This window comes from Stenotrophomonas sp. GW821-FHT02D01 (assembly GCF_059421765.1).
On record NZ_JBWKVP010000009.1, the window covers coordinates 56,117 to 112,850 of the forward strand.

The window sequence follows — 56,734 nt, forward strand, 5'->3', positions numbered from 1 at the left end:
TCTTTCCAATTGATCAAATTCTGTGCGATCCGAAGGCAAATCTCGATATCTTCTGGCTCAAGAATGGTTCCGGTGATGATGCCGACTCAGCGTCGACCCGAGAACTCCACACCGAGATCATTGCTCATTTGGAAGCCGCACTGACCGCACTTCGCAGTATTTCAGACGAGCTAATCTGACGCCGGCAGCGCCATCTCCAAAGGAGAAAGGGCGCCTCTCGGCGCCCTCGTTCTTTCAACTCATTCCCACTCAATAGTCGCCGGCGGCTTCCCCGAGATGTCATACACAACCCGCGACACCCCCCGCAACTCATTGATGATCCGGTTGCTCACCGTACCCAGGAACTCATACGGCAGATGCGCCCAATGCGCGGTCATGAAGTCGATCGTCTCCACCGCCCTTAGCGCAATCACCCACTCATAAGCGCGCGCGTCGCCCACCACGCCCACCGACTTCACCGGCAGGAACACGGCAAACGCCTGGCTGGTCTTGTCGTACAGGTCGGCCTTGCGCAGCTCGTCGATGAAGATCGCATCGGCCTTGGCCAGCAGCTCGGCGTACTCACGCTTCACTTCGCCCAGAATGCGCACACCCAGGCCCGGGCCCGGGAACGGATGGCGGTAGACCATGCTGCGTGGCAGGCCCAGCTCGACGCCCAGGCGGCGCACTTCGTCCTTGAACAGCTCGCGCAGCGGCTCCACCAGGCCCAGCTTCATGTGCTCCGGCAGGCCACCCACGTTGTGGTGGCTCTTGATCACATGCGCCTTGCCGGTCTTGCTGCCGGCCGACTCGATCACGTCCGGGTAGATGGTGCCCTGCGCCAGCCACTTGGCGTTCTTCAGCTTGTTCGACTCTTCATCGAAGATCTCAACGAACAGGTTGCCGATGATCTTGCGCTTGGCTTCCGGGTCACTCACGCCTTCCAGCGCGGCGAAGTAACGATCGGCGGCATTCACGCGCACCACCTTTACGCCCATGTGCTCGGCGAACATCGCCATCACCTGGTCGCCTTCCTGCCAGCGCAGCAGGCCGGTATCCACGAACACACAGGTCAGCTTCTCGCCGATGGCCTTGTGCAGCAGCGCGGCCACCACGGACGAATCGACGCCGCCGGACAGGCCCAGGATCACTTCATCATCGCCCACCTGTTCGCGCACGCGGGCGATCTGGTCGTCGATGATGTTGGCGGCGGTCCACAGGGTCTGGCAGCCGCACACATCCACCACGAAGCGGCGCAGCAGCGCCTGGCCCTGCAGGGTGTGGGTCACTTCCGGGTGGAACTGCACGCCGTACCAGCGCTTCTCTTCATTGGCCATGGCGGCCACCGGAATGCGGTCGGTAGTGGCGGTGATGGTGAAGCCCGGCGGCGCAACGGAGACGTGGTCGCCGTGGCTCATCCAGACGTTCAACTTCGGCTCGCCACCGTGGTCGCTCAGGCCCTTGAACAGCGCATCCGGGTTGATCACGTTCACTTCGGCGTGGCCGAATTCGCGCTGGTCCGCCGCTTCGGTGGCACCGCCCAGCTGCGCGGCCAGGGTCTGCATGCCGTAGCAGATGCCGAAGATCGGCAGGCCGCTGTCGAACACTTCCTGCGGCGCGGCGGGCGCGCCCGGCAGCGTGGTCGATTCCGGGCCACCGGACAGGATGATGCCCTTGGCGCCGAAGCCGGCGATCTCCGCCGGGTTGTGGTCCCACGCCCAGATTTCGCAGTAGACGCCCAGCTCGCGGATGCGGCGGGCAATCAGCTGCGTGTACTGCGCGCCGAAATCGAGGATGAGGATCTTGTCGTTATGGATGTTGGTCATTCGGGCGCTCAGGGATGGGTAGTACAGAGAAGGTGCTCAGCACGCTGGCGGACAACTCACGCCGCAATTCATCGGCCACCGGATCCGGCGCGGTCCATCGCACGCCGATGAAGCCATCGGCACGCTGCTCGCGCCGTGGATAGGGATCGCCCCACATGCAGGTCTGCAGACGTTCGGTCTCGGCGCTGCTGGTTTCGCAGCGGATCAGCCGCGCATCGGTCATGTCGACAAGCTTCTCGTCGAACCAGTAACCGAAGCTCCGCTCGAAGTGCGGGAGCTGCGTCGACCAGCCCAGCCGGCGATAACTCTCATCACGCAGTGACGGCAGAATCTCCGGGCTGTATTCACCCTGCCAGCAAACCAGCAAGCCGTTGAAACTGGATACGCGCGGCGGAACCAGGCGCCATTGCAGTGCCCCCTGCGGCTCAAGCCGCCAGCCCTGTGGCAGGTCGAAGGTCAGGTTCGGACAGGACACCCTGTTCGCACGGGGCGCCACCTCGGCCGAGGAGTGCTCGGCAGCGCCGGAGCACCCCGCGACCAGCATGGCCACGCCAAGCAGGCTCCCGCCACGGTATCGGCCGGCGCGCTGGCCGGCAGTGCGGAGGTAGCTCACGAGGCCGAGGCGGGCAGTCATCAGGAGCGGTAGTTCGGCGGCTCTTTGGTGATCGTCACGTCGTGGACGTGGCTCTCGCGCTGGCCAGCGCCGCTGATCTTCACGAACTTGGGCTTGCTGCGCATGTCCTCGACGGTGGCGCAACCCACGTAGCCCATGGTGGCGCGCAGGCCGCCCATCAGCTGGTGGATGATGCCGCCCACCGGGCCGCGGTAAGGCACGCGGCCTTCAATGCCTTCGGGCACCAGCTTGTCGGCGGTGGCGGCGTCCTGGAAGTAGCGGTCCTTGGACCCCTTCTCCATCGCAGCCAGCGAGCCCATGCCGCGGTAGCTCTTGTACGAACGGCCTTGGAACAGCTCGGTTTCGCCCGGCGATTCCTCGGTACCGGCCAGCAGGCCACCAATCATGATGGTGGAGGCACCGGCGGCCAGCGCCTTGCCGATGTCGCCGGAGTAGCGGATGCCACCGTCGGCGATCAGCGGGATGCGGTCCTGCAGCGCTTCGGCCACCAGGTCGATCGCGGTGATCTGCGGCACGCCCACGCCTGCCACCACGCGGGTGGTGCAGATCGAGCCCGGGCCGATGCCGACCTTCACTGCGTCCGCGCCGCTGTCCAGCAGCGCCAGCGCGGCTTCACCGGTGCAGATGTTGCCACCGATGACCTGCACGTTCGGGAAGTTCTTCTTGACCCAGCTGACGCGGTCCAGCACGCCCTGCGAATGGCCGTGCGCGGTATCGACCACGATCACGTCCACGCCGGCAGCGACCAGCGCTTCCACGCGGCGATCGGTATCGCCGCCCACGCCAACGGCCGCGCCGACCAGCAGGCGGGTGGCGATGTCCTTGGCAGCGTTCGGGAAGTCGGTGTTCTTCTGGATGTCCTTGACGGTGATCAGGCCACGCAGGGCGAAATCATCGTTGACCACCAGCACCTTTTCGATGCGGTTGCGGTGCAGCAGCTGCAGCACTTCGTCAGACGCGGCGCCTTCCTTGACCGTGATCAGGCGATCCTTCTTGGTCATGATGTGGCGGACCGGATCGTCCAGCTCGGTCTCGAAACGCATGTCGCGATGGGTCACGATGCCGGCCAGCAGGCCGTCGCTGCCCACCACCGGCACGCCGGAGATGTTGTGCGCCTGGGTCAGGGCCAGCACGTCGCGGATGGTGGTTTCCGGGCCGACGGTGATCGGGTCGCGGATGACGCCGGCCTCGAACTTCTTGACCTTGGCCACTTCGGCGGCCTGCTGCTCCACGCTCAGGTTCTTGTGGATGATGCCCATGCCGCCCAGCTGTGCCATGGCGATGGCCAGGCGTGCTTCGGTGACGGTATCCATGGCGGCGGACAGGATCGGAAGCTTGAGCTTCAGGTCGCGCGTCAACCGCGTTTCGAGGTTGACGTCCTTGGGCAGGATGGTCGAATGAGCGGGGACGAGCGAGACGTCGTCGTAAGTGAGTGCTTCAGCCTGGATGCGCAGCATCGGCATACCCGAGATGTGGGGAAGCGCGACATTTTACCCTGTTTTCGCGGCCTGTGGCAGGGGGTAGATGCGACGCAGTGTCGCGCGGGCGAAGATCTGTTCAGGACCTCCGCCCTTGGTGGGTGCACTCCGCCCTTGGTGGGTGCGGACCGTTGGTCCGCACTCTCCATCAGACACCCATACCCCAGCAGGAATCCCACCTTCTGGCATTGTGCCGACCAACGGTCGGCACCCACCCACAGTCGGCACCCACCCACAGTCGGCACCCACCCACAAAAGACACCCACCCTACAAAAGACACCCATCCACGGAAGAACAGTCCCAGGCGCGGTCAGTTCCCGGCTTCCGCCGCTTCCAACGTGTTCTGCATCAGCGTGGCCACGGTCATCGGGCCCACGCCACCCGGCACCGGGGTGATCCAGCTCGCCCGCTGCGCTGCGGCCTCGAACCCGACATCGCCCACCAGGCGGCCGTCATCCAAGCGGTTGATGCCAACGTCGATCACCACCGCGCCCGGCTTCACCCACTCGCCCGGCACGATGTCCGGCCGGCCCACCGCCACCACCAGGATGTCGGCGTTGCGCACGGCCTGTTCCAGCACGTCCTTGGGGGTGAACTTGTGGCAGCTGGTCACGGTGCAGCCGGCAATCAGCAGCTCCAGGCCCATCGGCCGGCCGACGTGGTTGCTGACGCCGACGATGGTGGCGTTGCGGCCGCGCACCGGCTGGTCGGTGTGGCCCAGCAGCGTGGTGATGCCACGCGGGGTGCACGGGCGCAGGCCGAACTCGCGCAGGGCCAGGTGGCCGACGTTTTCCGGATGGAAACCGTCCACGTCCTTGCGCGGGTCGATGCGCTGGATCAGCCGGCGCGCATCGGGGATGCCCGGCAGCGGCAGCTGGATCAGGATGCCGTTGATCTTCGGGTCCGCGTTGAGCTGGTCGATCAAGTCGAGCAGCTCGGCCTCGGTGGTGCCGGCCGGCAGGTCGTAGTCATAGGCCTCGATGCCCACCTTCTCGGCCGCGCGGCGCTTGTTGCGCACGTACACGGTCGAGGCCGGGTCGCCCCCCACCAGCACCACGGCCAGACCAGGGCGGCTGCCACCGGCGGCGACACGGGCATCGACCCGCACCTTCAGGCTGTCGAGCAGGTCCTCGGCGATACGGCGGCCATCGAGGATGCGGGCAGGAAGCTGGGGGGCGGAGTCGGTCATCGGGTGCGGGCGTGGGGCGGCGGGGACGCTATTGTCCCCGATTCACGCCCCCTCGCCCACCGGGAATGCGGGCCGCCGCCGCTTCGGTAGTGCCGGCCGCTGGCCGGCAACCTCATGAACGCAGGAAGCGTCGTGCAGCTGCCGGCCAGCGGCCGGCACTACCATACTTCAGATCATTCCTCTTCTTCTTCCGGCACGTCATCCGCATTGAGCGTGCGTGCCTTGCGCTTGGGCGCGGTAAACGGCGTCGGCGTCGGCACACCCGGCAGCGCGCTGCCGAACACCATGTGCGCGCCGGCCCTCAGGCTGCCACCGGCCATTTCCAGTTCGAAGCGTTCGGCATCGCGCTCGCGGATCTGCTCGGCGATCTCGCGAGCGTCATCTTCGTCCGCGCCCAGTTCCACCAGTGCCGCCTGCCCGAACAGCAGCGCCGACTCGAAGGTTTCGCGGATCTGGAAATCCACGCCAGCGTGGATCAGCCGCAGCGAATGTTCGCGGTCGAACGAGCGCACCAGCAGCTTGGCCTGCGGGAACTGATGGGCCACCAGTTCAACGATGCGATCGGCATCCTCGGCATTGTTCACGCACACCGCAATCGCCCGCGCACTGCCCGCGCCAGAGGCATGCAGCACGTCCAGCCGGGTGCCGTCGCCGTAATAGATCTTGAAACCGAAGCGCTCGGCGTTGTGGATCATCTCCACATCGTTGTCGATGATGGTCACGTCCACGTCGCGGGCCAGCAGCGACTGGCTGGCCACCTGGCCGAAGCGGCCGAAGCCGATCAGCAGCACGCTGCCGGACAGGCCATCGGCGGTATCCACGCCTTCCAGGCTGACGGTCGGCGTCGGCGCCACGCGCTTGTAGACCAGCACCACCAGCGGCGTCAGCGCCATCGACAGCACCACCACGGCGGTGAAGTTGGCATTGATGTCCAGGCTGATCACGCCGGCGCTCGCAGCGGCGGAGAACAGCACGAAGGCGAACTCGCCGCCTTGGGCCATCAGCACGCCACGGTCCAGCGCCTGCGCATGGTCGCTGCCCATCAGTCGCGCGACCACGTAGATGCACAGCGCCTTGGCCGCCATCAGCGCCACCACCAGGCCGAGGATCATCGGCCAGTTGCCGGCCACCACGCCCAGGTCCAGCGCCATGCCCACGCTGAGGAAGAACAGGCCCAGCAGGATGCCGCGGAACGGTTCGATGTCTGCTTCGATCTGGTGGCGGAAGGTCGATTCGCTCAGCAGCACGCCGGCCAGGAACGCGCCCATCGCCATCGACAACCCGGACAGCTGCATCAACAGCGCCGCGCCCAGCACCACCAGCAGCGCGGCGGCGGTCATCACTTCGCGTGCCTTCGATTCGGCCAGCACGCGGAACAGCGGATTGAGCAGGAAGCGGCCGACCAGCACCAGGCCGACGATGGCGCCCACGCCGATCGCCACCGACATCCAGCGCGAGCCCTCGCCATCGGCACTGCCGGCAGCCGGCGCCATCCACGCGACAAGCGCCAGCAACGGCACGATCAGCAGGTCTTCGAACAGCAGGATCGAGACGATCTTCTGCCCCGACGGCAGCGCGATGTCGCCGCGCTCGGCCAGCAGCTGCATCACCACTGCGGTGGAGGTGAGCACGAAACCGGTGGCGCCGATGAAGGCGATCTGCCACGGCAGCCCGAACAGCTTGGCGATGCTGGTCAGCACCAGCGCGCAGGTGACGATCTGCAGCGTGCCCAGCCCGAAGATTTCCTTGCGCAGGCTCCACAGGTGCGAGGGCCGCATTTCCAGGCCGATGACGAACAGGAACATGACCACGCCGAGTTCGGCGGTATGCAGGATCGCCTGCGGGTCGGAGAACCAGCCCAGCCCGAACGGGCCGATCGCCAGGCCGGCAGCGAAGTAGCCCAGTACCGAGCCCAGGCCGAGCCGACGGAACAGCGGCACCATCACCACCGCTGCGCCCAACAGGGCGACGACCTTGACCAGCTCGCTGGTCGCTGCTTCTACCGCCATGCGGTGGGTTCCCCGGAAATCGAAATCGGCCTCAACGATAGAGCAACACCGATGACGGCAATAGCACGTGTGTTGCGTTTTATTGTCTTGGAGATGGAACGATAGCGGGAGTGGCCCCGGGCATCATCCCGAAACCATGCGCGCCCCTCGGTGGGCGCTAACCCGATTCGGTAGGCGCCAACCTTGGTTGGCACAAGCGCCGACCAAGGTCGGCATCTACCAGGGCCCCGCCCCCGCCCCGCCCTCACCCGCCCCGACAGAACGCGGCGTAATCGATATACCCCGGGAACGGCACGCCCGGTGCGCACACCGCGCACTGCGGGTCGGGGCTGATGCGGGTCTCGCGGAAGCGCATGCCCAGCGCGTCAAAGCGCAGCAGGCGGCCCACCAACGGTTCGCCGATGCCCAGCAGCAGCTTCAGCACCTCGGTGGCCTGCAGCACACCCGCCAGGCCGGGCAGCACACCCAGCACGCCGGCCTCGGAACAGTTCGGCGCGAATTCCGGCGGCGGCGGCTCCGGGAACAGGCAGCGATAGCACGGCGCCTCGCCGCGCTGGCGGCCGGCATCGAACACGCTTACCTGGCCATCGAAACGCTCGATGGCGGCGTAGACCATCGGCGTGGCGTGTTTGATGCAGGCATCGTTGAGCAGGTAGCGCAACGGGAAGTTGTCCGAACCATCCAGCACCACGTCAACGTCCTGCAGCAGGCGATCCACGTTCTCCGAGGTGACCCGCTCGGGCACGGCCTCGACCTCGATGGACGGGTTCAACGCCAGCAGCCGCTCACGTGCCGAATCAACCTTCAACTGGCCGACGCTGGCCTCGGTATGCACGATCTGCCGGTGCAGGTTGCTGCGCTCGACACGGTCGTGGTCGGCGAAGCGCAGGCGCCCTACCCCGGCTGCCGCCAGGTAGAAGCCAGCCGGCGCGCCCAGGCCACCCGCGCCCAGCACCAGCACCCGCGCCTGCTGCAGGCGGCGCTGCCCAGCCTCGCCCACCTGTGGCAGCAGCAGGTGGCGCGAATAGCGGTCGTAGAAATCGCGGTCGGCGGCGCTGCTCAGTGGCTGCACCAGCGGCAGCGTCTGCTCGCGCCAGGCCACGGTGCCGCCGGCAACGGAGCTCACGTTCGTGTAGCCCGCATCCAGCAGCACCTGCGCCGCATCGGCCGAGCGCTTGCCGCTCTGGCAGATCAGCAGGATTTCCTGTTCCGGCAGAGGTAGGTGCGCGGCCGTGTCAGCCAGCAGCTCGCCCTTGGCGACGCCACGGGCGCCTTCGGCCATGCCACCGGCCCGCTCATGCGCCTCGCGCACGTCGATCAGCACCGCACCATGGGCCACGCGCGCGCGCGCCCGCTCGGGGGAAAGCTCTGGAATGCTCATGGCGTCCATTGTAGAGCCGGGGCCCATGTTGACGGAGCCGACGGCGCGTAGGACCCTCTGGGCGGTGAAACCATCGATCAATCCCGTACAGACCGAGCACCTGGTGCTCCGGCCGTTCTCATGCACCGACGGCCCCGAGGTCTTCGCCGGCATCACGCCAACGCTGACCCGCTTCATGGCATTCGATCCACCGGACTCTTTTGCGGCACTCGAAAAGATCGGCCAGGAATGGCTGCGCCTGATCGAGGAAGGCTCGGAATACACGTTCGTGATCCGGCATCTGCAGGACGGACGCTTTGTGGGCATCGCCGCCGTGCACCGCGCTACCGAGGGCGAACCCGAGCTTGGCATCTGGATAAGCGAGCGCGAGCACGGACAGGGCTACGGCCGCGAGGCCGTGCGTGCCGTCGTCCACTGGTGCGCGGAACGGCTCGCTGCGGTCGCCTATCGCTACCCGGTGGCGGTGGACAACGTGGCCAGCCGGCGGATTGCGGAAGCACTGGGCGGCCAGGTGGTCGGCACCGAGCAGAACGCGAAGTTTGCGTCGGTGGTCTATCGGATTCCGGTGCCGGGGCTGCCTGGCTGAGGTTGCCGGCCAGCGGCCGGCACTACCGACAGGATCGCCACAACGAGAAAGGCGGCCCTGCGGCCGCCTTCTCGTGGATCACTTGCCCTTGACGTGCTTCATCAAGCGCCGCTTGGCCTTGACCTGCCGTTCGGTCAGCACGTTCTTCTTGCCTTCGTACGGGTTGGCACCCTCGCGGAAGATGAACTGCACCGGCGTTCCGATCAGCTTGAAGCGCTTGCGGAAGAAGTTCTCCAGGTAGCGCTTGTACGACTCCTGCAGTTCCTTCAGGCGGGTGCCGTGCACGATGAAGGTCGGCGGGTTGGCGCCGGCGGGGTGCACGTAACGCAGCTTGGAGACGTGGCCGCGGATGGTCGGCGGCGGGTTGGTCTCGTAGGCCACTTCCAGCGCCTTGTTCACTTCACTGGTGGTGAAGGTCTTGTTCGCCGATTCGTGCGCGCGATGCACCGCACGGAACAGCTCACGCAGGCCCGAGCCATGCTTGGCCGAGATGCGCACCGATTCGGCCCACGGCACGAAGCCCAGGCGCAGCGACAGCATCGTTTCGGCCTGCTCACGCTGGTAGTCGGTCAGGCCATCCCACTTGTTGATCGCGATCACCAGCGCGCGGCCGGCATCCAGCACGGCGCCGAGCACGGTGGCGTCCTGGTCGGTCACGCCTTCGGTGGCGTCGAGCATCAGCACGGCCACCTGGCACTGCTCGATCGACTGCATGGTCTTGACCACCGAGAACTTCTCGACGACCTCGTCCACGCGCGAACGCCGACGCAGGCCGGCGGTGTCGATCAGGCGGTACTCGCGGCCGTCGCGCTCCAGGTCCACCGAGATCGAATCGCGGGTGGTGCCCGGCACGTCCGAGGCAATCATGCGCTCTTCGCCGAGGATGCGGTTGACCAGGGTCGACTTGCCCACGTTGGGGCGTCCGACGAAGGCGATGCGCACGCGGTTCGGATCGTTGTCCAGCTCTTCGCCGCTGCCCTCTTCCGGCAGGCGCTGGATGACCTCGTCAAGCAGGTCGTCCAGGCCCTGGCGGTGGGCAGCCGACACGGTCAGCATCTCGCTGAAGCCGTAGCGGGCGAACTCCGAACGCACGGTGTCCTCGTCGGTGCCGTCGATCTTGTTGATCAGCAGCAGCGTCGGGCGCGACAGCTTGCGCAGCCAGGCCAGGATCTCATCGTCCATCGCCGAGGTACCCTCGCGGGCATCGACGACGAACAGGATCAGGTCAGCTTCGCCAGCGGCAGCGCGGGCCTGGCGCGTGGTAGCACCAGCCAGGCCTTCTTCTTCCTCTGCGATGCCGCCGGTATCGACGACGAGGAAATGGTTGTCCTCGTCAAGCCGGCAGACGCCATAGTTGCGGTCCCGGGTGACGCCGGGCTGGTCATGGACCAGGGCGTCACGTGTACGGGTCAGTGCATTGAATATGGTCGACTTGCCGACATTCGGCCGTCCAACCAGGGCGACCAAAGGCAGCATCGCGATTACTCCGTATTAATTTGCCAACCGGAATGCGGTCAGCTTGCCATCAACGTTCTGCACCAGCAGCACTCCATCGACGACGATTGGCTGGGCCAGAAGCGCATCACCGCCGCTTTTCGCCCGCGCCGCCATCGCGCCATCGGAGGCCTGCAGCCAATGCAGGTATCCCTTGTAGTCACCGACCACCACGTAGTCGCCGTGCAGCGCCGGACCGGTCAGCGAGCGCCGGGCCAGTGCGGTCTGCGACCACATCGCCGCGCCGCTGGCCTTGTCCAGGCCGAACACGCCGCCCTTGTTGTCGGTAACGAAAACATTGCCCGAAGACACCGCCACGCCGCCGGCACCGCCGTGGTCGCGCGCCCACAGCGGGCGACCGGTCGGGCCTTCGATGGCCATGGTCTGGTTCTTGAAGCTGCTCACGAACAGCGTATTGCCGTCGAGCACCGGGGCGCCATCGACGTCGGCCATGCGGTCCAGCTCGGTACGGCCTTCGCCGGTACCCACGTTCTGGTCCCACAGCGTACGGCCGTCCTGCATGGCCAGCGCAGACACGCTGCCCTCGTCCTTGCCGATGAACAGCACGCCCGGACCGGCCACCACCGCCGCGTTGCCACGCACGGTCAGCGCCGGCAGCTCGCTGGGGTTGAACCACTTCTGGGTGCCGTTGCCGGCGTCGAACGCGGTGACGCGACCGTCATTGCTGCGCACGAAGACCATGCCCTGGGCAATGGCCGGTGCGGCGATGACTTCGTTCGGCACGCGTGCGCGCCACTTCTCGCTGCCATCGTTGATGTCCAGCGCGATCACCTGGCCATCGAGGGTACCGATGACCACCAGGTTCTCGCCGACGCCCGGACCACCGGACAGCCGCAGCTTGGCCTTCTTCTTTTCCTTCTTCGGCTCCCAGGTCCAGACCTTCTTGCCGGTCTGCAGGTCGATGGCGTGCACGCCACCGGTGATCGCCGCGGCGAACACGTGGCCATTGGCCACTGCCGGGCCCTGGCGCACGCCGATGCGGCGCTCGCCCTTGCCCAAGTTGACCGACCAGGCCTTGTTGACCTTCAGGGTCGGCTCGAACTTCACCAGTTCCGCCGGCTCCTGTGCCTTCTTCGCTGCTGCGTCCTTACCGGCGAACCAGCCCTTCATGGTGCTGCAACCGGACAGCGCCATACCAAGCAGGAGTACGGTGGCGACGCGCGTGATCATGACCTTCTGACTCATCAAACCGACTCCGCAGGGGCGGCGACGGTGCCGCCGGCGTCCATAACCTTGGTTTCCAGCAGTCGCCGCTGCGGCGCTGCCACGTCCAGCGTCTTCAGCGCCTTCTCATACTGTTCGCGGGCCGCGTCACGCTTGCCCTGCGCCATCAGCGCATCGCCATGGATTTCCAGGCTGCTGCTGTCGGTGGCGCTGCCCAGCAGCTTGATCGCTTCATCGCCCTTGCCGGTAGCCACCAGCAGGCGTGCCACGCGCTGGTCGACCACGCGCTGCAGGTCGCCTTCGACCTTCACCGCGCGCAGGGTGGCCAGCGCTTCTTCATTCTTGCCGGCATCGACCTGGGCCTTGGCCAGCTGCAGCGCAGCCAGGTCGCCGTAAATGCTGGACGGGCCAGCCTCCAGCGCCTTGACCGCCTTCGCAGCGTCGTCGAGCTTGTTCTGCTGCAGGCCCACCAGGGCCTTCTGGTACTCGACATTGGCCGAAGCCAGCTTGCCGCCCTGATCCTTCTGGTACCACTGCCAGCCGGCAATGGCACCGATGGCGATGACTACGCCACCGAGGATGCTGGCACCATTCTTCCGCAGCCAGCTGCGGACGCGTTCACTTTGTTCGTGCTCGTCGAGCAGGTCGTCGATCGCCATGCGTACTCTCGCCCCGCCCATCGGGAGGGACCATTGGGATTATCGAAGGTGGTGAAACCGCGCCTCAGTGTGAAACCGGGACAACGGAGCCTTCAGAGGATACCTGAAAGCGTGCCACGTTGGCTCGCTGATAGGGCGTCAGATCGACGATAGCGCCATTCTGCTGAACCTGGACCGCCGAGGCGTTGCCCAGGGTGACCCGGGCCACCTGGCCGGGGGTGAAGCTGCGGGTCTCGCCCGCCTTGATCAACGCCTTCTCGACGCTGCCGCCATCCGGACCGGCGATATCGACCCAGCTGTCACCGCTGAACTGCATGTCCAGATTGGCGGCAGCGGCCGGCGCAGCGCGTGGCACCGGGGCCAGCGAGGCAACGTAGGGGGTAGCGGTCGGCTTGACGACAGGCGCGGCCGTCACTTCGGCGGGTGCGGCAGCGGCGGACCCGGGACCGGCCGGGGTAACCGGTACGGCGGCCGGGATCACGTCCAGCGAGGCGGTGTTCGGCGAGGGCGCGACGCCATCGAAGTGGCCACGGGTGGCGAACCAGACCGGGACGGCCAGCACGGCGGTAATACCGACATACAGCGCACGGCGGCCGAGATTCTCGGCAATGCGGCGCGCACGAGGGGTATGGGTGTGGCTGACCAGGGTCGGCGGAACCACCGGGCCAACCTGGGCCTGTTCCAGCAGTTCGCTGACGTCGACACCGAGCAGGCGGGCATAGCTGCGCAGCTGGCCGCGCACGAACACCGGCGCGCCGAGCTTCTGCCACTGCTCCTGCTCGAGCGACTTCACCACTTGAACCGGCATGCGCAGGCGCTGGCCGACGTCTTCGAGGGTCAGTCCGGCGGCCTCGCGGGCCTGGCGCAGGCGGGTGCCGCAGCCGGCCACAGTCTCGAGATCGCTCACAGTCTGGTCATCAATCACAATGCATCAACCCTGGAGTTAGGAGCCCGCGTCCTGCGGAAATTCCTGTCGAATCCGCTGAAGATAGCGATCAGATGCCGCCTGATCACCCAGCCGCGCCTCGATTTGAGACGCAAGTTGTAACACGGAACGCGTGGCCGGTGCAGCCGCAATCCTACGTTCGGCGAAGGCGCGGGCCTCCATGAACTGGCCGCGACGGAAGCTCAACTGGGCCATTGCCTCCAGCGCGACCGGGTTGCCAGGCACCTGAGACAGGGCGGCACGCAGGTTGCGTTCGGCACGTTCAAGCTGGCCAGCGTCCAACGCACAGCTGCCGCCGTTGGCCTGCGCCTCGGCCGGCGTGGTGTAGTTGGGCGCCTGCAGCGCACGGTCGAACCAGGCCAACGACTCGGCGGCCTGCCCGTTCTGGCACAGCCAAGCACCATAATTATTGAGTACGTCACCCCGCTGCGGCGCCAGCTCGGCGGCCATGCGAAAGCCTTCCCCGGCCTGCCGGGTGCGGCCACGCTGATCATCGATGCCGGCCAGCAGCACCAGTGCATCGGGGTCGGCAGGGGTCAGCTTGATCGCGTCGCGCGTCTTGCGCTCGGCGGCATCCAGGTTGCCGCTCTGCATGTCGCGGACAGCCAGGGCAAGCAGATCCGCAGCGCGGACCTGCCGGCGGACACCTTCGGGGTCGCGGACCGAATAGACCGTCGCCTGGCTGGGGCCCAGCTTGGCTTTGGGTTGCGACTTGCAAGCGGTGACCGAGAGGGCCAGCACGCCTGCAAGCAGTGCCAGCCAGAAGCGATCAGGCCGCGGCATCGCTCCCCTTCCCTGCCTGCAGTGCCTTGTTGAACTCAGCCTGGCGGCGGGTGCGATCCATCACCTGGCCCTTGAGCTGGCCGCAGGCGGCGTCGATATCGTCGCCACGGGTACGGCGCACCATCGTCAGCACGTTGCTGTCGAGCAGGATCTTCTGGAAGGCGCGGATATGCGCCTCTTCGGACCGCTCGTAGCGGGTGCCCGGGAACGGGTTGAACGGGATCAGGTTGACCTTGCCCGAATCCTTGGCCTGCACCGCGTTGTCGAACTGGCGCATCAGGCGGGCCAGCTCGCGGGCATGCTCGGGCTTGTCGTTGATGCCCTTCATCAGGGTGTATTCGAAGGTGACCGATTCGCGGCGCTTGTTGGCGCGCAGGTAACGTGCGCACGAAGCCATCAGCTCGGCGATCGGATACTTCTTGTTGAGCGGCACGAGGGTCTCGCGCAGCTCGTCGTTCGGCGCATGCAGCGACACCGCCAGCGACACGTCGCTTTCGGTGGACAGGCGGTCGATCTGCGGCACCAGGCCGGAGGTCGACAGGGTTACGCGCTTGTTGGCCAGGCCGTAGCCCAGATCGTCGCGCATCACGCTCATGGCACGCACGACGTTGTCGAAATTCATCAACGGCTCGCCCATGCCCATCATCACCACGTTGGTGAGGCGGCGCATCTGGTGCGGCACGTTGCCCAGGTGGCGCGCCGCGATCCACACCTGGCCGATGATCTCGGCGGTGGTCAGGTTGCGGTTGAAGCCCTGGGTGGCGGTGGAGCAGAACGTGCAGTTCAGGCCACAACCGACCTGCGAGGACACGCACAGCGTGCCGCGGGTCTTGTCGGGGATGTACACGGTCTCGATGGCGTTCTTGCCATCCACGCCCATCGCCAGCAGCCACTTGTGGGTGCCGTCGGCGGAGGGCTTGTCGAAGATGATGTTCGGGACGAGGACCTCGGCATGCTCCTGCAGCTTGGCGCGCAGGACCTTGCCGAGGTCGGTCATCTCATCGAACTCGGTGACGTAGCGATGGTGGATCCACTTCATCACCTGATGGGCGCGGAATTTCTTCTCGCCGAGAACCTCGACGAAAAACTTCTCCAGGCCCGCGCGATCGAGGTCGAGCAGGTTCTGCTTGCCAGCCGTGGGTGCCGACTTCGGCAGCGGCTGGATGGCGATTTTCTGTACGACCTCGTTCACGGCATTACTCTCAGCGCGAGACGACTTCGGTGGCGGCGAAGAAGTACGCGATTTCAATCGCGGCATTCTCGACCGAGTCCGAGCCGTGGGCGGCATTGGCATCGATGGATTCGGCGAAGTCGGCGCGGATGGTGCCCGCAGCGGCTTCCTTCGGGTTGGTGGCGCCCAGCAGGTCGCGGTGGGCCAGGACGGCGTTCTCGCCTTCCAGGGCCTGGATCATCACCGGGCCGGAGATCATGAACTCGACCAGTGCGTTGAAGAACGGACGCTCGCGGTGCACGGCGTAGAAGCCTTCGGCTTCACGACGCGACAGCTGCTTGTACTTGGCGGCCACGACCTTCAGGCCGGCCTTTTCGAAGCGGGCGTAGATTTCGCCGATGACGTTCTTGGCAACGGCGTCCGGCTTGATGATCGAAAGGGTGCGCTCCAGCGCCATGGGATGTCTCCAATGGAATCGGGCCGCTGATGGCCCGAAGGGTAACAAAAAAAAAGCCGCGTCGAAACGCGGGCTTAGCCTGATAAACGTGCGCGGATTGTAAAAGATAACGCGGCAGGGTGGTAGTGCCGGCCGCTGGCCGGCATTGGCCGCCATTCAACCTCGGGGCTGCCGGCCAGCGGCCGGCACTACCCCCATTCACCCACCTGAGCGGATTCTGACCAATCGGAGCATTTTTGCTGCACTGCAAAATGCCATACGGTACCGTCTGGTTCTAGTATCAAACAATCGTTTGATTAAGGTCCGACCGCCCGATGGCCAAGCCCGCCCACTTCTCGACCAAGGACCGGATCCTCGGCGCCGCCGAGGAGCTGTTCGCCCAGCACGGCTTTGCCGGCACCTCGCTGCGCCAGGTGACCAGCCAGGCAGACGTCAACATCGCTGCGGTCAACTACCACTTCGGCTCCAAGGAAAACCTGGTCAACGAGGTATTCCGCCGCCGCATGGACGAGATGACCGGCGCCCGCCTGGCCCAGCTCGAGCGTGCCCGCAACGAACACCCCGGCCAACTGCGGCCGGTGCTCGCCGCCTTCGTCGAGCCGGCCCTGGCGCTGGCCCAGGACCGCCAGAACGGCGGTGCCTTCGTCCGCGTGATCGCCCGTGCCTACGCTGAAAAGAACGACAACCTGCGCAAGTTCCTGTCCGACCACTACGGCCATGTGCTGCGTGCGTTCGGCAAGGCCATCGCCGAATGCGTGCCCGGCCTGAGCAAGGAAGAGCTCTATTGGCGCCTGGATTTCCTCGCTGGCTCGCTGACCTATGCCATGGCCGATTTCGGACTGATCAAGCGACCTGCCGGTGTCACCGAAACGGCGCATCGTGCCCATGCCGCCCATGAACTGATCCATTTCGCCGAGGCCGGATTCCGCGCCGCCGCCCGCAGTGGCAGCGCCCTGCCCGCCTCCATTGATTCCACCCAGTAACTGCTGACCAACAAAGGCCCTACACCATGTCCAATTCCCTGCTAGTCCGCCGCGCCGCCGTGCTGGGTGCCGGCGTCATGGGTGCCCAGATCGCCGCCCACCTCACCAATGCCGGCGTCGACACCGTGCTGTTCGACCTGCCTGCCAAGGAAGGTCCGGCCGATGGCATCGTGCTGAAGTCGATCGCCAACCTCGGCAAGCTGAGCCCGGCGCCGCTGGCCAGCAAGTCGCTGGCCGAAGCCATCACCCCGGCCAACTACGAGACCGGCCTGGAACAGCTGAAGGACTGCGACCTGATCATCGAGGCCATCGCCGAGCGCATGGACTGGAAGCAGGACCTGTACAAGAAGATCGCCCCGTTCGTGGCCGACCACGCCGTGCTGGCCTCCAACACCTCGGGCCTGGGCATCAACAAGCTGGCCGACGTGCTGCCCGAACAGCTGCGCCACCGCTTCTGCGGCGTGCACTTCTTCAACCCGCCGCGCTACATGCACCTGGCCGAGCTGATCCCGGCCACCACCACCGACGCCAGCGTGCTGGAAGGCCTGGAAGCGTTCCTGGTCACCACCCTGGGCAAGGGCGTGGTGTACGCCAAGGACACCCCGAACTTCATCGGCAACCGCATCGGCGTGTTCTCGATCCTGTCCACCATCCACCACACCCAGCAGTTCGGCCTGGGCTTCGATGAAGTGGACGGCCTGACCGGCCCGCTGGTCGGCCGCCCGAAGTCGGCGACCTACCGCACCTCCGACGTGGTCGGCCTGGACACCATGGCGCACGTGATCAAGACCATGGGCGATACCTTGCCCAATGATCCGTGGCATGAATTCTTCAAGTCGCCGAAGTGGCTGGACGCGCTGATTGCCAAGGGCGCACTGGGCCAGAAGACCGGCGCCGGCATCTTCCGCAAGGTCGGCAAGGACATCGTGGTGCTGGACCTGGAAAAGCAGGACTACCGTCCGGCTGACCGCGCCGCCGCACCGGAAGTGGTCGAGATCCTGAAGATCAAGAACCCGGCCGAGAAGTTCGCCAAGCTGCGCGAGAGCCAGCACCCGCAGGCGCAGTTCCTGTGGGCGACCTTCCGCGACCTGTTCCACTACAGCGCCTACCACCTCGCCGACATCGCCGAGACCGCGCGCGACGTCGATCTCGCCATCCGCTGGGGCTACGGCTGGTCGCTGGGCCCGTTCGAAACCTGGCAGGCCGCCGGCTGGAAGCAGGTCGCACAGTGGATCGCCGATGACATCGTCGCTGGCAAGAGCATGAGCAACGCCCCGCTGCCGGACTGGGTGTTCGATGGCCGCGATGGCGTGCACGCCGCCGAGGGCAGCTACAGCCCGTCGCGCAATGCCAAGCTGCCGCGCTCGTCGCTGCCGGTGTACCAGCGCCAGCGCTTCCCCGATCCGCTGCTGGGTGAGAAGTTCGCGCCGGGCGAGACCGTGTTCGAGAACGACGGCCTGCGCATGTGGCACGACGGCGATGGCATTGCCGTGGTCAGCTTCAAGACCAAGATGAACACCGTGTCCGACCACGTGCTCGACGGCCTGCAGGAGTGCGTCACGCGCGCCGAGAAGGACTTCCAGGGCCTGGTGATCTGGCAGCAGAAGGAGCCCTTCTCTGCCGGTGCCGACCTGGCTGGCGCCCTCGGCCTGCTGCAGGCCGGCAAGGTCGACCAGTTCGAAGAAATGGTGCACAACTTCCAGCGCACCAGCCAGCGCATCAAGTACTCGCTGGTGCCGGTGGTGGCTGCGGTGCGTGGCCTGGCCCTGGGTGGCGGCTGCGAGTTCCAGATGCACAGCGCCAAGACCGTGGCCTTCCTGGAAAGCTACATCGGTCTGGTCGAAGCCGGCGTCGGCCTGCTGCCGGCAGGCGGCGGCCTGAAGGAACTGGCCGTGCGTGCCTCGCAGGCCGCTGGCCCGGGCGGTGACGTGTTCGCCGAACTGAAGAAGACCTTCGAGACCGTGGCGATGGCCAAGGTGTCCAACTCGGCGGTCAACGCCCAGGAACTGGGCCTGCTGCGCAGCACCGACAAGGTGGTGTTCAACAGCTACGAGGCCCTGTACATCGCCAAGGCCGAAGCACGCGCGCTGGCCGAAGCGGGCTACCGTCCGCCGCTGCCGGCACGCCGCATCCAGGTGGCCGGTGACGTCGGCATCGCCACCTTCAAGATGATGCTGGTCAACATGCTGGAAGGCCGCTTCATCAGCCCGTACGACTACGAGATCGCCGAGCGCATCGCCACCGTGCTGTGCGGCGGCAAGGTCGACCGCGGCACCCTGGTCGACGAAGAGTGGCTGCTGACCCTGGAGCGCAAGCACTTCGTCGAACTGGCCCAGCAGGAAAAGACCCAGGCCCGCATCGCGCACATGCTCAAGACCGGCAAGCCGCTGCGGAACTGACGGAAGACATCGGTAGTGCCGGCCGCTGGCCGGCAACCTCTTCCAACCCCTATTCAAGAGATCACTGCAATGACCAAGCAAATCCAGGACGCCTACATCGTCGCCGCCACCCGTACCCCGGTTGGCAAGGCGCCCAAGGGCATGTTCCGCAACACCCGCCCCGACGACATGCTCGCCCACGTGCTGCGCAGCGTCGTCGCGCAGGCGCCGGGCGTGGACGTCAACCGCATCGATGACGCGATCATCGGCTGCGCGATGCCCGAAGCCGAGCAGGGCATGAACGTGGCCCGCATCGGCGTGCTGCTGGCCGGCCTGCCGAACACCATCGCCGCGCAGACCGTGAACCGCTTCTGCTCCTCCGGCCTGCAGGCCGTGGCGCAGGCGGCCGACGCGATCCGCCTTGGCAACGCCGACCTGATGCTGGCCGGCGGCACCGAATCGATGTCGATGGTGCCGATGATGGGCAACAAGATCGCGATGGCCCCGAGCGTGTTCGACAACGACCACGTCGCCATTGCCTACGGCATGGGCATCACCGCCGAGAAGGTCGCTGAAGAGTGGAAGGTCTCGCGCGAAGAACAGGACGCGTTCGCCCTGGCCTCGCACCAGAAGGCCATGGCCGCCATCCAGAACGGCGACTTCAAGGACGAGATCAGCCCGTACGAGATCGTCTCGCACCAGCCCGACCTCGCCGACGGCAAGCGCATCATCACCCGCAACAAGGTGGCCGACACCGACGAAGGCCCGCGCCCGGATTCCTCCGCTGAAGGCCTGGCCAAGCTGCGCCCGGTGTTCCGCAACGGCCAGTTCGGCGGCACCGTCACTGCCGGCAACTCCTCGCAGATGAGCGATGGTGCCGGTGCGGTATTGCTGGCGTCGGAACAGGCGATCAAGGATTACGGCCTGACCCCGCTGGCCCGTTTCGTCAGCTTCTCGGTGGCCGGCGTGCGCCCGGAAGTGATGGGCATCGGCCCGATCGCCGCGATTCCGAAGGCACTGAAGCAGGCTGGCCTGACCCAGGACCAGCTGGACTGGATCGAGCTCAACGAGGCCTTCGCCGCGCAGTCGCTGGCCGTGATCCGTGACTGCGGCCTGGACCCGAGCAAGGTCAACCCGCTGGGCGGCGCGATTGCCCTGGGCCACCCGCTGGGTGCGACCGGCGCGATCCGTACCGCGACCCTGCTGCACGGCCTGCGCCGTCGCCAGCAGAAGTACGGCATGGTGACGATGTGCATCGGCACCGGCATGGGTGCGGCGGGCATTTTCGAGGCGCTGTAAGGTTCAAGGCGTTGCCTCGTTGGGCCTCATGGCGTGGGCCGGGTCGGCAGGACTGCTCGGGACACGCCGTGAACCCATCCCTGGGGGCTCGATGGCGCCATCCATGGCGCCAACGGTCCCGGGCAGCCCTGCCGACCCGTCCCTTCCAGCCTCCCCGCGGCGGAAGGGTGAGCAAAGGCAAGAGCAGTAGATCCACGCCATGCGTGGATGCTCTGGAAACGAAAAAAGGCAGCCATCGGCTGCCTTTTTTGTTTCTGCCCTGCTCTTGATTCCGCCCTTCCCGTCCGCGCCACCAGCCAACTGTCGAAAGGCGGGGGCGGGCCGATGCAGGACCGCAGGCGCCATGGATGGCGCCTACGAGCCCCCATGGATGGGTTCACGGCGTGTCCTGCAGCGGCCCGCCCCCGCCTCCCCACCTATGCGGGGAGGCGCTGCACGGATCGCTTGAGAACCCTTACTCCGCCAGCATCGCCGCCAGCTTCTCCCGCGCCGGCCCGGCCAGCTTCGGGTTGTCCAGCGCAAAGCGGATCGTCGCCTCGACCAGCCCCAGATGGGTCCCGCAGTCGAAACGGGTGCCCTCGAAACGATAGGCATCGACCTCGTCGGTCTTCAGCAGTTCGGCGATCGCATCGGTCAGCTGGATCTCGCCACCGGCACCGGTGCGGGTCTGCTCAAGCAGTTCGAAGATCTTCGGGCTCAGCACGTAGCGCCCCACCACCGCCAGGTCACTCGGTGCATCTTCCGGCTTGGGCTTCTCCACGATCTGCGAGATACGCCCCTTGCGGCCATCGAACGCCTCGGTAGCAACGATGCCGTAACTCGCCGTCTTGTCGTGTGGCACGTCTTCCACGGCGATCACGCTGGCGCCGCTGGCTTCGTTGAGGTCGGCCATCTGCTTCAGTGCACCCGCGCCGCGGTTCCAGATCAGATCATCTGGCAACAGCACGGCGAACGGCTCGTCACCGATGACCGCCTTGGCGCACAGCACCGCGTGGCCCAGGCCCAGAGCCTCGGCCTGGGTAACGAAGATCGCGCGCACGCCTTCCGGCAGCACATGGCGGATCAATTCGAGCTGCTCGTGCTTGCCCGCGCGCTCGAGCTTCTGCTCCAGCTCGTAGGCCTTGTCGAAATAGTCGGCGACAGCGTGCTTGTAACGGTTGGTGATGAACACCAGGGTGTCACAGCCCGCTTCAATCGCCTCATCCACGGCGTACTGGATCAACGGCCGATCGATGATCGGCAGCATTTCCTTCGGCACCGTCTTGGTTGCCGGAAGAAACCGCGTGCCCAGACCTGCTACCGGAAATACCGCCTTGCGAATGCGCTTGCTCATTGGTGCCTGCTGGCCTCACGTGCCGGAAAGGGCACAACCTTAGCGGATGAAATGTAAGCATCCTGTTCGATTGGCGAGAATTCCGGCATGGTCGCGAACAGGATTTCCTGGATCGTATCGATGTCGTACCTGGCAATCGCCTCGCGCAGCTTGGGCACGTTGCCCAGCACGATGTCACGCGAGAACGAACGCACGCCGGCCTCGAGGATCTTCGGGTGCGCGGTCGGCCGGTAGTCCTCGTCGGAATAGAACAGCGTCTCGTGCAGCTTCTCGCCCTGGCGCAGGCCGGTATAGATGATCGGAATTTCCTTGTAGGGCTGCTTGCCCGCCAGGCGGATCATCTGTTCGGCCAACACCCGGATCGGCACGGGCTCGCCCATGTCCAGGGTGTAGATCGCGCCGTGCGACGCCGACGCGGCCGCCTGCAGGATCAGCTGGCACGCCTCGGGAATCGTCATGAAATAGCGGCTGACCTCCGGATCGGTCACCGTGACCGGTCCGCCCTTGAGGATCTGTTCGCGGAACAACGGCACCACGCTGCCGGCCGACGCCAGCACGTTGCCGAAGCGCACGGTCACGAAACGGGTGTGCGTGGACTTCTGGTCCAGGCTCTGGCAGATCATCTCCGCATAGCGCTTGCTGGCACCCAGCGCATTGACCGGGTCCACCGCCTTGTCGGTCGAAATGAACACAAAGTGCTCGACGTGGGCTTCCAGACAGGCGCGGGCCACGTTCTCGGTGGCCAGGATGTTGTTGCGCACGGCTTCGCGCAGCTGACGCTCCAGCACCGGCACGTGCTTGTAGGCAGCCGCATGGAAAGCGGTGTCCACCGGGTGCAGCGACAACGCATGGCGGATCACCGCGGGATCGCCACAGTCACCGAGCACGGCTTCGATCTCGACATCGGGGAAGCTGCGGCGCAGCTCGCCTTCGATGGTCAACAGCAGCAGCTCGCTGATCTCAAGCAGCACGATACGACCCGCACCGTGGCGCGCACACTGGCGGCACAGCTCGGATCCGATCGAGCCACCGGCGCCGGTCACCATCACCGTGCGCCCGCCCAACCAGCCGCGGATGAGGTTCCAGTCCGGCATGATCGGCTTGCGCCCGAGCAGATCTTCGATCGCCACTTCCTTCAACTGGCCCGGCAGCGACTGTCCCTGCAGGATGTCGCTGAGCTTGGGCACGGTCCGGAACGGAATGCCGGTGCTCTCGCAGATGGCCACCACGCGCTGCATGCCGACGGCATCCAGCGAGGGCATGGCAATCACCAGCAGCTTGGCCGCCGTCTCGCGGGCCACCGCCGGTGCGTCGTCCAGCGTGCCCAGGATCGGCAGGCTCTGCAGCTTGGCGCCACGCAGGTGCGGTGCATCATCAAGCAGGCCGACCGGCTCGAAATTGCCGGATCGGCGCAGGTCGCGCACCAGGGTTTCAGCAGCCTGGCCGGCGCCGAGAATCAGCACGCGGCGTGCGGTCGAATCGGACTGCAGCGACTGGTAGTCCTTCCACGCCCGGTACAACAGGCGCGGCGCGCCCAGCAGTGCCGACAGCGCGAACGGGTAGATCACCAGCACCGACATTGGCACGCCGTTGAAGCGCTTCCAGGCCAGCACCAGAACAATGGCGATCAGGCCGATGAAGCTGGCCTTGAAGATGTTCAGCAGGTCGCTGACGCTGGCAAAACGCCATAGCCCCCGGTAGAGGCCGATACGCCAGAACACCAGGCCCTGCAGCGCCAGCACCAGCGTGGTATCCACGTTCCACAGCGGCAATGCGGGAGCGTCGGCGAGGATCGAGTAGCGACCCGCATGCAACAGCTGCCAACAGGCCCATACCATGAACAAGTCGTGGCAGACGATGGCCGTACGCGGCATCAGGCCGAGGATTCTGTCCCGCCAAGGTGAAGACATAGATCGAGTAGTTCCTTATCGGTGGCGCAATCCATTGCGCAGGAGTAGCCACAGCAGGGTCAGCGCGACAAACCACGCGACCGCTACGACAGCCTCCCACCTCGGCTGCAAATTGGTGCAGATATTGAACACTGTAATACTGAACAGGCCCAAAACAAAGTACATCCCTGTCACCAGAGCGTGGCTGGCTCCTGCCTGGACCGCGCGCTGGTAGACATGCTGGGTGTGGGGTTCCATCCAGCGTTGCCCGGAAAGCATGCGCGCCAACAGCGTGAAGCCCGCGTCCACAAGGAAGGCGGACAACGGCAGCAGCAGCAGGATCCAGTTGATGTCGGTGTGCACTGCAGCGACGGCCAGCACCACCGCCACGGCATAACCCAGCGCGCCACTGCCGACATCCCCCATGAAGATCCGCGCCTGCGGGAAATTGAATGGCAGAAAACCCAGGCAGGCCAGGCCAAGCACGATGGCCACCAGCGAATAGGGCCAGGGCAGCACCGTCGCGAAGCCCAGCGCAACGATGACCGCCTGACTGCTGGCGATCCCGTTGATCCCATCCATGAAGTTCCAGATGTTGATCAGCGAGGCGGTGAAGAACAGCACCAACAGGCTCAACAACCAGCCGCCGCCGTGCATCTTGACCAGCCCCGCCAGCAGGGCGGCGGCGAGGAAATGCACCAGCAACCGGCGCATGGCTGGCAGCGGTCGATGGTCATCCCACCAGCCGATGCCGGCGACCAGCAACAGGCCGAGACCGGCGACAGCGAGGCTGAGCGCAGCGCCCGGCCAGACGCAAGCGGCCACGGCCGCAGCAACCAGCAGACTGATCACGATGGCGATGCCGCCACCACGCGGGGTGGCGACACTGTGGCTGCGGCGCTCGCCGGGCTGGTCCAGCAACTGCCTGCGCAGGGCATACACGCGCGCCGCCCAGGTCAACGCCGCGCTGAGCAGGGCCACGCCCAGCAACGCGGCCATCACGAGCCAGGGCATGATCAGAGCACCGCGTAATTCAGCAGCGGCTTGACCGTACCCCACTCCTTGCAGCTCGGGCATTGCCAGTGATGGGTGCGCGCACCAAATCCGCAGCGGGTACAGCGGTAGGCAGGATTGCGCACCAGCAACTGGTCGGTGATGTGCTTGAGGTCGTGCAGGGTGGCAGTGGAATCTGCGCCCTCGGCCAGGGTGAGGTCGATCAGCGCCGATTCGCCACGCACCGACGGGCGATCCTTCAGCTGGCGGCCGAGGTAGGCACGGGCAGGCGCGACACCTTCCTGCTCTTCCATCAGGCGGGTCAGGGCCAGTACCGGGGCGATACCGCGGTAGTGCTCGGTCATCTCGGACAGGAAGGCGCGCGCGCCGCCCAGGTCGCCGACCTTGCGGTAGTTTTCCATCAGTGCCGGCAGCACTTCCGGCAGGTACTCCGGATCGTTGCGGGCAGCACGCTCGAAGGCACGCACGGCGGCCTCGGCATTGCCTGCATCGGTTTCCAGGCGACCCTCGATGATGCCGGCACGGACCGACATGGCATCGGCCTGGTAGGCGCGGGCGATGGCCGCCCTCGCCTCTTCCAGCTTGCCCGCACCACGGAAGCGCTCGGCGAGCTCGCATTCGAACTGTCCGATCAGCTTGCCCATCGGCTCGCCGGTGACATCTTCGAAGCGGGTAGCGTTGTCGATCGCCTTTTCCCAGTCGCGCTCGGCTTGGTAGATGCCGATCAGGTGCTTGAGCGCCTGCGGTGCGCGCTGGTCCAGCTGCGCCAGTTCGGTGAACACGGTTTCGGCACGGTCCAGCAGGCCGGACTTCATGTAGTCCTCGCCCAGTGCCAGCAGCGCCTGCACGCGCTGCGCGTCGCTCAGGTCCTGGCGGTTGACCAGCCCCTGGTGCAGACGGATCGCGCGATCCACTTCACCACGGCGACGGAACAGATGACCCAACGCGACCTGGGTCTCGAAGGTTTCCTTGTCCAGCTCGGCGATGTGCAGGAACAGTTCGATGGCCTTGTCCGGCTGCTCGTTGAGCAGGTAGTTCAGGCCACGGAAATAGGTGCTGGACAGGTGGCTGACCTGGTTGTCACCGTGGCGTTGACCACCGCGGCGTCCGATCACCCAGCCGGCCAGAGCCGCCAACGGAAGACAGAGGAAGAACCAGAACCACTCGGAAACGAATTCCATCTTCGATCAACGTCCATCAAAAGATTGGGAGGGGGCCACCGGCGTCGACGGTGCAGCCGCCGACTTGTTGGCACGGCGCAGCTGGCTGTAGAGCGGAATGACCACGCTTACCAGCACCAGGCCAGCGCCGACCACGACACCGATCAGCAGGGCGGCAATCAGCGCCACGCCGACGGACGTGTTCAATTGGGTAAACAGCAGGTTGATCGACATGGCCGTCATGTTGACCGCACCGATGATCAGACCAAGGATCAGAACCGCCAGCAGGACCAGCAGACGAAAAACTTTCATGCGACAGCTCCATTGGCAGGAGGCCGTAGCTTATCCGACTCGTGGTGGGATTCGCACGAAGTCGCGCGACGGATGGCTCAGGCCGGATCTGCGTCCAGCGGCAGCACACTGCTGACCCGCTCGCGCAATTCCTTGCCTGGCTTGAAATGAGGGACATGCTTGCCCGGCAGGGCAACCGATTCGCCGGTCTTCGGGTTGCGACCCAGGCGCGGCGGACGGTAGTGCAGCGAAAAGCTGCCGAAGCCGCGGATCTCGATGCGATCGCCGGCCGACAGTGAGCCCCCCATCATTTCCAGCAATGACTTGACCGCCAGATCGACATCATCGGCCTTCAGGTGCGCCTGCCGGCGCGCAAGGATTTCGATCAGTTCGGATTTGGTCATTACCGGCTCACATCAGGGGCATCTCAGCCTGAAACGGCCCGGGCAGTGCCCGGGCCGTCCAGGAAACAACGAACAGCGTAAGGCCGATATTACTCGGACTTGTTGCCGTTCAGCTGTGCACGCAGCAGCGCGCCCAGCTGGGTGGTGCCGCTGGAAGCCGAAGAGGACTGGTATTCCTCCAGCACTTCGCGCATTTCCGCGTCGTCCTTGGCCTTGATCGACAGCTGCAGGGTACGACCCTTGCGATCCATGCCCACGAACTTGGCTTCAACCTTGTCGCCGACCTTCAGGTGCTGGGTCGCGTCGTCGACACGCTCGTTGGCGATGTCGCGAGCTGCAACATAGCCTTCGATGCCGTCGGACAGCTCGATGATCGCGCCCTTGGCGTCGACTTCCTTCACCACGCCTTCGACCTTGGAGCCCTTCGGATTGGTCGCCATGTACTGGCCGAACGGATCCTGCTCCAGCTGCTTGACGCCCAGCGAAATGCGCTCGCGCTCCGGATCGACGGCCAGGACGACTGCGTCCAGGTTGTCGCCCTTCTTGAAGTTGCGAACGATGTCTTCGCCAGTGGTCGCCCAGCTGATGTCGGACAGGTGAACCAGGCCGTCGATGCCGCCGTCCAGGCCGATGAAGATGCCGAAGTCGGTGATCGACTTGATCTGGCCCGACACCTTGTCACCCTTCTTGTGGGTGGCAGCGAAGGTTTCCCACGGATTGGCGGCAACCTGCTTCATGCCCAGCGAGATGCGGCGACGCTCCTCGTCGACGTCCAGGACCATGACTTCAACTTCGTCACCGACCTGCACAACCTTGGACGGGTTGACGTTCTTGTTGGTCCAATCCATCTCGGAAACGTGCACCAGACCTTCGACGCCCGGCTCGATTTCGACGAATGCGCCGTAATCGGTGACGTTGGAGACCTTGCCGAACACGCGGCTGTTGGCCGGGTAACGACGGGCGATGTTATCCCACGGATCTTCGCCCAGCTGCTTCAGGCCCAGCGAAACGCGGTTGCGCTCGCGGTCGAACTTCAGCACGCGCACGTCCAGCTCGTCGCCGACGTTCACGACTTCGGACGGATGGCGCACGCGCTTCCATGCCATGTCGGTGATGTGCAGCAGGCCGTCGATACCGCCCAGGTCCACGAATGCGCCGTAATCGGTCAGGTTCTTGACGACACCCTTCAGGATCGCGCCTTCCTGCAGCTTGTCCATCAGCTGCTCGCGCTCTTCCGAGTGCTCGCTTTCGACGACAGCGCGGCGCGAGACCACGACGTTGTTGCGCTTGCGGTCAAGCTTGATGAGCTTGAATTCCAGCTCCTTGCCTTCCAGGTAGGCCGGATCGCGCACGGGGCGCACATCGACCAGGGAACCCGGCAGGAAGGCGCGGACATCCTTGATGTCCACGGTGAAACCACCCTTGACCTTGCCGCTGATGCGACCGGTGATGGTTTCGTTCTTTTCCAACGCTTCTTCCAGCTCGTCCCACACCATCGCGCGCTTGGCCTTCTCGCGCGACAGGACGGTTTCACCGAAGCCGTTCTCGATCGAGTCGAGGGCGACCTTGACGATGTCGCCTTCGGCAACATCGATTTCGCCAGCGTCGTTACGGAACTGTTCGATCGGCACGATGCCTTCCGACTTCAGCCCGGCGTTGATCACCACGACGTCGCCGCGGACTTCAACAACGGTACCGCTGACGATGGCGCCCGGCTTCAGCTTGGCCAGGTTGGCCTGGCTGGCTTCAAACAGTTCGGCAAATGATTCGGTCATTAGATTTACTCTGTTGGACACATGGGTCGGTTGGCTTCCCTTCAGGGAATGGCTACCGCCCGCCTGTTGGTCGACCCCGGAAATGCAGGTCGTGTGTGGAAGTAGGAAAACCGCCACGCATCATTGCGCGACGGAGCTTTTACAGCACTGCAGATGCGCGACCTCCACCGATGCTGCTGGCAGAGCTCCTGCGCGAACGGATCAGGCAGCCGGAACCGGAAGCAGATCCATCACTCTGGCAACGACATCTTCGATGCCGATGCCTGTGGTGTCGATGAGGACAGCATCGTCTGCCGGCTTCAGGGGCGCCACGGTACGCTGAGCATCACGGGCGTCGCGGGCCATGATCTCGCGCAGGAGGTCTTCAAAGTTAACAGAAACCCCCTTGTCTTTCAACTGCTTATGCCGGCGCTCGGCGCGCTCCTCGGCACTGGCGGTCAGGAAGACCTTGTAGGGGGCGTCCGGAAAGATCACCGTACCCATGTCGCGGCCGTCGGCAACCAGTCCCGGCTCCATCCTGAATGCGCGCTGGCGCTCCTTCAGGGCGGCCCGGACCTCGGGGATGGCCGCAATCGCCGACGCCAGCGCCCCAGTGGTCTCCAGCCGCAGCTCGTCGGTGGCGTCGGTGCCATTGACCAGGACCCGCATGGCATCGCCCTGCTCGACGAACTGGACATGCGTATCAAAGGTGCAGCGCACCAGCGCGGAGGCATCGGAGGTGTCGATGTCGGCCCAGCTGGCCGCCACGCCGACCGCGCGGTACAGAGCGCCCGAATCCAGGTAGTGCCAGCCCAACCGGCGCGCCACGATGCGGCTGATGGTACCCTTGCCGGCCCCTGACGGGCCGTCGATGGTCAGGACGGGAACGAGTGGATTCATGGGGGTCCTTGCGCGTGTGAAGGGGGCATTCTAGCCCCTGCCAGACACCCCGTAACGGGCCTTTTGTGCAACCACTTGAAACCATGGGGAAAAGCCCGGTAGAATGGCGGGCTTGAACGAGCGTCCACTGCCGATTGTCTTTCGCATATCGCGGCCACGCTCCACCCGAACAACTACTGTTTACGCCGAGGTATGCCATGAAAGTTCTGTCCTCCCTGAAGTCGGCGAAGGCCCGTCACCGTGACTGCAAGGTCGTGCGTCGTCGTGGCAAGATCTTCGTCATCTGCAAGTCGAACCCGCGTTTCAAGGCGCGTCAGCGCTAAGCCCAACGGTCCTTGTGACCGCGGCTGGCCCCACGCGGGGCCGACCCGATGCAAAAAGCCGCCTTCGGGCGGTTTTTTGTTTATGCGGTTTTTTCCTGCCGTTTTTGCTGTAATCGCTGTTCTTGACCACTGGGGAGTAGATCGAGATGACGCGTTACCTGTGCACCCTGGCCGTACTGGCCACCCTGGCTGCCGCCACTCCGGCGATGGCCGATACCCTGCTTGTCGACCGCGCCCGCGAAAAGCCGGCCGGCGCCCTGCCCGTCCGCGGCCAGAGCATGCAGCAGGTGCAGTCGCAGTTCGGCGCGCCGGCAGAGCAGCTGCAGCCGCGCGGCGGGCAGAAACGGCAATGGCCGACCATCCACCGCTGGGTATACCCGCAGTTCACCGTCTACTTCGAGAAGCAGAAGGTGATCGACGTGGTGGCAAACCAGGCGGATCCGAACGAAATCGGCCCCAAGCCGCCGATCCGTTGACCCCCATGCCCGCCACCGGCGGGCGCGTGTAGCGAGACCATGAACCAGACCCTTCGTTTTCCTGCCGAATGGGAAGCCCAGAGCGGCGTCCTGATTGCCTGGCCCACCGCCGACACCGACTGGGCCGACCGCCTGGGCCAGGTGGAAGAGACCTACATCGCCCTGGTTGCAGCGATCACCCGCTTCCAGCCGGTGCTGATCTGCGTGGCCGACGATGACGTGGAGACCTACGCCGAAATGCGGTTGCGCTCCAACCGCATCGACATGGACAAGGTCCACTTCACCACCGCCGCCTACGACGACACCTGGCTGCGTGATTCGGGCCCGATCACCCTGCGCCGTGCCGACGGCAGCTTCCAGCTGCTGGACTTCCGCTTCACCGGCTGGGGCGGCAAGTTCGACGCCACCCTGGATGACCAGCTGGTCGGCGCGCTCGACCAGGCCGGCGTGTTCAACGACGCGACGGTGCGCAGCATTCCGTTCGCGCTGGAGGGCGGCGGCATCGAGACCGATGGCGAAGGCACCCTGCTGACCACCTGGAAGTGCCTGCACGAGCGCCATCCCGACCGTGACCGCGACAGCCTGAGCGCCGACCTGGCCGACTGGCTGCAGCAGGAACGCGTGCTGTGGCTGGATCATGGCTATCTGGAAGGCGACGACACCGACGCCCATATCGATACCCTCGCCCGCTTCGCCTCGGCCGACAGCATCGTCTACCAGGCCTGCGACGACGCCAGCGATTCGCACTACGCCGAGCTGCAGGCGATGGGCGCCGAGCTGGCCGCACTGCGCACGGCTGACGGAAAGCCGTACCGCCTGTTCCCGTTGCCGTGGGCAAAGCCGGTGATCGATGAAGGCCGCCGCCTGGCTGCTTCGTATGCCAATTACCTGATCGTCAACGGCGCGGTGCTGATGCCGGCCTATGGCGACCCGGCCGACGACCTGGCCCGCGACGTGCTGGCACAGGCCCACCCGGGCCGCGAGATCGTGCAGGTGCCCTGCCGCTCGCTGATCTGGCAGAACGGCAGCCTGCACTGCATCACCATGCAGCTGCCGGCCGGGCTGTTGAAGGCATAGACCACGGTAGTGCCGGCCGCTGGCCGGCAACCAAGGCGATGCCTGATGGATTGACGGAGTTGCCGGCCAGCGGCCGGCACCACCCTTCAACCATTCAGCAGCCAACACGCTGTCATGGCGCATCCGCGTTAACATGCGGGTTTTCCCCCGCAGGATCGCCCCGCATGAACTCGCGCAGCCCCCTTACCGTCGCCCTGATCCAGGAGCGCAACCACGGTGATGCCGCCGCCAACCTGGCGGTGATCGAAGCGCGTGTTGCCGACGCCGCGGCACAGGGCGCGAAGCTGGTGCTGCTGCAGGAACTTCACAACGGTCCCTACTTCTGCCAGCACGAATCGGTCGATGAATTCGACCTGGCCGAGCCGATTCCGGGCCCGAGCACCGAGCGCCTGGGCGCGCTGGCAAAGAAGCACGGCGTGGTGCTGGTCGGCTCGCTGTTCGAGCGCCGCGCTGCCGGTCTGTACCACAACACCGCCGTGGTCTTCGAGAAGGACGGCACCTTGCTGGGCAAGTACCGCAAGATGCACATCCCGGATGACCCGGGCTTCTACGAGAAGTTCTACTTCACCCCGGGCGATATCGGCTTCAAGCCGATCGACACCTCGGTCGGCCGCCTTGGCGTGCTGGTGTGCTGGGACCAGTGGTACCCGGAAGCAGCGCGCCTGATGGCGCTGGCCGGTGCTGAGCTGCTGCTCTACCCCACCGCAATCGGCTGGGACCCGGATGATGTGCAGGACGAGAAGACCCGCCAGCGCGATGCCTGGGTACTGAGCCACCGTGGCCATGCCGTAGCCAATGGCGTGCCGGTGCTCAGCTGCAACCGCGTCGGCCACGAGGCCTCGCCGCTGGGCGCCTCGGGCATCCAGTTCTGGGGCAACAGCCACGTGCTGGGCCCACAGGGCGAGTTCCTGGCCGAAGCCGGCACCGACGCGACCATCCTGATGTGCGAGGTCGACCTGCAGCGCAGCGAACACGTGCGCCGCATCTGGCCGTTCCTGCGCGATCGTCGCATCGACGCCTACGGCGATCTGCTCAAGCGCTACATCGACTGACCCGGAGCCCGCGCATGGCCGTACTCATCCGTGATGCCGGCCCTGCCGACATCGCTGCGATCACCGCGATCTACGCGGTGGAAGTGACCGACTTCGTCAACACCTACGAGTACGAGATTCCCGACCAGGCCGAGATGCTGCGCCGCATGCGTGACATCATCGACCGCGGCTTCCCCTACCTGGTGGCCGAGGTCGACGGCCAGGTGGCCGGCTATGCGTATGCCAACACCTACCGCACGCGCATCGCGTACCAGTGGACCGTTGAGAACTCGGTCTATGTCGATGCCCGCTTCCAGGGCCGTGGCGTCGGCAAGGGCCTGCTGCAGGCGCTGATCGATACCTGCACCGCATACGGCTTCCGACAGATGATCGCGGTGATCGGTGAACCGACCAATACCGCTTCCATCAAGCTGCACGAACGCTTCGGGTTCGAACTGGTGGGCGTGTTCCGTGGCCTCGGCCGCAAGCACGGCCGCTGGCTGGACACCGTACAGATGCAGCGCGCGCTCGGCGATGGCGCCGATTCCGCTCCTTCCAATGAATGATTCCATGACCGAAACCCTTCCCGAAACCGGCGACGATCTGTTCGCCGGCCAGCCAGTGCGCGTCGTCGAGCGCGATGGCGTGCGTTACACCCTGCTGGGCACTGCCCACGTCTCCCATGCCAGCGTCGAGGCGGTGGAGAAAGCCATCGACAGTGGACGTTTCGATGCGGTGGCCGTCGAGCTGGACCCGCAGCGCCTGCAGGCACTGAGCGACCCTGACACGCTGGCCAAACTCGACCTGGTGGAAGTGATCCGCAAGGGCCGCGTCGCCCTGTTCGCGGCCAACCTCGCGCTGTCGGCCTACCAGCGCCGACTGGCCGAACAGCTCGGCATCGAGCCGGGCGCAGAACTGAAGCGTGCGGTGGACCTGGCGCGCGAGCGCAACCTGCCGGTGCACCTGATCGACCGCGAAGTCGGCCTGACATTCCGTCGTGCTTCGCAGCGACTGGGCTTCTTCGGCAAGCTGAAGCTGGTGGCCGGGCTCGGCGCCGGCCTGTTCTCGTCCGAGGATGTCGGCGAAGACGAGATCGAGAAGCTGAAGCAGGGTGACATGCTGGAATCGAGCTTCGGCGAGTTCGCCAGCGAGAACCCGGCGTTGTACGAAACGATCATCGGCGAGCGCGACCGCTACATGGCCACGCGCCTGCGTGAAGCGCATGATCCGCAGCAGCGCGAAGTGCTGGCGGTGGTCGGCGCCGGCCATCTGGCCGGCCTGGCGCGTTACCTGGAAACCGATACCGAGGCGCCTGCGCCGTTGCGCGAGCAACTGGAAGCGGTGCCGAAGAAGCGCAACATCCCGTGGTTCACCCTGGCGATCCTCGCCATCGTGGCCACCGGCATCGGTGTTGGCTTCTATCGTGGTGGACTGGGCGTGGGCACCGAGCTGCTGGCGACCTGGGCGATGTATACCGGCGGCCTGGCTGGCCTGGGCTGCCTGGTGGCCGGCAGCCACCCGCTGAGCATCCTCACCGCGATTGTGGTGGCGCCGTTCAAGCCGTTCCGCCTGAGCATCCCCACCGGCGCATTCGCGGCATTGGTGGAAGCGCGCCTGCGCAAGCCGACCTACGAGGATTTCCTCAAGCTGCGTGACGATGCACAGTCGTTGAAGGGTTGGTACCGCAATCGCGTGACCCGCGTGGTGCTGACCTTCATGCTGACCAACCTGGGCAGCATGCTGGGCCTGTGGCTGACTGCAGGCAAGGTGTGGAGCAAGGTGGCGAGCTGATCGGGCTGCCCCGCCGGGCATGGCCCGGCGCTACCGGTAGGTGCCAACCTTGGTTGGCACGTCATTTACAGCCACGGCATTGGTAGGCCGGGCCATGCCCGGCGAAAAAAAAAGGGGAGACCGCCCCACTACGACCGGTCTCCCCCCACCACAACACGTTTCCTCCCCTACGGTCGAGCAAGCTCGACCACTACACCGGGGTTCCCGCCACGACCTCGCGGCCGCGAGCACGCTGGATCAGCCGCACCACCGCATTGCGCAGGTCATCAAGCACCGCGTAGATCGTCGGCAGGAACAGCAGGCTGACCACGGTAGAGAACGCCAGGCCACCGGCAATCGCACGCGCCATCGGCGAGTACTCCGGCCCGTTGCCGAACATCTGCGTATCGGTCAGCGAAATCGGCACCATCGCCAGGATCGCCGTGCCCATGGTCATCATGATCGGGCGCAGACGCTCGCGTGAGCCCTCCACCAGCGCCTGGGTACGGCCCATCCCGCCCCGGCGCAGATTGTTGATGTGCTCGATCATCACGATGCCGTTGTTCACCACCACGCCCATCAGCACCAGGATGCCGATGAAGGACATGATCCCGAACGAGGTGCCGGTGATCCAGAACAGCCAGAACACGCCGAAGATCGAAAACAGCACGCCGCTCATGATCGCCGCCGGGAACAGCAGCGATTCGAACACTGCGGCCATCACCACGTAGATCATCACCAGCGCGATCAGCAGGTTGAACACCATCTGCTGCATCGCCTCGTTGTCATCGCCGTAGTCGCCGCCGTCGAAGGTGAAGCCGTAGCCGGCCGGGAAGTTCATCGGCTTGAGCACTGCTTCCATGGCCTTGCGGCCGTCCGGTGCGGTGATCTTCTCGGCCAGATTGGCCTTGATGGTCAACGTGGTCTGGCGGTTGGTGCGGCCGATCTGGGTCGCTGATGAACCCACATCGACACTGACCAGGCTCAACAGCGGTACGCTGCGGCCATCGCCGGTGCGCACGCTGAAGCCGGCCAGGTCTTCGGGGCTGCTCTGTTCGGCACCGGCAAAGCGCACCCACACCGGCACTTCATTGTCACCACGACGGAACTCGCGCATCGGCGCGCCACGCAGCGCCAGGCCGACGAAACTGGCAACCTGCTCGGCATTGAATCCGAAGGCCGCTGCGCGCTCGCGGTCGACGTGCACTTTCAGCTCGCCGCCCTTCTCGCCGTTGTCGATGCGCACATCGCGCAGCTCGGCGCGCTGTGCCAGCAGCGGCAGCACTTCCTGGCCGATCTCCTGCAGCATCGCGCTGGAGTCGCCGACCAGCTGCACCTGCACGCCCTGGTTGCCGCCACCGCCACCATCACCGCCCTGGTTGCCGACGAAGTAGTCGGTACGCGCGGATTTCGGCAGCCCTTTGCGCAGCTCTTCCTGCAGCGCCTTGATGTCCTTGGCGTACTTCTCGTCCAGGGTGACCACGGTCGAACTGCCTTCCTGTTCGCTGTACCAGGAATAGACCTGCTGCACGTGCAGGCGCTCGCGGTTCTCCTCGACCCAGGCTTCGACGCGCGCCACTTCCTCGGACATCTGCCGGTAGGTGTAGGCGCCCTTCCACATGTAGCCGATGAAGATGTCCTTGCCACCATCGCCACCGAACATGTCGATCTTGGTCAGCTTCATCGGCACCAGGCTGACCAGCACCACCAGCAGGATGCCCAGCAGGCTCCAGCCGCGATGGCGCAGTGACCAGTCCAGCAGCTGCGCGTAGCGGCGCTGCAGGCGCGCGATCACGCCGGTCTGCGAATGCACCAGCTTCGGCGTGGCCATGCGCGCGGACAGCATCGGGATCAGGCTGACCGCCACCAGCCACGAGGCCAGCAGCGAGACCGAGATGGTGATCGCGATCTGCGCCATGAAGATGCTGATGTTGTTGGTTTCGCCGAACAGGTTGGGCACGAACACGATGCAGTGGCACAACGTGCCCGCACTGAGCGCGATGGCAACGTTACGGGTGCCGATGATCGAGGCGAGGCGTGGCTGGTCCGGCAGGCGCTCGCGTTCCTGGTAGATGCTCTCGACCACCACCACGGCATTGTCGACCAGCATGCCCACGGCCAGCAGCAGGCCCATCATGGTCAGGATGTTGAGCGTGACGCCGGCGAAATACATGAAGCCCAGGGTGATGGTGAAGCAGATCGGAATGGCCAGGGTCACCATCAGCGTGGATGGCCAATGGCGCAGGAAGAAGAACAGCACCGTCACCGACAGGATCAGGCCGACGCCGCCGGCCTCGGCCAGCTCCAGCAGGGACGAGGTCACTGCCTTGCCCTGGTTGTCGATCACCTTGATCTGCACGTCGCGCATCGAGTCCTGCGCGCGGATTGCTTCAACCTCGGCAAGCGCGCCGCGCGAGACGTCCACAAGGTTGGCGCTGCGTTCCTTGTAGATGTCCAGGCCGACGGCAGGATTGCCATCCAAGCGGCGGCCATAGCTCATCCGCGCCGGCTTCAGCCGCACATCGGCAATGTCACCCAGGCGCAGTCCCTTGGCATTGATCACCAGGTCACGCATTTCCTGCAGGTCGGTGATCTCGCCCACGGGCTGCACGCGCACCCGCTGGCCGTTGTCATCGATCTGCCCGGCCGAGATCGAGAAATTCAGCGTCCGCAGGCGATCGCTCAGCTCGTTGATGCTCAGGCCGTGGGCGTTCAGGCGGTTCGGATCGATCGCGATCTCCACCTCGTTCGGCGGCGCGCCGGTGATCTCGACCCGGGCCACGCCCGGAATCCGCTCGATACGCCGCTTGAATTCGCGGTCGAGCATGTCATAGGCGGTGGTCAGGTCGGTGGTGCTGGCCAGGCGCACTTTCAGCACCGGCTGGTCGCTGCTGGACCACTTGAACACGTTGTAGCGCTGCACATCGTCAGGCAGGTCACTGCGGATAGCGTCGATGCGCTCGCGCGCGTCCGAAGCGGCGATGGCGATATCACGATCCCAGTCGCTGAACTCGATGAAGATCGACGCAGCTTCGGAGGTCGCCGACGACCGCATGCGCTTGATGCCGGTCATCGTCGCCAACGACTCCTCCACCGGCCGGATGATGGTCCGCTCGACTTCTTCCGGGGTGGAGCCGGTGTAGGGAATCTGCACGAACAGGAACGGTGCGGAGATGTCCGGCAGCGCTTCTAGTGGCAGCCGGAACGAGGCGATCAGGCCGACCACCACCAGCGACACGAAACACATGATGGTGGTGACCGGCCGACGGATGGAGAACTCGGCAATACTCATGCTGGCTCCTCCCCGCCCGCGCTGCTGCCCTGCGCGGCATGCAGACCTTCGCCGGCATGCTTGCGGCCACGTTCGCGATAGTAGGCATCGCCGCGGCGGTCCATCAGGTCGTACACCACCGGGATCACCAGCAGGGTCAGCAGGGTCGACACCAGCAGGCCACCGATCACGGTGATCGCCATCGGTGCGCGCACTTCGGCGCCCTCGCCCATCGCCACCGCCAGCGGCAGGAAGCCGAACAGCGTGCACAGGGTGGTCATGATGATCGGCCGCAGGCGCGAACGCGCACCTTCCACCAGTGCCTCGTGCTTGGCCACGCCGGCCTCGCGCAGCTGGTTGACCTTGTCTATCAGGATGATCGCGTTCTTGGTGACCAGGCCGACCAGCAGGATCAGGCCGATGAACACCACTACCGAAATCGGCTTGCCGGTCAGCATCAACGCCAGGATCGCGCCGACCAGCGCCAGCGGGATGGTGAACAGGATCACGAACGGATGCAGCAGCGATTCGAACTGCGAGGCCATCACCAGGTAGACCAGGAAGATCGCCAGGCCGAAGGCGAAGATCAGCGACTTCGCGGCCTGTGCCAGTTCCTCGCCCTGGCCGCCGATGTGCAGGCCCACGCCAGCTCCCAGCGGCTGTTCGGACACCATCTGCTGTACTTCGCGCATGGCCGCGCCCAGGTCGATGTCGCGCAGGTTGGCCGAGACCACGGCCACCCGGGTCTGGTCGGCACGATGGATCTCGCTGGGGCCGGTGGTGGCCACCACGTCGGCCACTGCATCCAGGGTGACCGGACGGGTGCTGCCCGGATTGACGATCAAGCGGCGGATGCTCTCCACGCTGGCACGATCGGTTTCCTGCGCGCGCACCAGCACGTCGATCTTGCGGTCGCGGAAGCTGTAGCGGGTGGCGACATCGCCGCGCACCTTCTTCACCACCACATCGGCGATCTGCCGCGTGGTCAGGCCCAGTGCACCGGCTCGCTCCTGGTCGAAGCGGATCTGGATTTCCGGGAAGCCCTCTTCCACGGTGGATTTGACGTCGGCGTAGTGCGCATTGCCGCGCAGCAGCGCCGCCAGGCGCTGGCCTGCCACTTCCAGGGTCGCCATGTCCTGCCCGCGCAGTTCGATTTCCAGCGGCGTGGAGAAGCTGAACAATGCCGGCCGCGCGAAGTCGACCTGCGCACCCGGGTGCTGGCCCATGGTGTCGCGCAGGCGCTCGGTGATCTCCGCTTCGGTCTGCGGGTTGCCGCCGCCTTCCATCACGATGGTCAGCTTGCCGATGTTCTCGCCACTCTCGGTCGGGCTGGCATCCAGGCGGGTACCGCTGCCGCTGACACCGTACAGCGATGCCACGCCTTCGCCCTTGCCATGCGCCAACTGCAGCTCACGCACCAGCGCATCGGTCTGCTTCAGCGGCGTGCCGGCCGGCAGCTTGACCGTCATTTCGAAACGGTCCTGCGCCAGCTGCGGGATCAGGTCGGCGCCGAGCATCGGCACCAGCGCCATTGTGCCGACGAATGCCAGTGCGGCCAGGCCCAGCACCTTGCCGGGATGGGCCAACGCACCCGGCAGCAGCCGCAGGTAGCCACGTTCGGCACCGGCGTATGGCTTCATGGCGATGTCACTGGCCTTGCGCATCACCGGGCCGACCACTGCAGCCACGCCACGGCAGAGGCGCACCACCAGCCATGCCAGCGCGTAGAAGCTCCAGCGTATCGTCGCCACCGCACCACGACGGCCGAGTGCGACCGGCTTCTGCCAGCGGCTCTGCGGCTGCCACGGCTCGGCCGCGGCTTCTTCCGGGAAGGCCAGCGGCGGCCGGCCCTTCAGCGAGCTCAGCATCGGAATCAGGGTCATCGACACCAGCAGCGAAATCGCGATGGCGATGGCCACGGTCAACGCCTGGTCGCGGAACAGCTGGCCGGCGATGCCGTCGACGAACACCAGCGGCAGGAACACCGCGATGGTGGTCAGGGTCGAGGCGACCACGGCCATGCTCACTTCGCGGGTACCGGCGATCGCCGCCTGCAGGATGCCCAGGCCGCGTTCGCGCGCCTTGGCGATGCTCTCCAGCACCACGATGGAGTCATCCACCACCAGGCCGGTGGCCAGTGCCAGGCCGCCCAGCGACATCACGTTCAAGCTCAGGCCAAGCTGGCCCATGAAGAAGAACGTGGCGATGATCGAGACCGGCAACGACAGGCTGATCACGAACGTGCTCCAGCCGTCGCGCAGGAACAGGAAGATGATCAGGATCGCCAGCAGGCCACCGATCACCGCGTCCTTCTTGACGTCGGCGATGGCGTGCTCGATGAAGCGCGACTGGTCTTCGATCGTGGTCAGTTCGGCATCGGCCGGGAACGTTGCCTTGATCTGCTCCAGACGCTTGCGCAGCGCTTCGGCGGTGGCCACGGTATTGGCGTCGCCTTCCTTGTAGATCGCCAGTTCGACCGACTCCTTGCCGCCCAGGCGGATGACCGCTTCGCGTTCCTTGTAGCCTTGGCGCACGGTGGCCACGTCCTTCAGGCGCACCGGCACGCCGTTGGCGACCACGCTGGAGGCGCCGCCAGAGGAAGCGCTCTGTGCAGCGGAAGCGGCGGCGACGGCTGCAGCCGAGCCCGTAGAGGCGGCGATGTTGAACATCTGCTGCAGCGCCGAGTCGGCCGCGCTGCCGTTGGCGGACTGGGTGGTGACCAGCAGGTTGCGGATTTCTTCCAGGTCGGCGAACTGGTTGACGGTGCGCACCAGGAAGCGCTGCGAGCCCTCCTCCAGGCGGCCGCCGGAAATGTTGATGTTCTCTTCCTTCAACCGCTTGATGACGGTGTCGATCGGCAGGTTGAGCTGGGCCAGTTTCTGCTGGTCGATGTCGACCTGGATCTCGTCTTCCAGGCCACCGCCAACCTTCACCGCCGCCACGCCGGTAACCGGCTCCAGCTTCTTCTTCAGGTCTTCGTCGGCATAGCGACGCAGGCCGGTCAATTCACGGATCGCTTCTTCGTCGGTCGCAGGCGCGGCCTTGGTCGACAGCACCAGGCGCATGATCGGCTCGGTGGAGGGATTGAAACGCAGCAGCACCGGCGCCTTGGCTTCCAGGGGCAGGTTCAGCGCTTCCATCTTGTCGCGCACTTCCAGGCTGGCCTGGTCCATGTTGGTGCCCCAGGCGAACTCGAGCACCACATCACTCTGGCCGGTGCGCGAGACCGACTTCAGCTTGCGCAGGTTCTTGACCACGCCCACGGCTTCTTCGACCGGCTGGGTGATCAGGGTTTCCATTTCCGTCGGCGCCGCACCGGTGTACTCGGTGCGCACGGTCAGCGTCGGATAGCTCAGGTCGGGCAGCAGGTTGACCTTGAGGTTGCCCAGTGCGATCAGGCCGAACAGCAGCAGGGTGACCGTGCACATGGCGATGGTGACGCGGCGGCGAGTGGCGAACTCCACCAGGCCGCCACGCATGCCTGCGGCGGCGCCGTCGCTCCCTGGCGAGGCACCGTGGTCGTGGCCGGGCGCGGTCATTGCGTGCTCCCGGCCTTCTCTGCCGGCTTGGCCGAGGCGGTTACGGTCTTCGCCTTGGCCTTCGGATCGGCGATCACCTGCACCGCGGTGCCGTCGCGCAGGGCGACCTTGCCGGCAGTGACGATCTGGTCGCCCGCCGCCAGTCCCTCACGGATTTCCACCCACGGCCCTTCGGCGTAGCCGAGCTTGACCGGCACCCGCGCGACCTTGCCCTCGCGTACCCGGAACACTGCCGGCTCACCATCGTCCAGCAGTGCCAGGCGCGGCACCACCAGTGCATCGGCACGCTGGTCGTAGTCGATGCGGATACGGCCGAACATGCCCGGTTGCAGCGACTGCGCGGCACCGTCGAAAGCACTGACCACACGGAAGGTGCCGCTGCCCGAATCCACCACCGGCGCGATACGGTCCACCACACCAGTGAAGGTCTGGCCCGGCAGCGCATCGGCCGACAGCGTGACCGGCTGACCCGCACGCAAGGTCGCCAGCTCGCGCTCGGGCACGTTGAGGGTGGCTTCCAGCCGCGAGTTGTCGACGATGCGGAAGATCGGCGTGTTGATCTGCACGAAGTTGCCGGTCTTGATCGATCGCGAGGCGATCACGCCGGAAATCGGTGCGACCACGGTGGTGTAGGACAGTTCCAGCGTGGCCAGGCGGTACTGCGCGCGCACGTTTTCCAGGTCGTAGCGCAGCTGGTCGACATCGGCAGCACTGACCATCTGCTGGCCGACCAGCTTCTGTGCGCGCTGGTAGTTGTTTTCCAGCTTGCGCATCTGCGCCTCGCTCTGGGCAACGGCCAGGCGTGCGCGGTCCGGATCCAGCCGCACCAGAGGCTGCCCGGCGCTGACCCGCTGCCCTTCCTCGACCAGTACCGCCAGGGCAACGCCCGACGTCTTGGCGACCACCTGCGATTCGGCGCGCGGCTCCAGTGCTGCGGTTCCGGTGTAGCTGGCGGCCACCGCACGATGGCTGGCCACGGCCACTTCCACCGGCACCGCGTCGACCTTCTTCTCGTCCTTGGTCTCGGCCGCCTTGGCCTCGTTGTTGGGCCCAGCGGCGCAACCGCTCAGCAGCAGGGAGGTGGAGAGCAGCAGCGCGGCAGCGCAGAGTCCGCTGCGGGGGCCGGGCAGGAAGGTTTGGTGCGACATCGTCAGATCCCTGGAGGATGCGTGGGCAGGTGTGGTAGCAAAGTAATGCACCACTTCACGGCAACACCATATCCCAAAGGTAATGGTGTCTTCACGCCGCCGGTCGGGCCGACCCCATTTCAGCTAGATGAAACCTGAGGCTATACTCGGGTCGTTCCGTACCCCACGCCGGAACGACCAGACCCGAATCCCCGGAAAAGACACCATGCGCCCGCAGCCGCTCGCCGCTTGTCTCGCTCTGGCCGTCCTCCTGCCCCTCGGGGCCGCCGCACAGCCCGCACCTGCTTCTGCTCCTGCAGCACCCGCCCCGGCACCGGCTCCGGCCCCTGTGCCGACGGCTGCCACGCCCACCGGCAGTTTCGACAATGGCCGTGTGCTGGCCTACACCTGCCAGGGTTGCCACGGCATCACCGGTTACAAGAACGCCTACCCCAGTTACCGGGTACCGAAGATCGGTGGCCAGACCCAGCAGTACCTGACCCAGGCCCTGACCGAGTACCGCCAGGGCAAGCGCCGGCATCCGACGATGCAGGCGCAGTCGATGAGTTTCAGCGAACAGGAGATCGCCGATCTCGCTGTTTACCTGTCCACCGTCAAGTAAGGCCCGCCCATGTCGAAAGCCGCGCATCCACTGCGTCACGCCATCGCCCTGTCCGTCGCCCTGCTGCTGGCGGCCTGCTCGCAGTCACAGGTGGAGAACAGCGAGAAATCCGCCGGCGATCCCGGCCACGCCAGCGGCGAGCACGGATCGTCTTCCTCCGCGGGCCTGCCTGCCGGGCGTGAAGCCGCCGGCGAGGCCCGCGCCAAGGTCAAGAGCAAGGCCACCAGCCAGAGCTGCATCGATTGCCACGGTGCCGACGGCAATGCGCCGATCGATCCGACCTATCCGAAGCTGGGTGGTCAATACGGCGATTACCTCGCGCATGCGCTGCAGGCCTACCGTGCCGGTGATCGCCAGCATGCGCTGATGACACCGCAGGCGAAGGACCTGAGCGATCAGGACATCGCCGATCTGGCCGCGTATTTCGGCAGCCGGCCGAGCCAGCTGCGGGATCTGCACGGGGTCAAATGACCGCCGGCCCGCCCCGGTGGGTGCGGACCGCTGGTTGGTGAGTTTGGTGAGTGCGGACCGTTGGTTGGTGAGTGCGGACCGTTGGTTGGTGGGTGCGGACCGTTGGTCCGCACGTATCCTGATATCCACGCATGGCGTGGATCTACTGAATCCGAACGGCGCTCAGCCTTCCAGCTCTTCCCAGCGTGCGTAGGCGGCATCCAGTTCGGCCTGCACCTTGGCCAGCTGCTGGGTGTGCGCGGTCACTTCGGCACTGCTGCGCGTGTAGAACGACGGATCGTTCATTGCCGAGGTAAGGCCTTCGACATCGCCTTCCAGCTTTTCGATCGTCTTCGGCAGCTGTTCCAGCTCACGCGCTTCCTTGTAGGCAAGCTTGCGCTTGGGCGCCGCCGGTTCCGCAGCAGCCGCTGGGGCAGCGACCACCGGCTTGGCCGCAGCAACCACCGCAGGCGCAGCAGCGACGCTGGCCGCGTAACGCTGCCAGTCGCTGTAGCCACCCACGTACTCGCCGATCACGCCATCGCCTTCCATCACCAGCGTGGAGGTCACCACGTTGTCGATGAAGTCACGATCATGGCTGACCAGCAGCAACGTGCCGTTGTATTCGCCCAGCAGCTCTTCCAGCAGCTCCAGGGTTTCCACGTCCAGGTCGTTGGTCGGTTCGTCCATCACCAGCAGGTTGGACGGCTGCGCGAACAGCTTGGCCAGCAGCAGGCGGTTGCGCTCGCCACCGGACAGGCGGGTGATCGGCGCGCGCGCGCGCTCTGGGGTGAACATGAAGTCCTGCAGGTAGGCGTGCACGTGCTTGCGCTTGCCGTTGAACTCGAGGAAATCGCGGCCTTCGGCCACGTTCTCGATCGCGCTCCAGTCTTCGCGCAGCACTGCACGGTACTGGTCGAAGTACGCAACCTGCAGGTTGGTGCCGGCGTTGACCTCACCCTTTTGCGGCTGCAGTTCGCCAAGCAGCAGCTTCAGCAGCGTGGTCTTGCCACTGCCGTTGGGGCCGATCAGGCCGATGCGGTCGCCACGCAGGATGGTGGTGGAGAAATCGCGAACCATCGTGCGATCGCCGAAGGCGAACGAAATGTCCTTGATGTCGATGACCTTCTTGCCCGAGCTCACGCCCTGGGCCGCTTCCATCTTGACGTTGCCGCTGAGGTCGCGGCGGGCGGAACGCTCGTTGCGCATCGCCTTCAAGCGGCGTACGCGGCCTTCGTCGCGGGTGCGGCGTGCCTTGATGCCTTGGCGGATCCACACTTCTTCCTGCGCCAGCAGCTTGTCGAACCGTGCGTTTTCCTGGGCCTGCGCGTTGAGGCGTTCTTCGCGACGGCGCTCGTAGTTGGCCCAGTCGCCCGGCCAGCTGGTGACCTGGCCGCGGTCGATCTCGACGATGCGGGTGGCCAGCGCACGCAGGAAGCGGCGGTCATGGGTGACGAACACCACGCTGCCGTTCCAGTTCTTGAGGAACATTTCGAGCCAGTCGATGGCTTCGATGTCCAGGTGGTTGGTCGGTTCGTCCAGCAGCAGCAGGTCGGGGCTGGAGACCAGCGCGCGGCCGAGCAGCACGCGGCGCTTCATGCCGCCGGACAGGCGCGCGAACTCCGCGTCGCCATCGAGGTCGAGCTTGGTCAGGGTCTCGCTGACGCGCTGGTCCAGGCCCCAGCCGTTGGCGGCATCGATCTTGGCCTGGACATTGCCCAGCGCTTCGCCATCGAACACGTCGGCGTGGCTGAGGTGATGGAATTCGGCGAGCCATTGGCCCAGTTCGCCCAGGCCGTCGGCGACGACGTCGAACACGCTGCCAGCGGCGCCGTGCGGCACTTCCTGCTCCAGGCGGGTCACGCGCACGCCCTGCTGCACGCGGACTTCGCCGTCATCGGGCTTGTGGTCGCCGGACAGCAGCTTGAGCAGGGTCGATTTGCCGGCGCCGTTGCGGCCGATCAGGGCGATACGCTCGCCCGGCTCGATCGACAGTTCGGCTTTTTCCAGCAACAGCGGGCCGCCGACGCTGAAGTCGACGTTTTGCAGAGTAATCAGAGGCATCCGGCCATTGTAGCGGGTTGCGGGGCCTGGCCGGGCGGCGCCCGGCACCCGCAGAGGCCACGGCCGCAGCAACAGCAACAGCCAACCCCGACTTGCTGGAGGGATGGCGGGGTGGTGTGGGGCTTCAGGACACGCCGTAAACCCATCCATGGGGGCTCGATGGCGCCATCCATGGCGCCAACGGTCCTGCAGCCCCACACCACCCCGCCTTCGACAGATCTCCGCTGCTGTTGGTAGGTGTCGACCTTGGTCGACACGTAGATCCACGCCATGCGTGAATGATCGCTGCAGGGTGAATTGATGGAATCGACTGGATTGGGCGGATTACTCCACTTCGCCCAACAACGCCTGCAACCCCGGCAACCATCGCTTGCCAGGATGGCGTACCAGCCACAGCGTGCGGTGCAGGGCCGGCAATGGCGTTTCAAGGATGCGCAGGCGGCCGAGGGCCAAGGGTTCTTCCAGGGCGTGGCGCGAGAGGCAAGCCAGGCCGAGGCCGGCGATGGCGGCCTGCTTGATCGCTTCGGTATTGCCCAGCTGCAGGGTCTGGGCGAAGCCGCGCAGATGCGGCAGCAATGCCTGTTCGACAGCCTCGCGGGTGCCTGAGCCGGGTTCGCGCAACAGCCAGCGCGCTGCGCGCAGTTCATCCAGGGACCAGCGCGGGGCCGCATCCGCAGCCGCCACGATCACCAGCGGGTCCTGCTGCCAGGCGGTCACCTGCAGCCCGCGTTCGTGGCATGGGCCTTCGATCAATCCTGCATCCACGTCCAACCGTTGAACGGCGGCCACCACGCCTGCGCTGTTGTCGATGCGCAGATCGACCTCGGCCTGCGGTGCCTGCCGCAGCAGCTCGGCGATACGCGGCGGCAGCAGGTAGTTGCCGATGGTGGTGCTGGCCGCCAACACCAGCCGTAGCGGCGCGCCTTGGGACGGGTCACCGCCTGCCGCCAATTGCCGCTCCAGATCTGCGGCATTGACCAACAGCGCGCGCGCCGGTTCCAGCAAGGCCCGGCCGTGGCCGTTCAGCGCCAGGCGACGGCCGATGCGGTCGAACAGCGGCGTGCCGAAGTGCGCTTCCAGCTCCTGCAGGGCCGCGCTGCTGGCGGACTGGGAAAGCGCGATGGCCTGGCCTGCTGCGGTGGTGCTGCCTTGGTCGGCGATGGCAACGAAGACCTGCAGCTGGCGGAGCGTCAGGCGCATGCCAATTACCTGCTTTATGGGTAGATTTCAGCGATATTATTCGTTTTACGGGTCGATTAGACAGAGGCAGGCTGTACGCCTCTCTCCCGCATCCCACCCGCCATGAACGCGCCTGCCCTGTCCGCCTGGTCCCTGCCCGCCCTGCGCCAACGCTGGCAACCGCGCCTGCCCGGCCTGCTGCTGGTCGGCCTGGTGGCGGCGGCGTCGCTGTACCTGGCCGAGCTGCCCTGGCTGCAGGCGCATGGCCTGAGTGCGCTGACCGTCGCCATCGTCGCCGGCATCGTGGTCGGCAATACCGTGTACCCGCGACTGGCCCCTGCCAGCGCGGCGGGCGTGGGCTTCTCCAAGCACTGGCTGCTGCGTGCGGGCATCGTGCTGTACGGCCTGCGGCTGACCTTCCAGGACATCGGCCACGTCGGCGTCGCCGGCGTGCTGATGGACGTGCTGGTGGTGGCGAGCACCTTCGGCCTGGCGTGCTGGCTGGGTGTACGGGTGTTCAAGATGGAGCGCGAGGCCGCCATGCTGATCGGTGCCGGCAGCGCGATCTGCGGTGCGGCCGCCGTGATGGCCGCCGAGCCGGTGGTGCGCGGCCGTGCTGCGCAGGTGACGGTAGCGGTATCGACGGTGGTGGTGTTCGGCACGCTGGCCATGTTCCTGTACCCGGCGCTGTATGCGCTGGTGCAGTCGCACGGCTGGCTTGCGATGGACGCGCGGCAGTACGGCCTGTTCACCGGTGCCACCGTGCATGAAGTGGCACAGGTCGTGGCTGCCGGACGTGCGGTGGGCGAGTCAGCCGCCGATACCGCGGTCATCACCAAGATGGTGCGGGTGATGCTGCTGGCACCGTTCCTGATCGCACTTTCCTTGTGGCTGGCGCGTGGTGGCAAGGCAGTGGCGGACGGTGGCAAGGCCCGGATCGTGGTGCCGTGGTTCGCGTTCGGTTTCGTGGCGGTTGCCGGGATCAACTCGCTGCATCTGCTGCCGGCGGATGTGCAGGCCGGGCTGGTGCAGCTGGATACCGTGCTGCTGGCCATGGCGATGGCCGCGCTGGGCCTGACCACCCATGTGTCCGCGCTGCGCCAGGCCGGGTTGAAGCCGCTGCTGCTGGCATCGATCCTGTTCACCTGGTTGCTGGTGGGTGGCCTGGCGATCCACCAGGGTGTGCTGGCGGTTCTGGGCTGAGGGCAACGTGGATCGTTAGACTTGAGGCATGCCAGTCTCCCCCGCCCTGCTGCAGATCCCGCTGCGCCTGCTGGATGATCGATATGGGCGGGGCAATGTCGATGAAGCCGAAGACACGCTGGTCGAGATCGTTCAAGCGGTGATGGGCGCGCAGGCGACCTGCTCGTTCGACGTCGACACGCGGCACGCCAACCCGTGGTTCCACCAGCTGCTGCTGGAGCCCCGGGTCGCTGGAAAACCGGCCAGCCGGGAGCAGTTGCAGGCGATGGCTGCGCGGCTGGTGGCCATCGGGCTGGGCTGAGAAGACGTTCGGCCAAGGTGCCGACCAAGGTCGGCTGCTACCAGGCGCCCCCACAATCGTGAACGACGGCGGGAGCGGGCGCGCGCACAGGTACAATGCGCCATGACTGATTTCTCGACCCTGCCGCTGAGCCCGGCCCTGCAGCCCGGCCTGGATGCCCTCGGCTATACCACCCTCACGCCGATCCAGGCGCAGAGCCTGCCCGCCATCCTTGATGGCCGCGATGTGATCGCCCAGGCCCCGACCGGCAGCGGCAAGACCGCCGCCTTCGGCCTTGGCCTGCTGCAATCCATCGACCCCAGCCTGATCCGCGTGCAGGGGCTGGTGCTGTGCCCCACCCGCGAGCTGGCCGACCAGGTCGCAAAGCAGATCCGCAAGCTGGCTACCGGCATCCCCAACCTGAAGCTGCTGCTGCTGACCGGCGGCACGCCGCTGGGCCCGCAACTGGCATCGCTGGAAAGCCACGATCCGCACGTGGTGGTCGGCACGCCCGGCCGCGTACAGGAACTGGCGCGCAAGCGCGCACTGAATCTGGGCGCCGTGCGCACCCTGGTGCTGGATGAAGCCGACCGCATGCTCGATATGGGCTTCGAGGAACCGATCCGTGAGATCGCCGGCCGTACCCACCGCGATCGCCAGAGCCTGCTGTTCTCGGCAACCTTCCCCGACACCATCCGCGCCATGGCCCGCGACCTGCTGCGCGATGCCGTGGAAGTGACCGTGGAAGGCGCCGACCAGGCCCCGGCCATCCGCCACCTGTTCTGCGAAGTCGAACCGGCACACCGGCAGAAGGCACTGGCCGGCCTGCTGCTGAAGTACACGCCCGAATCGGCCGTGGTCTTCTGCAACACCCGCAAGGACGTGGACGAAGTGGCCAACTCGCTGCAGCAGTTCGGCTTCTCCGCGCTCGCCCTGCATGGCGACATGGAGCAGCGCGACCGCGAGGAAGTGCTGCTGCGCCTGGCCAACCGCAGCTGCAACGTGCTGGTTGCCAGCGATGTCGCCGCACGCGGGCTGGATGTGGAAGAACTGGCCGCGGTGATCAACTACGAGCTGCCGACCGACGTCGAGAGCTACCAGCACCGCGTCGGCCGCACCGGTCGTGCCGGCGCCAGCGGGCTGGCGATCAGCCTGGTGGCCGGACGCGAGAAGACTCGTGCCGACGCCGTTGAAGCCCAGATGGGCCAGCCGTTGGACTGGCAGAAGACGCCGCTGGCGACCTCGCGCCCGGCCGAGCTGCCGCAGGCGGCAATGCGCACGCTGCGGATCGATGGCGGCAAGACCGACAAGCTGCGCGCCGGTGACATCCTCGGCGCACTGACTGGTGACGCGGGCCTGTCGGCCAAGCACATCGGCAAGATCGCGATCTTCCCGACCCGCTCCTACGTGGCGATCGCCCGCGAGCAGGTCAACAAGGCGGTGGCGAAGCTGGAAGCGGGCAAGATCAAGGGCCGTCGTTTCCGCGTGCGGATGATGTAACGGGCAGGACATCCGCCGGGCATGGCCCGGCGCTACCTGCTTGCCGTGGGTAGCGCCGGGCCATGCCCGGCGACGCAATCAGAACACCAGTTCGGTGTGCAGCGGAAGATCCGCTTCCCAGCGGCCACGGCCGCCCAGGCCGTCCAGCTCGACCAGCACGCCGGCGCCGACCACGTCCACGCCCAGGCGGCGCACCAGCGACAACGCAGCCACCAGCGTACCGCCGGTCGCCAGCACGTCGTCGATGATCGCCACGCGCGCACCTGCGGGCAGCGCGTCGGCATGCACTTCAATGCAGTCGCTGCGGTATTCCAGCGTGTATTCCTCGCGCAGCACCTTGCCCGGCAGCTTGCCCGGCTTGCGCACCGGCACGAAGCCCACGCCCAGTTCCAGCGCCATGGCCGCACCGAGGATGAAGCCGCGCGATTCGATGCCGACCACCGCGTCCAGCTTCTGATCGCGCCAGCGATCGGCCATCGCCACGACCGCGCCACGGAAGTCCTCGCTGTGAGCGAGCAGCGGCATGATGTCCTTGAACAGGATGCCCGGCTTCGGGAAATCAGCGATGTCGCGCAGGCGCGAGGCCCAGGCGGGGACGGCCACTGTGGCGTCGGTCATTGCAGCTACCAGCTTGTATGGCGGCATAGGGTAACCGGTTCGCCCCTGCCCTGCCCGTTCCCGGCACCACTGCGCCGCTGCGTTCCACCGATGGCGCCGTGGGGCATCACGCCAAAATCGCACATGCGTGCGATAATCGCCCTAACCGGTCATTCACCCAGCCTGCGTCATAAGCAGGCCGACGCCTGCCCGCCGTCACGGCCCGCAGCCGCCCGGGATGCCGTTGGCCCCCGCCACGCTTGGCGCGCGCGGGGCTTTCCCCGCCTCCGCGCGGGTTTTTCGCAATGAGGTTCATGCAACGTGGACGAGACGACGAGAGTTCCGGCCCTGTGCCGTGTGCTGGTGGTCCTGCTCGGCATCCTGGTGACCCTGTTCGGCCTGGCTCTGCTGGTCGGCGGTGTACGCCTGGTGCAGCTGGGGGGCAGTTGGTATTTCCTGCTGATGGGTGCGGTGTCGGCGGTAGCCGGCGTACTGCTGGCGATGCGCCGGCCGAACGGTGCGCTGCTGTACGGCCTGGCCTTCCTGGCCACGCTGTTGTGGGCGCTGGTGGATGCCGGCTGGAATTTCTGGCCGCTGGTATCGCGGCTGGTGATGCCGGCGGTGCTGGCCCTTCTGGTCGCCCTGGCGTGGCCGGTGCTGCGCCGCAGCCGAGGCCAGGTTGCCGGTCGCGGCGCCTATGGCGTGGCCGCCGTGCTGCTGGTTGGCCTGCTGGGCACTGCGGTGTCGGCGTTCCAGCCGCGCCCGGTACAGACCGCGCAGGGCACGACGCCGCCGGTGGTGCCGGTGGCCAAGGGCGCTGAACAGCGCGACTGGATGCACTGGGGCAACACCACCGCCGGCACCCGCTTTGCCGCGCTGGACCAGATCACCCCGGCCAACGTGAAGGAACTGCAGGTTGCCTGGACGGCGCGCACCGGCGATGTGCCGGAAAGCAACGGTTTCGGTGCCGAGGACCAGAACACCCCGCTGCAGATCGGCGACACCCTGTTCCTGTGCACCCCGCACAACCAGGTGATCGCCATCGATGCCGATTCCGGCAAGCAGCGCTGGGCCTTCGACCCCAAAGCCACCGCGCCGAACTGGCAGCGCTGCCGCGGTCTGGGCTATTTCGACGCAACCACGGCACCGTCTGCTGCAGTTGCAGCCGCTCCGGCACCCGCGCCGCTGCCGGCCACCGAAGCGGCCAGCACGGGCCCGGCGCTGTGCGGGAAGCGCATCCTGATGACCTCCATCGATGCGCGCCTGTTCGCGCTGGATGCGAAGACCGGCGCGCTGTGCCCGGACTTCGGCAGCAACGGCGTGGTCGACCTGAAGGCCGGCATGGGCGAGATCAAGCCGGGCTTCTACACCCTCACCGCCGCACCGTTGGTGGCGGGCGAACTGATCGTGGTCGGTGGCCGCGTGGCCGACAATATCGAAGTGGGTGAGCCGTCCGGCGTGGTGCGTGCCTACAACGTGCGCACCGGCGCACTGGCCTGGGTCTGGGATCTTTCCAGGGAAACCCCGGACGTGCCGCTGGATCCGTCGATCCACTACACGCGCGCCACGCCGAACGTGTGGACCTCGATGGCCTACGACCCGCAGCTGGGCCTGGTCTACCTGCCCACCGGCAACACCACCCCTGACCAGTGGGCCGGCGAGCGCACCCCGCAGGATGACAAGTACAGTTCGGCGGTTGTTGCGCTGGACGTGGCCACCGGCAAGGAGCGCTGGGTCTACCAGACCGTGCACCACGATCTGTGGGACTACGACCTGCCGGCGCAGCCGACCCTGACCGACGTGCCCGACGGCAAGGGCGGCACGCTGCCGGCCCTGCTGCAGATCACCAAGGCCGGGCAGATCTTCATGCTCAACCGCCAGACCGGCGTGCCGATCAGCGAAGTGCGCAACATCCCCGCGCCGCAGGGCAATGCGCAGGGCGAACGCTATGCCGCAACCCAACCGCTGTCGGTGGGCCTGCCGCAGATCGGCGCGCAGACGCTGACCGAGTCGGACATGTGGGGCGCCACCCCGATCGACCAGATGCTGTGCCGCATCCAGTTCAAGCAGTTCCGCTACGACGGCATGTACACGCCGCCGGGCGAAGACCTCGCGCTGCAGTGGCCCGGTTCGCTGGGTGGCATGAACTGGGGCAGCGCCTCGGTCGACCCCACCACCGGCTACCTGTTCGTCAATGACATGCGCCTGGGCCTGTGGACCAAGCTGATCCCGCGCGCGCAGATGACCAGCGGCGACGGTGGCGTGGAAATGGGTGCAGCCTCGCAGACCGGCACGCCGTACGGCTCGCTGCGCGACCGCTTCCTGTCCAAGCTGGGCATTCCCTGCCAGAAACCGCCGTTCGGCACGATGTCGGCGATCAACCTGGCGACCCGCCAGCTGGTCTGGCAGGTGCCGGTGGGCACGGTGAAGGACACCGGGCCGATGGGCATCAAGATGGGCCTGCCGATTCCGATCGGCATGCCGACCCTGGGCGGTTCGCTGGCCACGCAGTCGGGCCTGCTGTTCTTCGCCGGTACGCAGGATTACTACCTTCGCGCCTATGACAGCCGCACCGGCGAGGAAGTGTGGAAGGCCCGCATGCCGGTTGGCAGCCAGGGCACGCCGATGACCTACGTCTCGCCGAAGACCGGTCGCCAGTACGTAGTGATTTCCGCCGGTGGCGCACGCCAGTCACCGGACCGTGGCGACTACGTGATCGCCTACGCGCTGCCCGAGCGCAAGTGACCGGCGCCACGCGGCGCAGCCTCGCAGGCTGCGCCGCGTGGGTACCGGTTGCTGGTTCGAGCCCTTACCATGCGAGGTCGAACCCGATGAAAGCTGCTGCCATGCCTGCCGTTCCTCCCAGCCGTCGACCCAAGCGCCCCCCTGCCCCACCGCAGGATCGTGGCCTGGCCCATGAGCTGATGCAGCAGATCCAGGACAACCAGGGCGATCCGGACTTCATGACGTCGCTCGGCCGCGGCCTGGCCGTGCTGAGCGTGTTCTCGCAGCACCCGCGCGAAGTGACGATGTCGCAGATCAGCAGCGATACCGGCATTTCCCGTGCAGCGGTTCGGCGCGTGCTGTACACGCTGGAAAAGCTCGGCTACGTGGGAGAACAGGGCCGCGGCTACGTGCTGCTGCCGCGCGTGCTGGGCATGGGCGGCGCCTATGTCGCGTCGTCGTCGATGACCGCTGCTGCACAACCGGTGCTGGATGCCCTGCGCGATGCCGTGCACGAATCCTGCTCGCTGGGCGTGCTCGATGGCGATGACATCCTGTACGTGGCGCGCGCGGAAACCGTACGCATCATGTCGATCGGCCTGCGCGCAGGCAGTCGCCTGCCGGCCTACTGCACCTCGATGGGCCGCGTGCTGCTGGCCTCGTTGCCGCGCGACACGCTGGAAGGCTACCTGGAACGCAACCCGCTGCGGCCGCGTACTGAACGCACGGTCACCCGCATGGATGACTTCCTCGACCTGCTGGAAAAGGTGCGCCGCGAAGGCGCGTCGCTGGTCGACCAGGAACTGGAGATCGGCCTGCGCTCGATCGCCGTGCCGGTGCGTTCGCGCAGCGGCGATGTGGTGGCCGCGCTGAACATCGGCACCCAGGCGGGCCGTATCGGCCTGGGCGTGATGCAGACCCAGCTGTTGCCGCGCCTGCGCGAGGCCGCACAGCGGCTGGGGACGTTGTTGAATTGAGGTGCAGCCGCCGGGCATGGCCCGGCGCTACCGGGGCCGCGCGCTGGTAGCGCCGGGCCATGCCCGGCGGATGTTCGGCGTCAGCGCTCTGCGGACTGCTCTTCCAGGATCGGCTTGGCCAGCGCGAACGCATGGTTGGCCGCGGGCACGCCACAGTAGATCGCGGCCTGCAGCAGCGCTTCCTTGATCTCCTCCGGCGTCACGCCGTTGTTGCGGGCGGCACGGATATGCAGCTTGAACTCCTCGTCATGGCCCAGCGCCACCATCATCACGATGGTCAGCAGCGAGCGCGTATGCCGCGGCAGGCCCTCGCGCGTCCACACCGTGCCCCACGCCGTGCGCGTGATGAATTCCTGGAATTCGGTGGTGAACTCGGTGCGCGCCTGCAGCGAGCGTTCGACGTGTGCCTCACCCAGTACCTGGCGGCGCACCGCAAGGCCGGCTTCGTAACGTTCCTGTTCGTCCATCGTGGTCTACCTGTTGTGCGGGATCAGTGCTGCGCCGAAAGATGCGCGGTCAGTGCGGAGGTGAACGCCTGCGGTGATTCCAGGTTGCAGATGTGGCGGCCCGGCACGGCGGCATGGTGGCCATGGGCCACGCCGTCGGCGATTGCCTGCAGCTCGGCCGGAGCGCACACCGGGTCGTCATTTCCGGCAATGGCCAGCAGCGGCACGCCAATGCGGCCCAGCGCATCACGGAAGTCGGCCGTGCCCACGGCGTTGCAGCAGCCGGCATAGCCAGCCACGCTGGTGGCGAGGAAGCGCTGCAGGATGTCTTCCACCTGGCTGGCATGGGTCTGCGCGAAAGCGGCGGTGAACCAGCGTTCGCGGGTGCCATCGACCAGCGGCAACAGGCCATCGTGCCGGACCTGGGCGATGCGCGCCTGCCAGCCGTCCAGCGTGCCGATCTTCGCTGCGGTGGCAGCCACCGTGAGCGTGCGCAGGCGATTGCCAGCATGCACGCCCAGCCACTGCCCGGTCAGGCCACCGATCGACAGCCCGCAGAAATGGCTGCGCGCGATGCCGAGGTGGTCCCACAGGGCCAGCACATCAGCGCCCAGTTCGGCCACGCTGTACAGCCCCGGCGGCGTGCTGGACTGGCCATGGCCGCGACGGTCATAGCGCAGGATGCGGTACTGCGAGGCGAGTGCATCCACCTGCGGCTGCCACATGCCCAGGTCGGTACCCAGCGAATTGCAGAAGGTCAGCCACGGCCCGTCGGCGCGGCCCTCGGTCTGGTAGTGCAGGCGATGCTGCGGAAGGTCGAGGAATGGCATGCGTGCTCCAGCGTTGAACGTAGGATCAGCCGCGCGCGAGCACGCGGTCGATCCAGGTATCGGCCATGCCGCGCCAGCTGTCTGCGGCGAACAGGGCATCCAGTTGTGCGGCGGAAAGCTGCGCGGTGACTTCGGGCATCTGCCCCAGCACCACGCGCAGGTGCTGCGATTGCGCAAGCGCCTGCCTGGCCGCTTGTTCCACCAGGGCATGCGCGGCGGGCTTGCCGATGCGCTCGCCCAGGGTGACCGCAACGGCTTCGGCGTAAAGCAGGCCGCCGTGACTGTCCAGGTGCCGGCGCATGCGCTCGCGGTCCAGCTGCAGGCCCTGCACCACCACATCCACCTGGGCCAGGCTGCCCGCACACAGACGCACGATCTCCGGCACGGTGTCCCATTCGGCGTGCCATTGGCCTGCTGCGCGCTCGTGCGGCTGCGGCATGGCAGTGAGCAGCGTGGACAGCAGGCCCGGCACGCGTGTGGCGGCGGCAATGGCGGCCACGCAACCCACCGGATTGCGCTTGTGCGGCATTGCCGAGGAACCGCCCTTGCCCTCGCCCGCCGGCTCGAAGGCTTCGGCCACCTCGGACTGCATCAGCAGCACGATGTCGGTGGCGATCTTGCCGAGGCTGCCGGTCAGCAGTGCGAACACGCTGCCGAACTCGGCAATGCGGTCACGCGCGGTGTGCCAGGGCAACGCCGGCAGCGGCAACTGCAGCTCGGCAGCCAGGGCTTCGGCCACGTCCAGCCCGCGCGTCTGCAGCGAGGCCAGGGTGCCGGCGGCACCGCCGAACTGCAGCACCAGCGTGTCTGCGGCCAACGCATCCAGCCTGCGCTGGCTGCGCTGCAGGGCGTCGAGCCAACCGGCCGCCTTCAGGCCGAAGGTCACCGGCACTGCTTGTTGCAGCAGCGTGCGTCCGGGCAGCCCGGTGCCGCGCTCGGCCTCGGCCAGCCGCGCCAGCGCCATGCACAGCACGCGCAGCCGCGCCTGCACCTGGCTGACTGCCGCGCGCAGCTGCAGCACCGCGCCGGTATCGATGATGTCCTGGCTGGTGGCGCCCCAGTGCACCCAGCGCGCGGCCTCGGCATCGTTCGCCTTGACCTGCGCGGTGAGTGCCTTGACCAGTGGAATGGCCGGATTGCCAGCCAGTGCGGTGGCTGCCGACAGCGCCGGCAACGAATACAGATCGGCGCTGCAGGCCGCTTCGATCGGTGCCAGCGCGGCTGCGGGAATCACCCCGCACTGCACCTGCGCGCGCGCCAGAGCGCGTTCGACATCGAGCATCGCCTGCAGGCGTGCTTCATCGCGGAACACGGCGTCGACGGCGGGGTCGCCGAACAGACCGCCCAGCAGCGTTGGGAAGTGGCTCATCGGTGCAGTCCATCCTGGGTAATCACAGCTTACCCGCGCCCGCCGCACGCGGGCGTGGAGTGGCCGGAAGGCGCGTCGGGCGCGCCGCGATCAGTATGCGAAGAACACCGTCTCGTCCGGGCCCTGCATGCGCACGTCCCAGTGGTACAGGCCCTTGCCCTGCGCCTGTGCGACCAGGGTGTGGCGGCGTTCGGCCGGCACCAGCGCGAGGATGCCGTCCTCGGCGTTGCTGGCTTCGTCACTGAAGTAGATGCGTGCACGGGTGGCCTGCAGCAGGCCGCGCATGAACACCAGCACCACCAGGTGCGGCGCCTGCGGCTCGCCACGCAGGCCCGGCACGCGGCCCGGCTTGACGGTGGTGAAGGCGAAGCGGCCCTGGTCGTCGGTGGGCACGCGGCCCCAGCCGTCGAAGGCCGGGTCGTGGTCGTCCCGGCGCGGGTCTTCGCCATGGGCATAGATGCCCTGCGCGTCGGCCTGCCAGATTTCCAGCACGGCATCGGACACCGGCACGCCATTGCCATCGAACACCTGGCCCTGCACTTCCACGCGCTCACCCTGCGCGGTGGCCGGGGCGATGTCGGTGCGGTACAGCGGTTCAAGGCCCAGGCGGTAGTACGGGCCCACGGTCTGCCATGGAGTGGATTGGAAACTCATGGTGTTACTCCCAGACGGTCATCTTGCGACCGCGCAGCACGAT

At 66.3% G+C, this 56,734-nt stretch carries 50 protein-coding genes (2 of these 50 cut by a window edge); 18 read left to right on the forward strand and 32 right to left on the reverse strand.

The features are described 5' to 3' along the window. A protein-coding gene (locus AC07UW_RS16430) for a class I SAM-dependent DNA methyltransferase (protein WP_495212448.1) crosses the window boundary here: on the forward strand, positions 1-179 show its 3' end. The gene continues 1,276 nt to the left of window position 1, outside the view; the window shows 179 of its 1,455 coding nt (coding positions 1,277-1,455); its start codon lies beyond the left edge, outside the window; the stop codon is at positions 177-179. A gap of 60 nt (positions 180-239) precedes the next feature. Here the strand turns inward: AC07UW_RS16430 and guaA are convergent, their stop codons facing one another. The 6 genes from guaA to moeB all read right to left on the reverse strand — a co-directional run bounded on the left by guaA (position 240) and on the right by moeB (position 8,496). Continuing rightward, positions 240-1,805 carry a glutamine-hydrolyzing GMP synthase gene (gene guaA / locus AC07UW_RS16435; RefSeq protein WP_049410928.1) on the reverse strand — a complete coding sequence of 522 codons (1,566 nt, stop codon included), beginning with the start codon at positions 1,803-1,805 and terminating at the stop codon, positions 240-242. Continuing rightward, the gene (locus tag AC07UW_RS16440) at positions 1,789-2,439 is read right to left on the reverse strand and encodes a hypothetical protein (protein ID WP_495212449.1); all 651 of its coding nucleotides are present in this window, start codon (positions 2,437-2,439) and stop codon (positions 1,789-1,791) included. Before AC07UW_RS16440 ends, guaA begins: the two co-directional genes overlap by 17 nt. Then, complete coding sequence (gene guaB / locus AC07UW_RS16445) at positions 2,439-3,896, reverse strand: IMP dehydrogenase (RefSeq protein ID WP_032976170.1); 1,458 nt, start codon at positions 3,894-3,896, stop codon at positions 2,439-2,441. The genes AC07UW_RS16440 and guaB overlap by 1 nt, the downstream gene beginning before the upstream one ends. Before the next feature lie 331 nt (positions 3,897-4,227). Beyond that, on the reverse strand, positions 4,228-5,106 hold the full coding sequence (folD, locus tag AC07UW_RS16450) for a bifunctional methylenetetrahydrofolate dehydrogenase/methenyltetrahydrofolate cyclohydrolase FolD (protein WP_093819795.1): 879 nt from the start codon (positions 5,104-5,106) through the stop codon (positions 4,228-4,230). A 173-nt stretch (positions 5,107-5,279) separates the two neighbouring features. After that, positions 5,280-7,115, reverse strand: coding sequence for a monovalent cation:proton antiporter-2 (CPA2) family protein (locus tag AC07UW_RS16455; protein WP_495212450.1), 1,836 nt, complete (start codon positions 7,113-7,115; stop codon positions 5,280-5,282). Between the two features lie 244 nt (positions 7,116-7,359). After that, a complete protein-coding gene (gene moeB / locus AC07UW_RS16460; protein WP_495212451.1) occupies positions 7,360-8,496 on the reverse strand; it encodes a molybdopterin-synthase adenylyltransferase MoeB in 1,137 nt (378 codons plus the stop codon). 64 nt (positions 8,497-8,560) lie between these two features. On the opposite strand from moeB, the gene AC07UW_RS16465 reads away from it, so the two are divergent. Next, a complete protein-coding gene (locus AC07UW_RS16465) occupies positions 8,561-9,082 on the forward strand; it encodes a GNAT family N-acetyltransferase (RefSeq protein ID WP_495212452.1) in 522 nt (173 codons plus the stop codon). A 78-nt stretch (positions 9,083-9,160) separates the two neighbouring features. Here the strand turns inward: AC07UW_RS16465 and der are convergent, their stop codons facing one another. From der to ndk, 7 genes are all read right to left on the reverse strand, one after another. After that, the gene (gene der / locus AC07UW_RS16470) at positions 9,161-10,558 is read right to left on the reverse strand and encodes a ribosome biogenesis GTPase Der (RefSeq protein ID WP_025874993.1); all 1,398 of its coding nucleotides are present in this window, start codon (positions 10,556-10,558) and stop codon (positions 9,161-9,163) included. Between the two features lie 15 nt (positions 10,559-10,573). Then, entirely contained in the window at positions 10,574-11,782 is a 1,209-nt protein-coding gene (gene bamB, locus AC07UW_RS16475; protein ID WP_080149048.1) for an outer membrane protein assembly factor BamB, read from the reverse strand. Then, positions 11,782-12,420: a YfgM family protein gene (locus AC07UW_RS16480; protein ID WP_025874997.1), complete on the reverse strand. Its 639-nt coding sequence runs from the start codon at positions 12,418-12,420 to the stop codon at positions 11,782-11,784. The genes bamB and AC07UW_RS16480 overlap by 1 nt, the downstream gene beginning before the upstream one ends. 64 nt (positions 12,421-12,484) lie before the next feature. Further along, complete coding sequence (locus tag AC07UW_RS16485) at positions 12,485-13,345, reverse strand: helix-turn-helix domain-containing protein (protein ID WP_315829306.1); 861 nt, start codon at positions 13,343-13,345, stop codon at positions 12,485-12,487. Positions 13,346-13,363: 18 nt separating this feature from the next. Next, entirely contained in the window at positions 13,364-14,149 is a 786-nt protein-coding gene (pilW, locus tag AC07UW_RS16490; protein WP_428704208.1) for a type IV pilus biogenesis/stability protein PilW, read from the reverse strand. Beyond that, positions 14,136-15,341 (reverse strand): dual-specificity RNA methyltransferase RlmN, encoded by a 1,206-nt coding sequence (gene rlmN, locus AC07UW_RS16495; RefSeq protein WP_495212453.1) that lies wholly within the window; start codon positions 15,339-15,341, stop codon positions 14,136-14,138. The genes pilW and rlmN overlap by 14 nt, the downstream gene beginning before the upstream one ends. A gap of 10 nt (positions 15,342-15,351) precedes the next feature. After that, positions 15,352-15,777, reverse strand: coding sequence for a nucleoside-diphosphate kinase (ndk, locus tag AC07UW_RS16500; RefSeq protein ID WP_008265389.1), 426 nt, complete (start codon positions 15,775-15,777; stop codon positions 15,352-15,354). 314 nt (positions 15,778-16,091) lie between these two features. Here ndk and AC07UW_RS16505 point away from each other — a divergent pair, with 314 nt between their 5' ends. The 3 genes from AC07UW_RS16505 to AC07UW_RS16515 all read left to right on the forward strand — a co-directional run bounded on the left by AC07UW_RS16505 (position 16,092) and on the right by AC07UW_RS16515 (position 20,437). Beyond that, a complete protein-coding gene (locus AC07UW_RS16505; protein ID WP_495212454.1) occupies positions 16,092-16,760 on the forward strand; it encodes a TetR/AcrR family transcriptional regulator in 669 nt (222 codons plus the stop codon). A gap of 26 nt (positions 16,761-16,786) precedes the next feature. Then, complete coding sequence (locus tag AC07UW_RS16510; RefSeq protein ID WP_089240532.1) at positions 16,787-19,159, forward strand: 3-hydroxyacyl-CoA dehydrogenase/enoyl-CoA hydratase family protein; 2,373 nt, start codon at positions 16,787-16,789, stop codon at positions 19,157-19,159. A gap of 69 nt (positions 19,160-19,228) precedes the next feature. After that, entirely contained in the window at positions 19,229-20,437 is a 1,209-nt protein-coding gene (locus tag AC07UW_RS16515) for an acetyl-CoA C-acyltransferase (protein WP_025875015.1), read from the forward strand. A 454-nt stretch (positions 20,438-20,891) separates the two neighbouring features. Here AC07UW_RS16515 and galU read toward each other — a convergent pair whose 3' ends face one another. From galU to cmk, 8 genes are all read right to left on the reverse strand, one after another. After that, positions 20,892-21,770: a UTP--glucose-1-phosphate uridylyltransferase GalU gene (gene galU, locus AC07UW_RS16520; RefSeq protein WP_025875017.1), complete on the reverse strand. Its 879-nt coding sequence runs from the start codon at positions 21,768-21,770 to the stop codon at positions 20,892-20,894. Next, the gene (locus tag AC07UW_RS16525) at positions 21,767-23,680 is read right to left on the reverse strand and encodes a polysaccharide biosynthesis protein (RefSeq protein WP_447944971.1); all 1,914 of its coding nucleotides are present in this window, start codon (positions 23,678-23,680) and stop codon (positions 21,767-21,769) included. Before AC07UW_RS16525 ends, galU begins: the two co-directional genes overlap by 4 nt. Before the next feature lie 15 nt (positions 23,681-23,695). After that, positions 23,696-24,673 (reverse strand): MraY family glycosyltransferase, encoded by a 978-nt coding sequence (locus AC07UW_RS16530; protein WP_223497237.1) that lies wholly within the window; start codon positions 24,671-24,673, stop codon positions 23,696-23,698. Positions 24,674-24,675: 2 nt separating this feature from the next. After that, on the reverse strand, positions 24,676-25,854 hold the full coding sequence (lapB, locus tag AC07UW_RS16535; RefSeq protein ID WP_032977571.1) for a lipopolysaccharide assembly protein LapB: 1,179 nt from the start codon (positions 25,852-25,854) through the stop codon (positions 24,676-24,678). Positions 25,855-25,860: 6 nt separating this feature from the next. Continuing rightward, positions 25,861-26,145, reverse strand: a complete 285-nt coding sequence (locus AC07UW_RS16540; protein ID WP_223494898.1) for a lipopolysaccharide assembly protein LapA domain-containing protein — start codon at positions 26,143-26,145, stop codon at positions 25,861-25,863. Between the two features lie 77 nt (positions 26,146-26,222). Further along, positions 26,223-26,528, reverse strand: a complete 306-nt coding sequence (locus AC07UW_RS16545) for an integration host factor subunit beta (protein ID WP_005409286.1) — start codon at positions 26,526-26,528, stop codon at positions 26,223-26,225. 89 nt (positions 26,529-26,617) lie between these two features. Next, the gene (gene rpsA / locus AC07UW_RS16550; protein ID WP_025875032.1) at positions 26,618-28,303 is read right to left on the reverse strand and encodes a 30S ribosomal protein S1; all 1,686 of its coding nucleotides are present in this window, start codon (positions 28,301-28,303) and stop codon (positions 26,618-26,620) included. 201 nt (positions 28,304-28,504) lie between these two features. After that, positions 28,505-29,182, reverse strand: a complete 678-nt coding sequence (cmk, locus tag AC07UW_RS16555; RefSeq protein ID WP_032977572.1) for a (d)CMP kinase — start codon at positions 29,180-29,182, stop codon at positions 28,505-28,507. Between the two features lie 197 nt (positions 29,183-29,379). On the opposite strand from cmk, the gene ykgO reads away from it, so the two are divergent. From ykgO to AC07UW_RS16585, 6 genes are all read left to right on the forward strand, one after another. After that, the gene (gene ykgO, locus AC07UW_RS16560; RefSeq protein ID WP_005409283.1) at positions 29,380-29,505 is read left to right on the forward strand and encodes a type B 50S ribosomal protein L36; all 126 of its coding nucleotides are present in this window, start codon (positions 29,380-29,382) and stop codon (positions 29,503-29,505) included. Between the two features lie 146 nt (positions 29,506-29,651). Beyond that, positions 29,652-29,981, forward strand: coding sequence for a hypothetical protein (locus AC07UW_RS16565; protein WP_025875042.1), 330 nt, complete (start codon positions 29,652-29,654; stop codon positions 29,979-29,981). A gap of 39 nt (positions 29,982-30,020) precedes the next feature. Continuing rightward, a complete protein-coding gene (locus AC07UW_RS16570; RefSeq protein ID WP_312785542.1) occupies positions 30,021-31,058 on the forward strand; it encodes an agmatine deiminase family protein in 1,038 nt (345 codons plus the stop codon). A 164-nt stretch (positions 31,059-31,222) separates the two neighbouring features. After that, complete coding sequence (locus AC07UW_RS16575) at positions 31,223-32,110, forward strand: carbon-nitrogen hydrolase (protein ID WP_025875046.1); 888 nt, start codon at positions 31,223-31,225, stop codon at positions 32,108-32,110. A gap of 14 nt (positions 32,111-32,124) precedes the next feature. Further along, on the forward strand, positions 32,125-32,655 hold the full coding sequence (locus AC07UW_RS16580; protein ID WP_495212455.1) for a GNAT family N-acetyltransferase: 531 nt from the start codon (positions 32,125-32,127) through the stop codon (positions 32,653-32,655). 4 nt (positions 32,656-32,659) lie between these two features. Further along, positions 32,660-33,880 carry a TraB/GumN family protein gene (locus AC07UW_RS16585; RefSeq protein WP_025875050.1) on the forward strand — a complete coding sequence of 407 codons (1,221 nt, stop codon included), beginning with the start codon at positions 32,660-32,662 and terminating at the stop codon, positions 33,878-33,880. A gap of 190 nt (positions 33,881-34,070) precedes the next feature. Here the strand turns inward: AC07UW_RS16585 and AC07UW_RS16590 are convergent, their stop codons facing one another. From AC07UW_RS16590 to AC07UW_RS16600, 3 genes are read right to left on the reverse strand one after another with little or no spacing between them, the layout of a single operon-like run. Further along, entirely contained in the window at positions 34,071-37,151 is a 3,081-nt protein-coding gene (locus AC07UW_RS16590; RefSeq protein ID WP_495212456.1) for an efflux RND transporter permease subunit, read from the reverse strand. After that, a complete protein-coding gene (locus AC07UW_RS16595; protein WP_495212457.1) occupies positions 37,148-40,669 on the reverse strand; it encodes an efflux RND transporter permease subunit in 3,522 nt (1,173 codons plus the stop codon). The genes AC07UW_RS16590 and AC07UW_RS16595 overlap by 4 nt, the downstream gene beginning before the upstream one ends. Then, the gene (locus tag AC07UW_RS16600) at positions 40,666-41,817 is read right to left on the reverse strand and encodes an efflux RND transporter periplasmic adaptor subunit (protein WP_025875055.1); all 1,152 of its coding nucleotides are present in this window, start codon (positions 41,815-41,817) and stop codon (positions 40,666-40,668) included. Before AC07UW_RS16600 ends, AC07UW_RS16595 begins: the two co-directional genes overlap by 4 nt. Before the next feature lie 205 nt (positions 41,818-42,022). Here AC07UW_RS16600 and AC07UW_RS16605 point away from each other — a divergent pair, with 205 nt between their 5' ends. Both AC07UW_RS16605 and AC07UW_RS16610 read left to right on the forward strand, forming a co-directional pair. Continuing rightward, on the forward strand, positions 42,023-42,418 hold the full coding sequence (locus AC07UW_RS16605) for a c-type cytochrome (protein ID WP_312108249.1): 396 nt from the start codon (positions 42,023-42,025) through the stop codon (positions 42,416-42,418). Positions 42,419-42,427: 9 nt separating this feature from the next. Continuing rightward, entirely contained in the window at positions 42,428-42,889 is a 462-nt protein-coding gene (locus AC07UW_RS16610) for a c-type cytochrome (RefSeq protein WP_032977578.1), read from the forward strand. 162 nt (positions 42,890-43,051) lie between these two features. Here AC07UW_RS16610 and AC07UW_RS16615 read toward each other — a convergent pair whose 3' ends face one another. Both AC07UW_RS16615 and AC07UW_RS16620 read right to left on the reverse strand, forming a co-directional pair. Then, the gene (locus AC07UW_RS16615; RefSeq protein ID WP_032977580.1) at positions 43,052-44,932 is read right to left on the reverse strand and encodes an ATP-binding cassette domain-containing protein; all 1,881 of its coding nucleotides are present in this window, start codon (positions 44,930-44,932) and stop codon (positions 43,052-43,054) included. Between the two features lie 324 nt (positions 44,933-45,256). After that, the gene (locus AC07UW_RS16620) at positions 45,257-46,132 is read right to left on the reverse strand and encodes a LysR family transcriptional regulator (RefSeq protein WP_495212458.1); all 876 of its coding nucleotides are present in this window, start codon (positions 46,130-46,132) and stop codon (positions 45,257-45,259) included. Positions 46,133-46,234: 102 nt separating this feature from the next. Between AC07UW_RS16620 and AC07UW_RS16625 the strand changes: the two genes are divergently transcribed. The 3 genes from AC07UW_RS16625 (at position 46,235) to dbpA (ending at position 49,094) form a co-directional block, all read left to right on the forward strand. Further along, on the forward strand, positions 46,235-47,314 hold the full coding sequence (locus AC07UW_RS16625) for a YeiH family protein (protein ID WP_495212459.1): 1,080 nt from the start codon (positions 46,235-46,237) through the stop codon (positions 47,312-47,314). Positions 47,315-47,342: 28 nt separating this feature from the next. Beyond that, entirely contained in the window at positions 47,343-47,615 is a 273-nt protein-coding gene (locus AC07UW_RS16630; protein WP_223494884.1) for a hypothetical protein, read from the forward strand. 102 nt (positions 47,616-47,717) lie between these two features. Next, entirely contained in the window at positions 47,718-49,094 is a 1,377-nt protein-coding gene (gene dbpA, locus AC07UW_RS16635) for an ATP-dependent RNA helicase DbpA (RefSeq protein ID WP_495212460.1), read from the forward strand. Between the two features lie 78 nt (positions 49,095-49,172). Here dbpA and AC07UW_RS16640 read toward each other — a convergent pair whose 3' ends face one another. Beyond that, positions 49,173-49,712 carry an adenine phosphoribosyltransferase gene (locus AC07UW_RS16640; RefSeq protein ID WP_223494882.1) on the reverse strand — a complete coding sequence of 180 codons (540 nt, stop codon included), beginning with the start codon at positions 49,710-49,712 and terminating at the stop codon, positions 49,173-49,175. Between the two features lie 300 nt (positions 49,713-50,012). Between AC07UW_RS16640 and AC07UW_RS16645 the strand changes: the two genes are divergently transcribed. Together AC07UW_RS16645 and AC07UW_RS16650 are read left to right on the forward strand one after the other, a co-directional pair. Next, positions 50,013-52,436: a membrane-bound PQQ-dependent dehydrogenase, glucose/quinate/shikimate family gene (locus tag AC07UW_RS16645; RefSeq protein ID WP_495212461.1), complete on the forward strand. Its 2,424-nt coding sequence runs from the start codon at positions 50,013-50,015 to the stop codon at positions 52,434-52,436. A 101-nt stretch (positions 52,437-52,537) separates the two neighbouring features. Beyond that, positions 52,538-53,392 carry an IclR family transcriptional regulator domain-containing protein gene (locus AC07UW_RS16650; RefSeq protein ID WP_093819840.1) on the forward strand — a complete coding sequence of 285 codons (855 nt, stop codon included), beginning with the start codon at positions 52,538-52,540 and terminating at the stop codon, positions 53,390-53,392. A gap of 80 nt (positions 53,393-53,472) precedes the next feature. Here AC07UW_RS16650 and pcaC read toward each other — a convergent pair whose 3' ends face one another. From pcaC to pcaH, 5 genes are all read right to left on the reverse strand, one after another. Next, entirely contained in the window at positions 53,473-53,859 is a 387-nt protein-coding gene (gene pcaC, locus AC07UW_RS16655; protein WP_218789137.1) for a 4-carboxymuconolactone decarboxylase, read from the reverse strand. Between the two features lie 23 nt (positions 53,860-53,882). Continuing rightward, the gene (gene pcaD / locus AC07UW_RS16660) at positions 53,883-54,668 is read right to left on the reverse strand and encodes a 3-oxoadipate enol-lactonase (protein ID WP_495212462.1); all 786 of its coding nucleotides are present in this window, start codon (positions 54,666-54,668) and stop codon (positions 53,883-53,885) included. Between the two features lie 25 nt (positions 54,669-54,693). Further along, a complete protein-coding gene (locus AC07UW_RS16665) occupies positions 54,694-56,037 on the reverse strand; it encodes a 3-carboxy-cis,cis-muconate cycloisomerase (protein ID WP_309910773.1) in 1,344 nt (447 codons plus the stop codon). Between the two features lie 90 nt (positions 56,038-56,127). Then, the gene (gene pcaG, locus AC07UW_RS16670; RefSeq protein ID WP_025875085.1) at positions 56,128-56,691 is read right to left on the reverse strand and encodes a protocatechuate 3,4-dioxygenase subunit alpha; all 564 of its coding nucleotides are present in this window, start codon (positions 56,689-56,691) and stop codon (positions 56,128-56,130) included. 4 nt (positions 56,692-56,695) lie between these two features. Continuing rightward, positions 56,696-56,734, reverse strand: the final stretch of a protein-coding gene (pcaH, locus tag AC07UW_RS16675) for a protocatechuate 3,4-dioxygenase subunit beta (RefSeq protein WP_032977592.1). Its footprint extends 672 nt past the window's final position; 39 of the gene's 711 nt are visible here — the last part of the coding sequence; its start codon lies beyond the right edge, outside the window — the gene reads right to left on this strand; it ends in the stop codon at positions 56,696-56,698.

Excerpts from the sequence above, each read along its gene's own strand:
- AC07UW_RS16630 (WP_223494884.1), top strand. The coding sequence starts at position 47,343 with ATGCCAGTCTCCCCCGCCCTGCTGCAGATCCCGCTGCGCCTGCTGGAT.
- folD (WP_093819795.1), bottom strand. The coding sequence starts at position 5,106 with ATGACCGACTCCGCCCCCCAGCTTCCTGCCCGCATCCTCGATGGCCGC.
- AC07UW_RS16565 (WP_025875042.1), top strand. The coding sequence starts at position 29,652 with ATGACGCGTTACCTGTGCACCCTGGCCGTACTGGCCACCCTGGCTGCC.
- AC07UW_RS16665 (WP_309910773.1), bottom strand. The coding sequence starts at position 56,037 with ATGAGCCACTTCCCAACGCTGCTGGGCGGTCTGTTCGGCGACCCCGCC.
- AC07UW_RS16480 (WP_025874997.1), bottom strand. The coding sequence starts at position 12,420 with ATGGCGATCGACGACCTGCTCGACGAGCACGAACAAAGTGAACGCGTC.
- AC07UW_RS16575 (WP_025875046.1), top strand. The coding sequence starts at position 31,223 with ATGAACTCGCGCAGCCCCCTTACCGTCGCCCTGATCCAGGAGCGCAAC.
- AC07UW_RS16650 (WP_093819840.1), top strand. The coding sequence starts at position 52,538 with ATGCCTGCCGTTCCTCCCAGCCGTCGACCCAAGCGCCCCCCTGCCCCA.
- der (WP_025874993.1), bottom strand. The coding sequence starts at position 10,558 with ATGCTGCCTTTGGTCGCCCTGGTTGGACGGCCGAATGTCGGCAAGTCG.
- bamB (WP_080149048.1), bottom strand. The coding sequence starts at position 11,782 with ATGAGTCAGAAGGTCATGATCACGCGCGTCGCCACCGTACTCCTGCTT.
- ykgO (WP_005409283.1), top strand. The coding sequence starts at position 29,380 with ATGAAAGTTCTGTCCTCCCTGAAGTCGGCGAAGGCCCGTCACCGTGAC.
- AC07UW_RS16580 (WP_495212455.1), top strand. The coding sequence starts at position 32,125 with ATGGCCGTACTCATCCGTGATGCCGGCCCTGCCGACATCGCTGCGATC.
- AC07UW_RS16515 (WP_025875015.1), top strand. The coding sequence starts at position 19,229 with ATGACCAAGCAAATCCAGGACGCCTACATCGTCGCCGCCACCCGTACC.
- AC07UW_RS16525 (WP_447944971.1), bottom strand. The coding sequence starts at position 23,680 with ATGTCTTCACCTTGGCGGGACAGAATCCTCGGCCTGATGCCGCGTACG.
- AC07UW_RS16505 (WP_495212454.1), top strand. The coding sequence starts at position 16,092 with ATGGCCAAGCCCGCCCACTTCTCGACCAAGGACCGGATCCTCGGCGCC.
- AC07UW_RS16640 (WP_223494882.1), bottom strand. The coding sequence starts at position 49,712 with ATGACCGACGCCACAGTGGCCGTCCCCGCCTGGGCCTCGCGCCTGCGC.
- AC07UW_RS16455 (WP_495212450.1), bottom strand. The coding sequence starts at position 7,115 with ATGGCGGTAGAAGCAGCGACCAGCGAGCTGGTCAAGGTCGTCGCCCTG.
- AC07UW_RS16620 (WP_495212458.1), bottom strand. The coding sequence starts at position 46,132 with ATGCGCCTGACGCTCCGCCAGCTGCAGGTCTTCGTTGCCATCGCCGAC.
- AC07UW_RS16610 (WP_032977578.1), top strand. The coding sequence starts at position 42,428 with ATGTCGAAAGCCGCGCATCCACTGCGTCACGCCATCGCCCTGTCCGTC.
- AC07UW_RS16605 (WP_312108249.1), top strand. The coding sequence starts at position 42,023 with ATGCGCCCGCAGCCGCTCGCCGCTTGTCTCGCTCTGGCCGTCCTCCTG.
- galU (WP_025875017.1), bottom strand. The coding sequence starts at position 21,770 with ATGAGCAAGCGCATTCGCAAGGCGGTATTTCCGGTAGCAGGTCTGGGC.
- moeB (WP_495212451.1), bottom strand. The coding sequence starts at position 8,496 with ATGAGCATTCCAGAGCTTTCCCCCGAGCGGGCGCGCGCGCGCGTGGCC.
- pcaC (WP_218789137.1), bottom strand. The coding sequence starts at position 53,859 with ATGGACGAACAGGAACGTTACGAAGCCGGCCTTGCGGTGCGCCGCCAG.
- ndk (WP_008265389.1), bottom strand. The coding sequence starts at position 15,777 with ATGGCGCTGGAGCGCACCCTTTCGATCATCAAGCCGGACGCCGTTGCC.
- AC07UW_RS16440 (WP_495212449.1), bottom strand. The coding sequence starts at position 2,439 with ATGACTGCCCGCCTCGGCCTCGTGAGCTACCTCCGCACTGCCGGCCAG.
- AC07UW_RS16545 (WP_005409286.1), bottom strand. The coding sequence starts at position 26,528 with ATGACCAAATCCGAACTGATCGAAATCCTTGCGCGCCGGCAGGCGCAC.
- pcaG (WP_025875085.1), bottom strand. The coding sequence starts at position 56,691 with ATGAGTTTCCAATCCACTCCATGGCAGACCGTGGGCCCGTACTACCGC.
- pilW (WP_428704208.1), bottom strand. The coding sequence starts at position 14,149 with ATGCCGCGGCCTGATCGCTTCTGGCTGGCACTGCTTGCAGGCGTGCTG.
- AC07UW_RS16540 (WP_223494898.1), bottom strand. The coding sequence starts at position 26,145 with ATGAAAGTTTTTCGTCTGCTGGTCCTGCTGGCGGTTCTGATCCTTGGT.
- guaB (WP_032976170.1), bottom strand. The coding sequence starts at position 3,896 with ATGCTGCGCATCCAGGCTGAAGCACTCACTTACGACGACGTCTCGCTC.
- AC07UW_RS16600 (WP_025875055.1), bottom strand. The coding sequence starts at position 41,817 with ATGTCGCACCAAACCTTCCTGCCCGGCCCCCGCAGCGGACTCTGCGCT.
- cmk (WP_032977572.1), bottom strand. The coding sequence starts at position 29,182 with ATGAATCCACTCGTTCCCGTCCTGACCATCGACGGCCCGTCAGGGGCC.
- AC07UW_RS16585 (WP_025875050.1), top strand. The coding sequence starts at position 32,660 with ATGACCGAAACCCTTCCCGAAACCGGCGACGATCTGTTCGCCGGCCAG.
- guaA (WP_049410928.1), bottom strand. The coding sequence starts at position 1,805 with ATGACCAACATCCATAACGACAAGATCCTCATCCTCGATTTCGGCGCG.
- AC07UW_RS16590 (WP_495212456.1), bottom strand. The coding sequence starts at position 37,151 with ATGAGTATTGCCGAGTTCTCCATCCGTCGGCCGGTCACCACCATCATG.
- AC07UW_RS16615 (WP_032977580.1), bottom strand. The coding sequence starts at position 44,932 with ATGCCTCTGATTACTCTGCAAAACGTCGACTTCAGCGTCGGCGGCCCG.
- AC07UW_RS16530 (WP_223497237.1), bottom strand. The coding sequence starts at position 24,673 with ATGCCCTGGCTCGTGATGGCCGCGTTGCTGGGCGTGGCCCTGCTCAGC.
- pcaD (WP_495212462.1), bottom strand. The coding sequence starts at position 54,668 with ATGCCATTCCTCGACCTTCCGCAGCATCGCCTGCACTACCAGACCGAG.
- AC07UW_RS16570 (WP_312785542.1), top strand. The coding sequence starts at position 30,021 with ATGAACCAGACCCTTCGTTTTCCTGCCGAATGGGAAGCCCAGAGCGGC.
- AC07UW_RS16510 (WP_089240532.1), top strand. The coding sequence starts at position 16,787 with ATGTCCAATTCCCTGCTAGTCCGCCGCGCCGCCGTGCTGGGTGCCGGC.
- dbpA (WP_495212460.1), top strand. The coding sequence starts at position 47,718 with ATGACTGATTTCTCGACCCTGCCGCTGAGCCCGGCCCTGCAGCCCGGC.
- AC07UW_RS16625 (WP_495212459.1), top strand. The coding sequence starts at position 46,235 with ATGAACGCGCCTGCCCTGTCCGCCTGGTCCCTGCCCGCCCTGCGCCAA.
- rpsA (WP_025875032.1), bottom strand. The coding sequence starts at position 28,303 with ATGACCGAATCATTTGCCGAACTGTTTGAAGCCAGCCAGGCCAACCTG.
- AC07UW_RS16595 (WP_495212457.1), bottom strand. The coding sequence starts at position 40,669 with ATGACCGCGCCCGGCCACGACCACGGTGCCTCGCCAGGGAGCGACGGC.
- lapB (WP_032977571.1), bottom strand. The coding sequence starts at position 25,854 with ATGGAATTCGTTTCCGAGTGGTTCTGGTTCTTCCTCTGTCTTCCGTTG.